We start from the raw sequence: 52,637 nt of genomic DNA, 5'->3' as shown, positions 1-52,637 counted from the left end.
CGCCGGCCCCCGCGTAGTCGGTACCCGGGGGCGCCTCTCCCACCGGCGGCCGCCGGTGGGAGCGGCGCCCCGGACTCGCCCGCCACCCCACCCTCCTGCCGTCCTCGCCCCGGCCCTCCCACGGCACACGAGGAGGGCACCCACGAGGCCCGCAGGCCGGCCGACGAAAGGCTGACGATGCAGCAGTTCCCCACCGGTGTCGAGGACAACCCGGTCGTCCAGCGCGCGGTCCGGCACCTGGACGGCCTCGGGGACCCGCGGTTCGGGCGGACACTGGTGCGCTGCCTGGACGACACCCTGGCCCGCACCATCCGCCCGATGCCCGACGGCACCGCCTTCGTGGTGACGGGCGACATCCCGGCCATGTGGCTGCGCGACTCGACGACGCAGATGATGCCCTACCTGGCCCTCATGCGGGACGACACGGCCCTGCAGGACCTCGTGACCGCCGTGCTGACGCGCCAGTTCCGGCAGATCCGGCACAACCCGTACGCCAACGCGTTCAACGCCGAGCCCTCCGGCCGGGCCCACGACCCGGACGACCTGTGCGACGACCCCTGGGTGTGGGAGGAGAAGTACGAGGTCGACTCCCTCGCCTTCCCGCTCCTGCTGGCCCACCGCTTCTGGCGGGCCACCGGACGGACCGACCACCTCGCCGAGGCGGCCCGCACGGCCCGCACCGTCATCTCGGTATGGCGCACCGAACAGGACCACGAGCGCCTCTCCGCGTACCGCTTCGTGCGCGCGAACGGTCCGCGGAGCGACACCCTGCCGAACGGGGGACGGGGCACGCCCGTCGCCCGGACCGGGATGACCTGGAGCGGGTTCAGACCCAGCGACGACGCGTGCGCGTACGGATACAACGTGCCCGCGAACCTGTGCGCCGCCGCCGCTCTGGACGGCACCGCCGAACTGGCACGGCACCTCCACGACGCGGAACTCGCCGAGGACGCCGCCCGGCTGGCGGCGGAACTGCGCGAGGCGGCCGTGCGGCACGGAACGGTACGCCACCCCGACTTCGGCCCGGTCTACGCCTACGAAGTGGACGGGCTCGGCAACGCGCTCCTGATGGACGACGCCAACATGCCCAGTCTCCTGTCGCTGCCACTGGTCGCGAACGTCTCCCTCACCGATCCCCGGTACCTCGCGACACGGAGGTTCGTCCTCTCCCCGGCCAATCCGACCTGGTACCGCGGAAGTGCGGCCGAGGGGGTGGGAAGCCCCCACACCCCCGAGGGGCACATCTGGCCGATCGCCCTCGCCGTCCAGGGCCTGACCAGCAACGACGCCGCGGAGCGGCTCGGCGTCCTGCGCACACTGACCGACACCGACGCGGGCACCGGGGCCATGCACGAGTCCTTCCACAAGGACGACCCGCACCGGTTCACCCGCCCCTGGTTCTCCTGGGCCGACGCGATGTACGCCGAGCTGGCCCTTGACGTCGCCGGACTCGGCACCCGCTTTCTGTGGGAGACCTCCACCTGAGCCCCCTCACGGGCCCGGCCGCCGGCGCCGGACCGTTCACCGCAAGGCGTCGGGCCCCACCGACGGCAGGTAGCGCGGCGCTCGCCAGGCGCGAAGACGGTGCTCCACCGCGGCCCCCAGCGACAGCAGCTTCGCGTCCTCGCGGTCACCGGCCATGAGGGTCAGGCCCACGGGCAGCCCGTGCACGAACCCGGCGGGTACCGACAACGACGGGTACCCGGCCACGGCCGCGGGGGTGGAGGACGATGCGAGGTCGGAGTCGGCGTCGCCCCGCGCGCAGTCGGTGGTCCAGGCGGGCGGGTTCGTCGGCGAGGCGATGGCGTCCAGCCGATGGGAGGCCATGGTCTCGTCGATCGAACGCCGGGCGAGGTCGTTCAGTTCGGCTCGCGCGGCCCGGTGTCCCGGATCGGTGGTGGGAGGCGCGGCGAGGGCCTGTTCGAACACCTCCTGGCCGGCGAAGCAGGTCCGCTCCGCCGGGTGACTCCGGTTGAACGCGATCAGCTCGGCGAGATCGCGCGGCCCGTCGCGGGTGGCGAGGTAGGCGTCGATGTCCCGGTGGAACTCGCTCAGCAGCGCGGGGCCTTCGAGTTCCTCGATCCGCTTCTGGTACGGGAGTGCCACCTCGACGACCTCGGCTCCCGCGGCACGCAGTTTCTGCGCGGTACGGGTCATCAAGGCGTCCGTCCGTGCTCCGAGCGGGGGCAGCCGCCACAGGCCGATGCGTGTGCCGCGCAGGGACCCGGAGTACGGGCCGGCGGTGCGCGGGCCGGCGCGGTCGCCGAGCACCGAGAGGGTGAGCGCGGCGTCGGTCACGTTGCGTGCCATGGGCCCCGCGGTGTCCTGCTCGGCGGAGATCGGGACCACTCCGGCCGCGCTGACGAGGCCGAGGCTGGGCTTGTGGCCGACCACCCCGTTCATCCCGGCCGGGCACACGATGGAGCCGTCCGTCTCCGTACCGATCGCCACCTGTGCCAGCGACGCGGCGACCGCGACGGCCGAACCGGAGGAGGACCCGCACGGATTCCGGTCCAGTACGTAGGGGTTGTCGGTCTGCCCACCCACCGCGGACCACCCCGATGTCGACTTGTCCGCGCGGAAGTCCGCCCACTCGGTCATGTTGGTCTTGCCGAGGATCACCGCTCCCGCGTCCCGTAACCGGGTCACCAGGGCGGCGTCGCTGTCCGGCGGGCTGCCGGCCAGCGCCAGCGACCCGGCCGTGGTGAGCAGGCCGCGGGTGTTCACGTTGTCCTTGACCAGGACGGGTATGCCGTCGAGCGGACCGCGGGTGTCGCCGTGCCGGCGCCTGGCGTCGCCGGCGGCCGCCTGACGCAGGGCCGTCGGGTCGGTGCCCAGCACCGCGTTGATCTTCGGGTCGACGGTCCTGATCCGCCGCAGGTAGGCGGCGGTCAGCGCGGACGAGGTCAGTGAACCGTCCGCCATCCGCGCCTGCAGCTCCGGGATCGTCACCGTGTCGAGGTCGACGCCCGGTCGCGGGGACGCGCCGGCCGAGGGCGGACCGGTCACGCCGGTTCCGGCGGCCTCCGTACCCGGAACCGGTGCGCCCGCGTGGACGAAGCCCGCGACCAGAGCGGCTGTCAGGGTGGCACCGCTCCGCACCCGCAGGGTCCGCATGCCCTTCATGAGAACCAGCCGACTACAGGTCGGCGGCCCGGCACAAGGCCAAGTCCCGCCGCTGCCCGTCCCCGTCCGCCCGTCCGCCCGTCCGCCCGTCCGCACTGGAGGGTGCCGATGAGCAGAGGGTGTCGGCGAGCAGGTGGAGGGCGAGACGGTGCGGTACCGGCGTACCCGCCCAGATCGGCCCGCAGCGTCTTCTCCTTGGTGCCGAAGACGTCGCACCGGTCCAGGGTCCGCTGCCCGGGGTCGCCTTCGTCGTCCCACCACAGCACGAACAGCAGCGGGACGGTGTCCCGCCGGGCCTCCTCGCGCCCGGTTCGCTCGTTCCGGCACTCTCGCGCTCCGGCGGACCGTCATGGCACACCGTTCATGTGACTCATCTCACGCGGAGAATGCGCAAATTTTGCTCGCCGTCATGATCGGTCCACCCGTCGCATCCGTATCTCCGGATACCCGGAACCCGCGTACGGAGGCACTATGTCCATCTCACGCAACAAGGTAGGAACCGCCTTCGTTGTCGGTGCGCTGATCCTGACCCTCAGCGCCCTCGCCTATCCCGCCATGCTCGGTGTCCAGAACACGTCCGGCTCCCCGGACCGTGTCATCGCGAACACGCGCTACGGACCGCTCACGGAGGCCGACCGCGACTTCGTCGTCAAGGTGCGCTCCGCAGGGCTGTGGGAGTACCCGCTGGGCGAGCTGGCGATGAAGAAGGGGTCGACACCGCAGATGAAGGAGGCGGGGAAGCATCTGATCGTGGGGCACGCGGGCCTGGACGCCATGTGCCGGCAGATCGCCCCCGAACTGGGCATCACCCTGCCCAACCAGGCGACCCCGCAACAGGAGCAGTTCGTGCAGACGTCGGCGGCCGAGTCCGGCAGGCAGTTCGACACCACCGCCGCCAACATCATGCGCGTCACCCACGGCCAGATCTTCCCCGCCATCGCCAAGATCCGCGCCACCACCAAGAACACCCTGGTGCGACAGCTCGCCGACCTGGCCAACGACACCGTCCTGGACCACATCACCGTGCTGGAGAAGACCGGCGTGATCAACTTCGAGCAGGTCAACTTCCAGCAGTCCACCCCGCCGAAGCTTCCCAAGGACCAGCTCACCCCACCGCCGCCGCAGCCGGGTGCCCCGGTCGTCGCCCTCACCGCCCGCCCCGACCTGGACGTCAACACCTCCTCGCCGACCCCCAGCCCTTCGGCCGGATGACCAGGGGGAACCCGCACCGGTACGCGCGGCCGCCGCGTGCGGCCGCGCGGATCCCCGCCGACGGCCGTCGTGACCGGCTCACGGCGACGCGGCACGCCGCCGCCGTGAGCCGGGACCCCGGCGGCAGGTCACGGCCGATCGTGTCGGAGAACGCGGTCCGTGCCGCGGCGCGGCGTGGGACGCCGGACGGCGCTGTGCTCAGCGGTCACCTGCGCGCTGGGGGAGGACTCCAGGGCCCTACGCGGACGCCGAGGGCGGTATCCGCACCCGTACGGGTTCGACGCCTGCTTCGTTGTGCTGCTGCGCCCAGCCGGTCAGGGCGGTGCGGCAGGCGTGATCAAGATGCTGCAGCCCCGACAGGTCGAGCTCGATCGGCCGGTCGTGCGGCAGGGCCTCCAGGGGGTCGAGGATCTCCGGCAGCCGCAGGAAGGTGGCGCTGCCGGTCATGCGGACACCGATGCGCGGGGAGGCGCCGTCGTCGACGACCACGTGGACGGCGGACGTCTCCCAGGCCGTCTTCACCACGGCCAGCAGCAAGCCGAGCAGAACCCCCTCGAACATGTTCGTCACCACGACGGCGAGCGAGGTCACGATCAGAATCACGGCCTCACCGCGGTATTCACGCCACAGCGGCCCCAGTTGCCTGACCGGGAGCAGTTTCGCGCCCGCATGGACCAGGACACCCGCGAGTGCCGCCACAGGGATGATGCCGAGCGTGGCGGGAAGCAGGGCGGCGAACAGGAGCAGCCACACGCCGTGCAGCACGCGCGAAAGCTTGGTGCAGGCGCCGGCCTGCACGTTGGCGGTGCTGCGCACGATCACCGCCGTCATCGGCAGCGCGCCGAACATCCCGCACACGGCGTTGCCCGCGCCCTGGGCCATCAGCTCCTTGTTGTAGTCGGTGTGCGGCCCGTCGTGCATCCGGTCCACCGCTGCGGCGCTGAACAGCGATTCGGCGGAGGCGATCAGGGCGAAGGCCGCCACGGTGCCGAGAACGGCCACTTCACCCAGGAGGAAGAAGTCACCGAGGCCCGGCGGCTGAACCGATTCGATCACGCCTCGTACTTCCACGGTCGCCACGGGCAGGCCGGACACCGCCACGGCGGCGGTCGCCAACGCCACGGCTGCGAGCGGCGCGGGCAGCATCCGCGAGAACCGCCCGGTCATCCGCTTCCACAGCACCAGCACCAGGACCGTCCCCGTTCCCACCGCGAACGCCGACCGGGCCGCTCCGCCGGAGACGATGTCCGCCACCAGCCGCGGAAGGCCGCCGATTTTCTCCAGCCCTCCACTGGGAGCCGCCGAATCCGCCAGCGTGTATGCCTGGCCGAAGATCAGGACCAGACCGATTCCCGCGAGCATGCCCTGCACCACGGTGACCGAGATCGCCCGGAACCAACGCCCGCAGCGCATGGCGCTCAGCGCCACCTGAAGGATGCCGGCGGACAGGACGACCACTCCGAGCACGGCCGGCCCGTGCGTGTGGACCGCCTCGTACACAAGGACGGTCAGGCCTGCTGCCGGACCGCTGACCTGCAGTGAGCTCCCGGGCAGCACACCGACGACGAGACCGCCGACGATGCCGGTGACCAGGCCCAGCTCGGCCGGCACATCGGAGGCGACGGCGATCCCGACGCACAAGGGCACGGCGACCAGGAAGACAACGATCGACGCCATCACGTCGCGGTGGAGAGTGCCGGAGGGCAGGAGCGACAGGGGTGGGATCACAGGGTCCTCACGAGGGAGGGGCAGGACAGACGCGAAGGCGAACCGTGTCGTGTCGGTACGCGGGTGTCGCTTCGGATCGAGGAGGGTGGAGGACCCTCAGACGGTGTGCGACGTTCCGCAGCCGTGTTGCGGAGCCGCGGTGGCAGATGGCATCCAAGAAGCCCGCTCGCGCATTTCGTGTGAAGAGATGAAACCGTAAGGGTTCTGTTCGGGAACGCCGGTATCCGTTGCGCACCAGGAAATTATGTCGTCGCAGGATCTGGCCGATCGCCCGCCGCGCCGCAGAACTGCGCGAAGGCGACAGGAAGCGGCCGCCTCCTCGGCCGCACTTTGGTTTCGGCCTTTCGATTGCGGCTTTTGGATTGCGGTCCTTCGGTTGCGGTCTTCGTTCCTGCCGTAAGCCGTCTTCGAACGGTCCGACAGCGACGCGGTGCACGTCTCAGGGGCAGTTTCTTTCGGATTCCCGCCGCAACGCGAGCGCCTCCAGTCACCGTCGGCAGGTGATGCCGAAGGAATAAGGGGCCGCCGCAGAACACCATATGGGCGGGCAGGGCATTGACCGCAGTCCTGGACCCTAAAGCCATCGGGTGGTTTGCCGGCAGCCCCACAGCGTTGTCCCGCATCTGCTGGTCACGGACGAGACGTTTTTACGGTGGCTGGTGTGATGACAGCTCGGGAGTCCCCTGGACAGCCCCGTTCACGAGGTCGGGCGCACGGCGGTCCGGCGAGGCGGTCACCGCTTTGCGGGGCGAGTGGGGCGGGCCCGAGGCGCCAGGACCGGCCCCGGGCCCGCCTCCGGAGAACCGGGTGCCGCTGGTGGCCGCGTCCTGGTGGACGAGCGTGATCTCGTGCCGGCTCGCGTGGTGTTCGGGATCCCCGTACAGGTGGTCAGGGCCGGCGGGAGGAGGCGGCCTGCGAGGACCACACCGTCGCCGCCACCACCAGTGTGATCGCGGCTGCTTCCCGCCGTCCCAGCGGCTCGTGCAGGAAGACGAGTCCGACCAGCGCTCCCACGGCCGGGGTCAGCGCGAGCAGCACTCCGAAGGCCCGCGAGTCGATCCGCCGCAGCACGGCCATGTCCAGCGCGTAGGGCACGAGCGAGGAGAGCACCGCGACCGCACCGCCCGGCAGCAGCACCGAGGGGGAGGCGGCCACCGCGGCGCCGCCGTGCACGGCGGCGACCGGCACCAGCACGCAGGCCCCCACGAGCAACGCCACCGACAGGCCCGTGAAGTCCGTGAAGAGACGCCCCACCCGCTTGCTCAGCAGCACGTAGGCCGTGCGGCAGCCGGCCGCGGCCAAGGCGAAGCCGAGCCCGGCGAGCGGCAGGTCACCGCCCGGGGCGCCGAGCAGCAGCACTCCGCACACCGCGAGCAGCCCGGCCGCCAGCTGGGCGGGACGGCGCGAGAGGGCGACCGCCAGCAGCAGCGGGCCGAGCAGTTCCACGGTCGCCGCCACACCGAGGGGGAGACGGCCGAGGGCGAGGAAGAACGTCAGGTTGTTCCCCGCGAACACCAGCCCCAGCGCCGCCGCCCCGAGCCACTGCGCCCGGCTCAGCGCCCGCAGCCGGGGTCGTACCAGCAGCGCGAGGAAGAGCGCCGCGAAACCGAGCCGCATCCCCGCCACCACCACCGGATCGACCCGCTCGTACGTGGTCTTCGCGACGGCGGCGCCGAGCTGGAGGCTGCACATCTGGGCCAGGACGAGGAGGGGGGCGAGACGGGCCAGAGCCCCCGGCGGACGGGGGAGAAGGGCGTCGGGGGCGCGGGAGCCCTGGGCGCCGGGCGCGCGGGGGTCCGGGACCGTGACCCCTTCGGGCCGTGGAACTCCGGCCGCCTCGGGATCCCGGGCCCGGCTCGCACCTGTGTCTGTACACATGGACAGCAGCGTGCTGTCATGGCCTTGTGCAGTTCAACCATTACGGAGGCGAGGCGGCCCGGCTCGCGGCAGGATTGGTCAACGCCCTCCCCGACGCCGATCTCGTACCGGTCCTGCGGGCGCACGGAGTGCTGCGCCCGGCACCGGACGCGGCCGGGGTGCGAGAACTGCGCCGCTGGGCGGAGCAGGGACTGGCGCGCTGCTTCGGCGCCTCGGGAGGCCGTCCGCTCGACGGCCTCGCGCTCGAGGAGCGCTGCGCTCACGTCAACGCCCTGCTCGCCACCGCCTCCACCACCCCGCGCATCTCCCTGCACGACGGCACCCCGCACCTGCACTACGGCCCGGAGGACCAGGACACGGTGGTCCACGTGAAGGCATCCACCGCCGCCGCCCTCGCCTACGTCGTCTGCTCCGCCGGCCCCCACCGTCTGGGCCGCTGCGCCCGCGCGGGCTGCGACACCGCCTACGTCGACACCTCCCGCGCCGGGCGGCGCGCGTACTGCTCGGTGCGGTGCGCGAACAACGACGCGGTGGCGCGCTTCCGGGCGAAACCGGCATGACGGGGAGCGGACGGCCGGCCGGAGCGAACGTCCCGCCGTCGTGGGGGAGTCGGCACCATGGCGATATCCACGTTGCGGCGGCGCCGGCACAGTGCGGTGGCCGTTCTCTTCCTGAGCACCGTTCTCTCCTCGACCGCCTGTGGCCGACAGCGGGTCACGGGGCCGTCGACGACCGGATCGGCCGGTCCGCCGTCCAGCCCCGGTGCCTCCGCCGCCTCGCCCCATGCGGAGCCCGGAGCCGGTGACGGCGCCCCGCACTACCGCGAGAACAACGGCTTCCGCCTCCCGGGCGAGATGTCCTCCGCCGGTGCGAAGAGGGCGCAGAAGGAGGCCGAGCGCATCGAGCCGGTCCTCAAGCGGCTCTGGGAAGCCGGGACATGGGAGCCGAAGAGCGTACGCGCCGCGCTGCTCAAGCTCGGTCACCAGGAGGAACGGTCCGGGCCCGGGGGCGAGCGGCGCGGCGGGACACTCACCGTGCGGGCGATGGACCCGCGCTTCGAGACCGACCACTACGTCAGACCCGAGGGCGCCCTGATCGGCCTCCGCGTCCGCAGCGACGCCTGCGTCACCGCATTCGTGCAGAAGTCCAACTGCCAGGTGAAGACCAATGGCGCCTTCCCCGAGACCGGCTGCTTCGAGCCGCGCCCAGGTCACGGGAGAACGCATGAGCGCTCAGGTCGGCGGGCCCCTGCCGGCGGGCGGCGGCGTCGAACCCGGTCCCGGCCGGCAGTGCCGGTGCGGTGCCGCGATCGCGTGGGGGCGTCGAGGCCACGGGTGCGGGGGCGGCGCGGACGGTGCCGGGGGCCGGCCGTTAGCCTGTCGGTATGTCGGAGCGTGTCGTGCCGGGCCGTAGGGGCGGCCTGATCCCTCTGGGCGCTGCGGACGTGCTGTGGGCCGACTTGACGGCCGGCGGCGCCGTGCCGACGGCTCGTGCGGCGTTCACCTCCTGCCCTGCCCGTGCCCGGGCGGGTTACGTCCTGCTCGGCAGCCGTGTGGTGGCGACGGTGGAGGGAGACGGCGGTCAGTGGGGCGTCGCTGAGGCCGAGGTGCGCCGGGCGGCTGCGGAGCTGAACGCGGTGGAGATGGACCCAAGGGACCTGGTCCGCGTCGGTCCGTTCCGTGACGGCCCGAAGCAGGAGCACGACGAGCCGACGTCGCTGCGTTGGCGCCGGCGCATCGCCCGCCGGCTGCAGGAGCCGGAGGAGGTGGAGGAGCCGGAGCGGGCAGGACGGTGTGAAGACGGCCGGCCGTACCATCTGGCGGGGATCGACTGGCGGCAGATCCTCGTGGAGAGGGCCCGTGAGGGGACGCAGCGGACATGGTGGCTGCCGCGCACCGTGGTCAGGCTGCTGGATGTGGCCGAGCACGCCGAGACACGGTGGCTGCGGGCCGCGCGGACCGGCCGGGCGGGCGCCACCGCCGCCGAGCCGCCCTCCCCGCACGGGCCGGCCCGATCCGCCGGCACCCGGCGGACGGCGAGCCCCACCGCCCCGCGGCGCCCGTACAACGAGGAGTTCAAGGGACAGCTGTACTCGGTACTCAGCAGGAAGCCCGGCACCGCGCGCAAGGTGGCCGGGTGGACGTGCGCGGTCTGCCGCACCGCGCCCGCCGCCGTACTCGACCACTGCCACGAACACGGCTACGTCCGCGCCCCCGTCTGCCACTCCTGCAACACACAGGAGCGACCCGACCACCTTTACCCCGACACCGTCCGCGTGGCCGACCACTACACACGGCTCTTCCGCACCCACGCCGCCGACTGGCTCCGCCACTGGCACCGCTGCCCCGGCTGCCGCACCCGCACCACCCTGCCCCTGCCCCACCTCGCCGCATGGACCGCCCACACAGCCTGCCGGTCACTGCGCCCCACCCACCGCGACCCCCACAGCTCCCGCGGCCGCAGACCCTGCGGCGCGCTGCGCGTGTCCTGGACCGGTGGTTACCAGGCGCCCGCCTCCTGCCTGCTCACGGTCGCCGTCGACCTGTGCCCCTCCGGCGAGCACCGTGTCCTGGCGGAAGTTCCCTACCGCGAGGCCGCCGAGCGGTTTCGCACCTGGCTGGCCGAGACCGCCCCCGCCGTGGCGGCCGAGGCCGGGCCCGACCGCCTGGACGGCCTCCCCACCCGGTTCCGGCCCGTCATCGCGGACACCGGCGGCGAGGGCCAGGCGCTCTTCTGAACGGACGGCGAGGCTCCGTGCGCGCCGGCTGTGGCCGATGGCGCCGGGGTCCTCGCGCGGTCGTCTTCACCGTTCCAGCTGGTGAGAGACGTTCTTCGAGCTTCAGTGCCCGGGTCCGGTCCCGTGATCGGTCGAGCGGGTCCGCCGGCGGTTCGTCGTCGGTGGCGGCCGCGTCGAGCCGTCGCCAGGCGGCGTCCGCGCCGACTGGACCGACTCGACCGCTGTGGTGCTGAGCGTGCGGTTCAGCCGCCTGTTCCCAGCACGTAGCGCGCGGGGCGGCGGACCGCTGCAGATACCGGCCGGTTTCGGCGAGGCCTCGGCCGGTTCCGTACTCAAGGAAGCCGCCAGGGGCCAGTAGCCTTGCCACGCACAGCGATGACCGCGTAATGACGACAGGGCGTGCGCGACCGCACCGCGCCGGCATCCGCCACCCGGGCACACCCGTCGGATAACCCCGCCCCGACGGGGTAGGACAGTCACCGGGCGCCTTCCGATCAGGGAGGGGCCCACCCATCACCCAGCCGGGAACTTCCGGCGATATCGAAGGACAGGCAGTATGGCCAGCGGCACCGTGAAGTGGTTCAACGCCGAAAAGGGCTTCGGCTTCATCGCCCAGGACGGCGGCGGACCGGACGTCTTCGCCCACTACTCCAACATCTCCGGCAACGGCTACCGGGAACTGGTGGAGGGAGAGCCCGTCACCTTCGATGTGACCCAGGGCCAGAAGGGGCCCCAGGCCGAGAACATCGTGCGCGGCTGAAACGACCACACCCCGGCGGGCCGCTGCGTTGTCCGGAGCGGGTGTACCGACGCGGGGTGGAGCGGCTCGGTGGCCCGCTGGGCTCATGACCCGGAGGCCGCAGGTTCACATCCTGTCCCCGCTGCCGACGCGGAGGGGCCCGGCGACAGCCGGGCCCCTTCCGCTGTGTCCAGCGGCCGGAGGATCGTATGCCGGTACCCGGGCCGCACCGCTCATCGGGCGATCCACGGGGCGCTGCGGCCCGGCGGGCAGGCCCGGCTGCCGGTCGCCGAGGCCGAGGTCCTGAAGGCCGGCCCGGGCACGGATCCGGCCACCACCCCGTGCCCGCTGTCCAGTTCCCGGCAGCGCGACAGCGTCCCGGCCGACATCGACCGGGCCGTCGAGCAGGGCGCCACCGTCCTCACCGGTGGCCGCGCCGGCACCGAGGGGGAGCGCGCGCACGGCTGCTACGTGCGGCCCACCGTGCTCGGCGACGTCACCCCCGAGACGGCGGTCCGGCGCGGAGAGACCTTCGGCCCGGTGCTCGCCCTGCGCGCCGTGGACGGCTTCACCGTCGCCGTGGCCGCCGTCGACGACTCCGCCTCCGGACCCGCCACCGCCGTCCCCGTCCGCGGCCTCGGCTCCGCGTACCGCTTCGCCGACGAGACCGAGTGCGGTCGGGCCGAGGTCGGCACCACCACCGGCCGGGACGTCCACCTGCCCTTCGGCGGGTTCCACGGCTCCGGCTCGGCCTGCAGGGGGCAGAGCGAGGAGGTCCTGTGCTTCTCCGTCCGCCCCAAGACGGTCGCCGTCCGCTTCGGCGCCCGACGGTGGGAAAGCTGCAAGGGACGGAAAGGAGGATGCCGATGGCTGACGAGACGATCGGCATCGTCGGGGCCGGCATCGTGGGCCTGGCCACCGGCCGGGAGATCGCGCTGCGCCGCCCGGGCACCCGGGTCGTGGTGTTCGAGAAGGAGCGGCAGGTCGCGCTGCACCAGACCGGCCACAACTCCGGCGTCGTGCACGCCGGCATCTACTACACGCCGGGCAGCCTCAAGGCCGACCTGTGCGTGCGCGGCGTGTCACTGCTGCGCGCGTACTGCCGGGACCGCGCACTGCCCTACCAGGAGATCGGCAAACTGGTCGTCGCCGTCCGCGAGGACGAGCTGGGCCGCATGGAGAACCTCTACCAGCGGGCGAAGAACAACCACGTGCCCGACCTGAGGAAGATCTGCAAGGACGAGATCAGGGAGCTCGAACCGCACGCGGGCGGCATCGCGGCCCTGCACTCCCCGCGCACCGCGATCACCGACTACCCGGCGATCGCCCGGGAGTTCGCCAAGGACATCACCGACTCGGGCGGCGAGGTGAGGCTCGGCTTCCCGGTCACCGGCATCACCGACGTACCCGGCGGCATCGAGGTCGCCTCGGGGCGGCCGGGGGTCCCCCCGGCCGAAGGATGGGTGAGCGTGAGGGTGGACCGGCTGATCCTGTGCGCGGGCCTCCAGGCCGACTCCGTCGCCAGGCTGGCCCAGGACGGGCGGGAACCGAGGATCATCCCGTTCCGCGGTGAGTACATGCTGCTCAAGCCGGACCGCACCCACCTCGTCCGCGGCCTGGTCTACCCGGTGCCGGACCCGCGCTACCCCTTCCTCGGCGTGCACTTCACCCCGCGTGTCGACGGGTCGGTGGAGGTCGGGCCCAACGCCGTCCTGGCCCTGGCCAGGGAGGGCTACCGGCTCGGGAGGATCTCCCCGCGGGACCTGCTCGGGCTCGCCGCCTACCCCGGCTCCTGGAGGATGGCGGCCCGGCACTGGCGCACCGGGATCAAGGAGTACCGCGGCTCCCTCTCCGCGGCGGCCTTCATGAAGGACGCCGGGCGGTACGTCCCGGGCGTCGGTGCCGAGGACGTGGTGCGCGGCGGCGCGGGCGTCCGCGCCCAGGCCCTGGACCGGGACGGCACCCTCGTGGACGACTTCCGCATCCACCGGGTCGGCCGGATCACCGCCGTGCGCAACGCGCCCTCGCCGGCCGCCACGGCCTCCATGGCGATCGCCGAGCACATCGTCACCGCCGTCCTCGACACCTGACGCCTGGCGTCCACTCCGCACCACCCCTCACCACCACCCCCCGTCACCACCGTCCGTTCCGACAGGAAGAGCCGGGACATGTCCGTCGTCGACACGCAGATCCGCATCCGGAAGAGAGCCCGGACCGCCCCTGGGTCCCGGGAGCCCGGGAGCTGATCCGCCTCAACGGCCACCGCGAGGACCCCTTCTCCTGCGAAGAGGCCCGCGAGCTCATGGGCGAGGCCGGCGTCGACCGCGCGCCGATCCTCCCGCCGTCCGGGGAGGGCAACCGCACCGACGGCGCCCCGGAGGCGTGCGAGGCGCACCCCGGCCGCTTCGGCATCATGGCCCGCGTCCCGCAGGACGACCCGTCACCGCACCAGCCGCAGCCGTTCCTCGCACCTGCCCACCCGGACCGTCTGCCCCCGCACCAGTTCCAGGGCGTCGGCCTCCACACCGTCCCCGAAGGCGACGAGCCGTTCGGACTCGACGGTGAGGCACAGGCGTCCGGCGGCGGAGAGTTCGCCGGCCACCAGGGACGTGCCGGTGGCCGGTGACGGCCACGCCTCGCGGACGAACCAGAGCAGACGGTCCTCCGTGGGGCGGGGCAGACTCAGGGTGCTGTTCCGCTCCTGCCACACCGATCGGAGCCAGCCGGTGGCACCGGTGCCCGTGCCCACCAGCACCCCGGAGGAGGCCTGGGGCTCGACGGCACCACGGTCGCCGTCGAGCCCCAGGCGGTATCTGGCCGTCTGGTGGCCGGCGGCGCCCAGGTAGATCTCGTTGAGCGCGACCAGCCGCTGGGTGTCGTCGGCGACGGCCTCGACCATGGTGAGTTCGTCCGCCCGGGCGGTGGACGCGCTGCGCAGCAGCGTCGCCGCGTCGGCGGCGCGGTGCCGTACCAGCACGCCGGGATTGCGTCCCGGATCGGTGTCGAAGCCGATCACCGGCTGCCCGGCGAGGTACTTGGCCGTGTTGGCCACCAGCCCGTCCTGTCCCACCACGACCACGACGTCCTGCGGGGCGAACAGGAAGCGGTCCAGGTCGGTCCGCTCCACCCGGGCCTGCCGCCACGCCAGCGGGACCGCGGCCGCCACCTCGGCCAGGGTCCGGTGCGCGCGGTGATGGCGTTCGGCGACCTCGTGAAGGTCCTGGCCCCGGGAGGAGAGGAAGAAGGCGGCCTGCCCGTGGCTGCCGTGCCGGGCCACCAGTTCCTCGTACTCCGTGGCGCGGTGGACCAGGACGGCCCGCGGGGCGAGACTCATCCCCGCTCCCCGCCGAGTCTGGCCAGCAGGCCGGTCAGCACGTCCGGCGAGACGGTCACACTGTCGATGCGGGGGAGGTTCTCCGCCAGCCGTGTGCCGGTGAGCGCGTGCAGGGTCGCCACGTCGACCTCGGCGTGGACGCGCAGCCAGGCCGCCTGGGCCTCGGCCCGTGCCCCGCCGACCTCGCGCGCCGCCTGCGCCTCCGCACGGGCGAGCGTGACGGAACGGGCGGCCTCGGCCTCGGCGAGCGCGACCGTGCGTTCCGCCTCGGCCCGCGTGCGTACCCTGCCCGCCGCCGCGGCCTCCTCCGCCTCGCGGCGCGCGTTCGCCCCGCGCTGTTCCACCAACTGCTCCTCGCGCCGCGCGAGTTCGATCTGGCTGGCCAGCTCGTTCTCGGCGATGGCCCGCTCCCGTTCGACGGCGACGGCCCGCCGCTCGTACGTCGCCCGGTCGGCGTCCTGCTGGATCCGCTCCCGGGCGGGCGTGCGCAGCGCGCGTTCCACCTCCGCTTCGGGACGCACCGCCATGACCCGTACGGCCACCACCTCGATCCCGGTGGCCGGCAGCCGCGGTTCGGCACCGAGGCCCGCGGCGATCCGGTCGCGGACCGCGGCGACGCCGTCGGTCAGTACGTCGGACAGCGGCGTGCGGGCCAGTACGTCCAGCGCGTGCTGCTGTGCCGTCTCGGTGAGCAGCGTGCCCAGTTGCTCCAGCGGGGCCCCGCGCCAGGTCCCGGTGTCGGGGTCGATGGAGAAGTCCAGGCGAGCGGCGGCGAGTGCGGGATCGCCGACCCGGTAGGTGACCGTCGCCTGTACCGACACGTCCTGGTAGTCGGCGGTCCGGGCGTGGAAGGCCATGGTCAGTTCCCGGTCCCCGACCGGCACTTCGGAGAGTGCGGCGCTCAGGGGCCGGAACCAGAAACTGAGCCCTTGCCCGTCGTGTACGAGCTTTCCGCGGCGGTGGTGGCGGATGTGGGCCGTGGGCGTGGCGCGCAGGTGGCGCCAGCCGGGGCGCCGGGTGATGTCGGCCATGGAGATACCCCCTTCTCGTCCAGAAGACGATAAGCGTGATCTCCATTCTCGTCAACAGGACGATAATGAAGGTCGCGGTGACTCCTGCCCGTACCGCTTCGGCCAGGAACGTTCGCCGTGCGATCGCGCGCCGTTGTGGTCGTCGCCCGCCCTCGGAGATCATCGCGGGATGAACGAGATCATCTTGATGTCGGATCCACGGGTGGCAGCCGTCCCCGTACACGAGTGCGGCGAGCCGCTGGCCGACCTCCGTAAGGGACCGCTCCTCGTGGACACGCGGAAGCAGAACGACTCGGACGCCTACTTCCACCTGCGAGAAGGCGTGCTGGAACGTCTGCTCCGGGCGCAGGCGCTCTTACCGGCGGGCCTGGGGCTCCTGGTGGTCGAGGGCTATCGCCCTCCAGGGCTGCAGCGGCGCTACTTCGAGGAGTACGCGACCGGCCTGCGGGCCGAGCAGCCCGCATGGACCGACGAGCGGATCCGGTCGGCGGCCAGCCGTTATGTGTCGCCGCCGGAGATCGCGCCGCACAGCGCGGGAGCGGCGGTGGACCTGACACTCGTCGATGCGGACGGCCGTGAGCTGGATCTGGGCACGCCGATGAACGCGTCTCCGGAGGAGAGTGCCGGCGCCTGCTACACCGGCGCCGCCGGGATCAGCGCGCAGGCGCGCACCCGTCGGGAGATCCTGGGACATGTGCTGACGGCCGTGGGCCTGGTGAACTACCCCACGGAGTGGTGGCACTGGTCGTTCGGCGACCGCTACTGGGCGCTGGTCACCGGGGCGGCGGGCGCCTGCTACGGACCGATCCGGCCAGGCGCGCACGCATGACGCTCCCGGCTGAGCGGTGGCGGCCCACCAGGCCGTCACGGCGCTGGGCATTCGTCCAGCGGATGCCCTGGCTGTACGGACACCTTCGGGAGGCGCCTGTCGATGACCGGGGAGGCGCCTGCTGACCGGCTTTACGCATGTCGCCTTGGCCTGACGGCACTCGGGGCTCTCGGCGGGACGCCCGTCGCGCTTCCGCGGCCGGGGACGTACGGGTGACCCGCAGTGGAGCGCCTTGACCTCGACCGGACTTGAGGTCGGAGACTCGGCGGGACGCCGTCCCCCGAGAAAGGTGCTGCTCATGCGTGCGATCCAGGTGGCCTCGTTCGGCGCTCCGGAGGTACTGGCCCTGGTGGACCTGCCCGACCCGGTGCCCGGACCCGGGCAGGTCGTCGTCGGCATGGCCGCGGCCGACGTCATCTTCCTGGACACCCTGCTGCGCAGTGGCTGGGGCCAGGACTTCTTTCCGCGGACGCTGCCGTACGTGCCGGGCGGCGGCGGAGCGGGAGCGGTGCTGGCGGTCGGTGACGGAGTGGACCCGGCCTGGGTGGGCCGGCGCGTGACCGTGCGGACCGGCACCGGTTACGCCGAGCGGGTCGTCGCGGGCGAGGAAGAGATCATGCCGATCCCCGACGGACTGGCCACGACGACGGCGGCTGCCCTGGTGCACGACGGTGTGACCGCGCTCCGCCTGGACCGGCTCGGCGCGCCGCAGAAGGGGGAGTGGGTGCTCGTCTCGGCGGCGGCCGGCGGGGCGGGAACACTGCTGGTGCAACTGGCCGCTGACGCCGGAGCCCGGGTGGTGGCCGCCGCCTCCAGCGAGGCCAAGCTGAACCTGGCCCGCGAGCTGGGCGCCGAGGCCGTCGTCGACTACACGCGAGCGGACTGGATCGAGCGGGTGCGCGAGGTGACCGGCGGCGGCGCCGCGCTCGTGTACGACGGCGCGGGCGGGGCGCTCGGCGCGGCCACCCTGGACGCCCTCGCGGACGGCGGACGGTTCGTCACCTACGGCACCGCCGACGGCTTCACCGCCCCGGACGGCGAGTCGGCCGCGCACCGGGGCATCCGGCTGCTCATGCCCCTCATGGACGGCCCGCCGGACCAGAGGACCGTCCGGGAACTGCTGGACCTGGCACTGGCACACGCCGCCCAGGGGCGCCTGCGCCCGGTGATCGGCGCCACCTACCCGCTGGAGCAGGCCGCCGAAGCCCACCGCGCCCTGGCCGCACGCACCATCGCGGGCAAGGCACTGCTGCTGATCAGCGACGAGTAGGACGGCACGCCATCGGCGACCGAATCCGCAGAACGACACAGCCGGTCGCGCCTGCCGGGCCCGTCCGCACCCGCTCGGTGAGGGGGCGCGGCGGTGGCACGGCACTCCACGCCGTGGCCGTGGCCGCAGGGCGGTTCCGGACGAGGTGGGTGGGTAGGCCATGCGGCCGTGCCGGGCCTACGGTCGATGACCGGATCCCCAGTAGGAAGCGCGGATGCGTTCCGCCGCCGTCTTTTTGCAGAGGCATCTGTGACCGACTTCCACGGCGCGGCCGACCTGAGCCAGCTCGCCGTCATACGCACCGCCACCACCACTACCGGCACCGAGCAGGTCACCGTCCTGCACCTGCACGGCGAGATCGACCTCTACACCGCTCCCCGCCTGCGCCAGGCCCTCACCACCGCCACCGCCCGGGGCGTCCCGCGCCTGGTGGTCGACCTGGCCGGGGTGTCCTTCACGGACTCCAGCGGCATCAACGCCCTGCTCGCCGCCTACCGCGCCACCCGGAGCAGAAGCGGCTGGCTGCGCCTGGCCGGCCTGCGGCCGGCCGTGGAACGGGCCGTCCGCTTCAGCGGCCTGGACGTCGTCTTCGACTGCTACCCCACCCTGGAGCAGGCCCTCACCGCGTGATGGGCGGGGGCACCGCAACAGGGCGGCGGGGGTGCCGAAGAGCAGCCGGAAGCGGCCGGGCTCACCGCATCCCGCAGAACGACGCAGGGATCAGTCGCGGCATGCGCGCTGCGCCGGTGTGTTCGCGTCGGCGCAGGTCGCGCAGGACCATTCAGGCCGATGCGGGGCCCGGGGCGGGCGTCACCCTCTGTCCGGCAGCAGGAAGGCGCGTCGCTCGTCGGCGCCGAGCTCGCGGGAGAATCGTGTGCGGGCCCGGCGCACCAAGGCGTCGACGTCGTGGCCGGCCAGGGTCCAGACGCGTACGGTCCGGTCGTGGGAGGCGGTCGCCAGCCGTGAGCCGTCCGGGTGCCAGGCGAGACCGTTCACCCAGTCGCCGTGGATCCCGAGGACGGCGACGTGGGCGGCGGAGTCCGGGTCCCACAGCCGTACCGTGCGGTCCCGGGAGACGGACGCGACACGCGTTCCGTCGGGCGACCAGGCCACGTCCTGGACCCGGTCCTCGTGGCCGGTCATGGTGGCGAGTCCGGCGCCGTCGCAGGGATCCCACAGGCGGACCGTCCGGTCGCGGGAGGCGGTGGCGAGTCGGCGGCCGTCGGGCGACCAGTGGATCTTCCAGACGTAGTCCAGATGGCCGTGCAGGGTGGTCAGGACGGTGCCGTCGGTGGCGTCCCAGACGACGGCGGTGCGGTCCGTGCTGGACGTGGCGAGACGGCCGCCGTCCGGTGACCAGGCCACTCCGGCGACCCAGTCGTCGTGGCCGCGCAGGACGTGGAGGACCGCACCGGTGGCCGCGTCCCAGACGCGGGCCGTGCCGTCGCGGGAGGCGGTGGCTATGCGGGTGCCGTCGGGCGACCAGGCGACGTCGGACAGTTCCTCGGTGTGCCCGGTCAACGTCAGGTCGTCATCGTCGCCGCCGTCCGTCGGCCACACGACGGCCGTCCCGTCACGCAGGGCGGTGACCAGACGGGTGCCGTCGGGGGACCAGGCCACGTCGGACGCCTCACCCCCGTGCCGCTCGCCCGTTACGCGGCCGGTGGCGGTGGACCGGATGCGCACGGTGCCGTTCCGGCAGACGGCGGCTGTGCGGGTGCCGTCGGGCGACCATGCGACGCGCAGGACCGGGCCGTCGGGGTCGGTGAAGAGGTCCGTGCGCTCGCTGACGTCCCACACGGCCGCGGTGCGGTCGCGGGAGGCCGTGGCCAGCCGTTCACCGTCGGGTGACCAGGCGATGCCGTAGACGGTGTCGGTGTGGCCGGTGAGCCGGAGCTCGCTTCCGGTGCCGCCGAGGTTCCAGACGCAAGCCGTACGGTCCGCGTCGCCCCCGGCGAGGCGCGTGCCGTCCGGCGACCAGGCCAGGCAGTTGATGACATCCGGGCCCCGCAGCGTCCGCTCGACGTCCCAGCTGCCGGTGTTCCACAGCCGTACGGTCCGGTCGCCGGAGGCCGAGGCGAGAAGGCGGCCGTCCGGGGACCACCGGACGGACTCGATGTTGCCCTGGTGGCCGGCGAGTCTTCGGACGGCGGCTTCGGCGTTCACGTCCCAGACCCGTATCGTGCCGTCCTCTCCGCCGCTGGCCACGCGTGTTCCGTCGGGTGACCACGTCACGCTCCACACCATGCGCTCGTGCCCGCGCAGCACCGCGGTCCCGGTGTACGAGGCGGCGTCCCAGACGCGTACGGCGCAGTCGCTGCCGGCCGAGGCGATTCGGGTGCCGTCCGGTGACCAGGCCACCGCGCCGACCCCCTCCTCGCGCTCGCCGGTCGCCGCCGCGTGGTGCAGGACGGCCAGTTCGGTCCAGGTGTGGGTGGACCAGACGCGGACGGTGGTGTCCCGGCAGCCGGCTGCGAGCCTGCGCCCGTCGGGGGACCAGGCCACCCCGAGCATCCAGGCGCCCTCCCCGGCGAGCACGACCGGCGGGGCGCCGCTGCCGGAGTGCCACACCCGTACGGTGCCGTCGTCGCCGGAGACGGCCAGCCGCTGCCCGTCCGGCGACCAGGCGGCCCCGGAGGCACCGCGTGCGAAGCCACGCAGCACCGCCCGCAGCCGGGAGGTGTCCAGGGCTGTGTGCAGTGCCTGGACCGCGCCCGGTGCGGCCCCGCACTCCTGCACCGCCGCGAGCGCGGCCAGCACCGCGGACTCCGGCTCGCGGTCGGCGCTCTCGAGCACCCGGACGGCCACCGCGTCCGCCACACGTTCCCGCGTCGCCCGGTCCGCCCGGACGGACCGCTCCACGAACGCGGTGATCAGCGGTTCCCCGCCGTCCTCCACCTGCCAGGCACGGGCGGTGGCCAGTCGCTCGCCGGTCAGCAGGTAGGAGTCGGGCCGTCCCGCCTGCTCCCAGTCCTGGGCCCAGCGCTCCAGTTCGGTGCGGCGGCGCAGCTCCTGCGTATGGGCGGTGACCGCCTGACGCAGGGGCGCCCACTGGCGGAACAGCGCCTCGTGGGCGACGTCCAGGACGCCGCCGTCGCCGGTGAGAAGGCGTCCGGCGACGAAGGCGTCGGTGACCTCCCGTTCCTGCGGGGTGAGGTCGGCACGGCGGACCCGGCGGCGGGTGGCCTCGTCGCGGTCGACGGTGACGAACCGCAGCAGGGTGGCCATCACGGGTGCGCCCGTGAGTTCGGCGGCGATCCGGTCGGCCCGTTCGGACAGGGCTCCGGCGACGCCGCCGAGCGCGCGGTACATGTCCTCGCTCACCGTCCCGCCCGCCCCTCCGGCGCGCAGGTACAGCTCCTGAAGGGTGTAGGCGAGCAGCGGAAGCGCGTCACCGCCTCCGCAGTCGTCGACCATCCGGGCCACGAGGCCCGGGGCGAAGGTCAGCCCGGCCTGTTCGGCGGGCTTCTCGACGACCTCGTACAGCTCGTCCCGGCCGAGTGCGCCGATCACGGTCGGTTCGCGCACCAATGGGGCGAAGCCGCATTCCAGGAACTCGGTGAGGAAGTCCGAGCGCAAGGTGGCCACGAACCACAGCCGCGGGTCGCGGCGCAGGGCGTCGCGTACGGCGGCGAGGAAGGTGTCCCGTTCCTCGGGTCCGGCCAGGGTGAGAAGCTCCTCCATCTGGTCGATGACGACCAACGCGGGCCGGTCGTCGGGAAGCCGGGACAGGTGCCGCTCCAGAGTCCCGGCCGGGCTCGCGCCGGGTGAGAACGGGGCTGCTACCGTCCACCGCCCGCGTCTGCGCGCCAGCGCGGGCAGCAGTCCGGCCCGCACCAGCGACGACTTGCCGCTTCCCGAGGGACCGACCACCGTCACGAACCGTCGCGCCCGGCCCGGCACCGCCGGGTGCAGCCGCTCCACCAGCTCGGCGATCTCCCGGTCCCGGCCGAAGAAGACGGCCGCGTCCTCCTCCGTGAAGGCCTCGAGGCCCGGGAAGGGAGGCTGAGCGGAGTCCCACACCCGGCGCGCCGGCACCGGCCGGTCGAGGTAGTGCAGCAGGATCTGCCCGCCTGCAAGCAGCACCAGGGCGATGCCGACCAGCGGCACGGACCACTCCCGCAACAGCCGTAGAGCGAGCGGCACATGATCCGATTCGTCGGTCGCGTAGTTCGTCGCGATACCCATCAGGGCGCCGACCAGCATGAGCGATACATCGACCAGGAGCTTGAGCGGCCGCCGATTCATGGATCGTCAATCTAGCCACTGAAGCGGATCATGTGGACACGTTTTTTTGGGCGGCCTTCGGCACCGCGGGCCCGGTGGGACCGTCTTGACGAGCCGAGGGTCCTGCGAAAGGAGTTGTCCGGTTCCGGCGCGCGCCTCCCGCCCACCGGCGGGAGGCCGGTGCCCGGGCCTGCCGGACGGGAGGAAACGACGGCCGGCCGTGCTGGACCCGCGCCGCACCGCGGCCGGATCACGGCGGGACTCCCGAAGGACCGGACGGTCGGCGACAAGACCGGCACCGGCGGTGCGAGCGACCACGGCACCGCCAACGACCTGGCGCTCACCCGGCCCCGGGAGCGGACGCGCCGATCGTCCTGCCGGTGTTCACCCGTCGCAACCTCGACGACACCGCTCACGACGACAAGGTGATCGCGTCCACCGCCACCGCCACCGCACCGGCCAAGGCCCTCGGCAGACTGTGACCGGTCATGGAGGCGTGGCACACGGTCCGCGGGGCGAGGCGGATACGGCGTCGCACCGCGCCGGCCCCTTCCTGTACCCGCACTCGGGCGAGGGCGGGACCGGTTCCGTCGGCGGTCGGCCCCCTGCGGACTCCCCCGTACCGCGACCGGCCGAAAGTCACCGCTGAGTCTCCGGCCCCATTGATGTGACGGCACATCACGGTTTCGATGACCCCCTGCCGGGGCGCAGCGCCGCCGGCACCGTCGACGATCGGGGGTCTGGAACCGTGCGTCACTCCGGAAGAGGCAGAGGCCGTAAAGGCGGTCGCGGATCACGACTGAGTGCGATATCGGGTGCGGTGGCGCTGACGGGCGTCGCCGCACTCGTCGTTCCGGCGGTACCCGCCGGCGCCGCGGCGGGAACGGGGGCGCCGCCACCGCCCGCCCCGGGCGAGGTGGTCCCCGGGCAGCGGACGGCGACACCGGCCCTGGTGCAGGGGATCCGGGAGCGGGCTCCCGGCACGGGCAGCGCGGCGGCAGCGGCCCGTGCCCATCTGGACGGCAAGCGGGAGCGGTACCGGATCGAGCACGCGCGACGCGACCTCGTGCCCGTCGGCACCACCGCTTCGGGCGGCCGTGAGACCGTGCGCCTGCAGCAGCGGCACCGCGGCGTGCCCGTCCTGGGCGGCCAGTACGTCGTTCGCATGGAGAGAAAGGCCGGCGAGCGGATCGTCACCGGCACCTCGGGCAGGTACTTCACGGGCCTGAGCACCACGACGACGGCCGAGGTCGACGAGGAACTCGCCGTGGAACGGGCCGTCGACGGCGTCCTCGACGACCTCGCCGGCAGGCAGCTGTCGAAGCCCCCGCGCGAGGGCGGGGAGGAGACCCCGCTCCGGGGCACCGACCACGGCCTCGTGGTCCTGCCCACGGGCGCGGGCGTCCTCACCCGGCACGTCACCGTGCGCGGCACCGTCCCGGCCACCGGCGAGCCCGTGCTGCAAGAGGTGTACGTCGATGCCCACGCCGGCTACCCGGTCCTCGCGTACAGCGGTATCAAGACGTTCGGCGCACCGGACCGGGCAGCCGACAGGTCCGCGGCGGACGCCGCCCGGCAACGGGTGCGGGCCGCCGGGGACGAGAAGGGCAGCGGCGTCCGGCTCGACGGCACGACCGTCGCTCTCGACGTGTTCCGCGACGAGGAGGGCGGGTCGTACCTGCTGCGGGACCGTACCCGCATACCGGACGAGTACGGCGCCCGGGCCCTGGCCACCTGGGACGCGCGCGGCAGGAACGTCGGCGAGGTCAGCGGGCAGTGGCCCGAGGGCATCGAGCAGTTCGCCTCGCCCGCTCCCGAGTTCGGTGCCGAGGCCACCGAGGCGGGAGCCGTCGACGCGCACTGGGCCGCCGGGCAGGTCTACGACTACTTCCGGGACAAGCACGGCCGCGACAGCCTCGACGGCCGCGGGATGGGGATCGACTCCCTGGTCGGCGTGACCGAGTTCGGGGAGCCGTACGTGAACGCCTTCTGGGACGGCCGGAAGATGGTGTACGGCAGCGGGGACGAGGAGTACCGACCGCTCTCCGCCGCCCTCGACGTGGTCGGACACGAGATGACGCACGGTGTGGTCGAGCACTCGGCGAACCTCGTCTACGCGGGCCAGTCCGGCGCCCTGAACGAGGCCGTCGCCGACTACTTCGGCAACGCCGTCGAGGCGGACGTCCTCGGCACCCCGGTGACCGGCCCGGACTCCGGCCTGGTCGGGGAGCGCCTGTGCCGGACGAAGGGCCCCCGTGAGTGCGCCCTGCGGGACCTGGGCGACGGACGGACCACCGCCAAGTCCTTCCTCGGCCTCGACTTCGCCAACGACAACGGCGGCGTCCACCTCAACTCGACCATCTTCGGCGGAGCCCTGTGGGACGCCCGCGAGGAACTCGGCGCGGACCTCACCGACAGGATCGTGTACAAGGCGCTGACCGAGTACCTCACGCCGCTCGACGGCTTCACCGAGGGCCGGGCCGCCGTCCTCGCCGCCGCCGGGGACCTCGGTGTCGCGGGGAGCGGCCTGAAGGTCCTGCGCGGCGCCTTCACCGCGCACGGCATCGTGCCCGGCTGGGAGCTGGCCCTCGGCGCCGACTCCGAGACGCTCTTCGACCGGATCAACACCACCGGTACGGGACTGGGCGCGGGCGGCGGCTGGTGGACGGCCTCCAGGTCGAACGAGGACGGCTCGGAGCCGTACTCGGTGTGGGCCGGACGGGCCGACGGCAAGGGGCAGCCGAAGCTGATCAGCCCCAACGACGGCCGGTACCACGTCAATCCGGCCACCGACGGCAAGACCGTGGTGTGGCAGGCCTACGGCTCCGCCGGCGTCGAGATCCTGGCGAGGTCGCTCACGGGCGGCATCGTGCGCACACTGTGGTCCGGCCGCAGCGGCGGAAGCGTCACCGGCGTCGACGGCGACGTCGTGACCTTCGGCTTCGCGAACGTGGGCGGGCGCTCGGCGGTGGCCTATCTGAGCCTGAAGGACCCGGCGGACGTCACGACGCTCGGCGGCGGAACCTACCGCCGGGCCTACGCGCCGTCGGTCAGCGACGGCAGGATCGCCTACCGCGAGTGGCGGCGGGTGGCACTGGGGGCACGCGCCGTCTACGCGTGGCGGATCCTCGTCGTCGACGTCGTGACCGGTGAGAGCACGGTGATCCAGGAGTACCCCGACACGACGGGCCTCGGTCCGACGGCCATCAACGGCACCCACGTCTTCTGGCTCCTCGACGAGGACCCGGCGGACGGTGCGACGGCCCTGCGGCGAGCCGCACTGGACGGGTCCGAGGCGGCGGACCTCCTTCCCGAGTACGGGCCGGACGCACGGTACGCGTACGACCTGACGGTCTCCGAGGACAGCGCGACGATCCTCAGCCGCCTGCCCGACGCTCCCCTCAGCAACGAGGCCGGCCCCAAGCTCCACCAGTTCGCGGCCGCCGGGACGCCCGGCGCTCCGGGCACCTACAGGGGCCGTGTCTCCTGCAACCGGGGTGCCCAGACGCATCCCGCGGCCGTCGGGTCCAGCCAGGTGGTGTGGCTGGACTCGACGACCGGCACCACCGACGTGGTCACCCGCACCCGGCCCACGGGCCGCTGCGACTGACCGCTCTCCCCGTCCCGCTCGGGCCGGGGAGCACCGGTGGCCGCCAGGGAGCGAACCATCGGCGGCCACCGGTGCGGTCCGGCCCAGGTTCTCCGGTCCAGGCCGCCGGCGGAGGCGCGGCCGGGCACCCGGGCGGTGACGCCTTCGCCGGGTCACGCGGCCGATTCCTCGGGATCACCCCGTGGCGGCTCCTGGGCCCACCTTTCATACCGGACGAGGAGCCGGTACGGGCCCGTCGGACATCGAAGCGGGTGAATCCGCCACGGTCGTGGACGGAGCGGTGGTCGGCGGACCGGTCGTCGAGCGCGCTCGACGACCGCTGGGCCGCATGACCCACGGGCCGGCCGTCGCCGTCCGGAGAAAAGCCGTAGCCGCACCTGTCCGCTGTGCGGCGACGCCGGTAATGTGCCGGATGGCACCTGACTCTGTTCTGCTCATGACATTGTCCACCGTGCTCCCGCATGTGGTGAGCCGCGGTCAGCTCCCCGGCGGCCCGCCGGGTTCGGCGCACAGACCGCGATGAAGCCTCCGCACTCACAAGGAGTCCGCATGGCAACACCGATCAGCCGTCGCACCCTTCTGGCCGCCGGCACGGGCGCCGCCGCCGGCCTGTCCCTGCCCGGCGTCGCCGCCGCGCATGCCGACGACCGCGCGACCACCCGTGTGCGCTTCACCCTGAACGCCCAGGTGCTCGACGGCGGCGAACAGGTCACCTCGATCACCCTCGACACCGCCCGGCTCGGCCCGATCGACCCGGCCGGCCTGACCACCGGCACCTTCAGCGTGCACGCCAAGGCCACCAGCCCGATCCCCGTCCCCGCCGGCGAGTACGACCTCGACCGCACGGTGACCGCCGTCCGGCTCGACCGCCGCGGCGACATCGTGCTCGAACTGAGCCACGCCGAGGGCCAGACCGGCGGCGGCACGCTCGGCTACGTCGCGAGCAGGGGCCGCAACGTGATGCTCGACCTCGACTACACCCTCACCCAGCACGCCCCGATCACCCTGCGCAACCACCGGTCGATCACCATCGACACCTTCGTGCAGAACCCCCGGCTGTCCAGTCCCGAGGTCGACGCGTTCACCTCCCACATCTCCGCCTCGGGAATGAAGTACCGGCTGTACTCACCCACCGGCTCCCCCTCCTCCCGGCGGGGCGGGCGCCCGCTGATCGTCTGGCTGCACGGCGGGGGTGAGGGCGCCTCACTGCCCGACGGCTACTACGACAACGAGACCACGCTGCGCGCCAACCGCGGCGCCCTGGGCTTCGCCACCCCCCAGGCGCAGCGCATCTTCGGCGGCGCCTACGTCCTCGCCCCGCAGAGCACCTCCGCCTGGATGCAGGACGGCCCCCGCTTCGCCCCCCTCATCCACGAGATCATCAGCGACGTCATACGCGGGAACCGCATCGACCGCGACCGGATCTACGTCGCCGGCTGCAGCAACGGCGGCTACATGAGCATGAAGATGACCACCGTCTATCCCACCCTGTTCGCCGCCTCCGTACCCGTCTGCGGCGTCGTCACGTCCTTCCCGCCCGGGGGCGCACCGCTGATCCCCGACAGCGAGCTGGCACGGATCAGCACCCCCAGCTGGCTCGTCGCCTCCCGCGACGACACCACGGTGGACCCGCAGGCCAACACCGCCCACGCGCACGACGTGATCCCCGGCTCGCTGATGACGCTCTACGACCACGTCGTCCGGGACGGCCACCAGTTCGCCGGCCACTGGTCGTGGATCTATGTCGCCCGCAACGACCCCAGCATCGACGGAACGCACATCTGGCAGTGGATGGCCGCCCAGCACCGGCACTGACAGGAACCCGCGCTCGCCGGCACCGCGGTCCTCGGCGGCGACACACGCATCCGTTCCTCCGAGCACCTACCACTGTGCACTGCCGCCGGCCCGGCCCGCGACCGGGTGGCATCGGCGGCCCGCCCGACGGCCTCAGGCCCGTACGTCGGGCGAGGACGGCTCGGCCGCACAGCACTGCGGCCGGACCGTTCTTTCCCCAGCGGGTGACGGACGGAGCCGCCGCTGCCCAGCAGAGCCGGCTTCCTTCGCTCCCTCGGCGTTCCAGTTGCGGATCGTGATCCGCGAGGGGCGTGTCGAGGAGGGGCGGTCGTCATGCCAGCCACGTTCCGTCGCGCATGATGGCTCTTCCGCGTAGTTCCGGCTCGCCGCGCCAAGCGCGCACCGTCCTGGGCACCACGCATACGTACACAAAGGAGCCCTCCTCCACGCGCGGATCCCATCCGAACTTGTCGGCGAACGCCTCCGCTGCGCCTTCGGGCACCTCCTGGTCCGGGAAGCACTCCGCCTCACCCTGGAGGAGCACCACGTCGAAGGTGTCCGGCAGCGCCAGGCGCACGCGCGGCTCCTCACGGATGTTCCGCGCGGTCACGGACGTGGCGCTGGTGCACATCCAGACTGCTCGCCCGTCCCACAAGAACCACAGCGGCACCTGGTGCGGCCCCCGGTCAGGGTGAGCGGTCGACACCCATACGTCCCGCTCGGTGACGAGCCGTTCCAGAGCGTCGCGCTTGCGCTCTGTCGTCCGGCGACGGACGATTCCCGTGGTCCCCATGAGGACCGACCCTAACCAAGCAGGCGCGAAGTGCGCCTGAGGCGCAGGACCTACTCCCTGCGACCGACATGTCCCTCAGCCCTCGGCTCGGGTTGCGCAGCTCCGGTGTCCGCGGTGGCCGGCGGAAGTGCTCAGGCATACTCGTCCCCGGTGGTGGCCGGCTCGTGATCGCGCCTGGCGGCTGCGTCGCAGGGCGGACCGGCTGAGCCGGCGGGCCGGACTGTGGGCGGGCAGAAGAACAGGGCTGCTGAACAGGCGCTTGATCTCCTTGCAGGCCAGCGCTGTCAACGGCGGCCCGGCACAGCAGACGGTGCGTGCCGAGTGGGGGGCCTCCCCAGCCCACTTCGCGATCGTCCAGCAGGTCCTTGCGCGGCGGGTCCGACAACAGGACCATCACCGAGCGCTCGGCCCGGAGGCGGGGTCCGACCAGCGAACCGGCCCGCGATCCGGGCCGCCATTGGGAAGCCCTACCTGGCGGCGGCCGTGTCACGACGCGCCGAACTGAGGGCCGACGAACACGCGGCGGGACTCGGCTTCGCGCAGCATCTGATGACCGTGCTGCGCAAGGACTACGAGCGGGAGGAGTCCGAACGGGCCACCGCCGCAGCGCTGGGAACGCCCTTCGCGAAGGAAGGTGTGACAGCGCGACTTCTGGCCTCGCATCCCGACGTGTGCACCAGGCTGCACCACCTGCAGGGCCACTTGGAAAACAGACACTGACCTTGTCGTTTGACCTCGCCTTCGCTGGGTGGCCGGCGGAGCCGGAGCTGGGCACGGTCGGCGATACCCGCTTCCGGGTTTGGGCGGTGGGCCGTCTTCGTGGTCGTAGATCCTCGGCGGTGTCGGGCGACGCATGACGCTGTCGGAGCGGAGACTGCCGAGGATCTCGACGGGTGAATCATCCAACAGGTGGGTGATGCGGGGTGCGCCGTGTCCGGCGTCCGGCACGACCAGGACTTCGAGGTCACCCGGCCTCCACTGACCTGCGGCCAGCCGCTCGACCGGCTCGCGCCGGGCCGACGCCCCGGCCGCAGCCGGTCAGCCGGACGCGGCGCCGGCGGGATCCGGCAGGAAGTCCGGTACCCGGGTGCCCAGTCCCAGGGGTTCGGCCCGGCGGCGGACGAGGTCGGCGAGGGCGAGGTCGAGGGTGCCCAGACCGAACGGGGAGAAGACGGTGACACGGTCCTCGGGGCGTCGGAAGGGTTCTTTGGTGTTCAGGACGGAGCCGATCGAGGCGGCGATGAAGTCCCGGTCGCCGCGGAGCTGCTCGGCCAGGTGCAGGGAGGTCGACTCGCGGCACACGTGGTCCGCGTCGTCGACCACGTTGACGGCGGTCAGGATGCTCTCCGGCGTCAGGTCGCGCAGGGACACGTGCAGGACCAGGGTGCCGGGCCGGCAGGCGTCGGTGGTCAGATGCGGGGCGGCGGCGGTGGTCGCCAGGCAGACCAGCCGGTGGGCGGCGAGCGCCTCCTCGGCGCTCTCGGCGACCTGGGTCTTCAGCTCCGGCCAGCGGGCCCGGCAGCGGGCGGCGAAGACCTCCGCCCGGGAACGGTCGAGGTCGAACACGGTGACCGCGGCGAGGTCGGGCAGGGCGGCCCGGAGGTAGGCCAGGATCTCGAAGCCGATCACGCCGCAGCCGATCAGGGAGGCACCCGTCTCGGGGACGGACGACCCCAGCGCCGCCGCCGCGAGGGCGGCGCTCGCCGCGGTACGCCGCGCCGAGATCACCGACCCCTCCAGCAGGGCCTCCGGCTGCCCGGTGGCCATGGAGTTGAGGATCACCGCGGCGGAGGCGCGTTCCAGACCGCGCGCGGTGTTGCCGGGGAAGGAGGCGATCCACTTGATGCCCGCCACCGGCTCGTCCTCGCCGAGGTAGGCGGGCAGTCCGATGATCCGGTTGCGCGGGCCGTCGGGAAAGCGGAGGAAGACCGAGTGCGGCAGGGCCGTCCGGCCCCGGTCGTGCAGCAGGTACGCGCGGCGTACCGCTGCGAGGACCTCGGCCTCGGCGCCGTCGAGGACCTGACGGACTTCCCTGGCTCCCAGTATCAGCATGATGCCGCCTCCATCGCCGACTTCTTCTCTTTCCACAGGTGGGACACGTCGCCGAAGTGGCGGGCGACCCATTCGTCGTTGTAGACCGTGTCGAGGTACCGCTCCCCGCGGTCGGGCAGGACGACCGCGCAGCGCGCGCCCGCCGGGATGCGGTCGGCCATCCGGTCGACCGCCGCCACCAGGGCCCCGGAGGAGCCGCCTGCGAGGACGGCCTCCCGGGCGGCGAGCCGTCGGCAGCCGACCACGCAGTCGAGGTCCGTCACGTGGACGACCTCGTCGGCGAGCCCGTCCCGGTAGAGCGCCGGCCGTACGGCCGCGCCGTGGCCCGGGATCAGCCGGGACGCCGGGGCCCTGCCGAAGATGGCGCTCCCCTCGGCGTCCACCGCGACCACGGTCACCGGCAGCCCCCGGTCGCGGACGTACTCCGCGCAGCCGCGCAGCGTGCCGCACGAACCCGTCGCGCAGAACAGGTAGTCGATCCCGCCCGGCACCGCCTGAAGGATCTCGCGCATCGTCTGCCGGTGCGCCCGGGGGTTCAGCGGGTTGGCGTACTGGTTGGGCCAGTGGGCACCGGGGATGCGGGCGAGAAGCGCGCCGATGCGGCGGATGCGGACGGGCAGGTACTCACCGGTCACCGGGTCGCACTCGCTCACCACCTCGACCTCCGCGCCGAGAGCCCGCATGACGGCGATGTTCTGCCGGTTGGTGCGGGGGTCCACCACGCAGATGAACCTCAGCCCGTAGTAGGCGCAGATCTGGGCGAGCCCGATGCCGAGGTTGCCGGAGCTCGACTCGACGACGACCGAGCGGCCGGGCACCAGTGTGCCGTTCCGGACCAGCTCGTGCAGCATCTCCAGGGCCGAGCGGTCCTTCATGCTGCCGCCGGGGTTGAATGCCTCCAGCTTGGCGTAGGTGGTGAAGTGCCGCCCCGGGGCGAGCTTGGCGAGTTCGATCAGCGGGGTGCCGCCGATCGTGCCGAGAACGCCGGCCGGCCCGTCGTCAGGTTCCGGCATGGTGGCCTCGCCCCGTCGGGTCGGGGCACGGCCCGAACATGGTGCGGAACACGCTGGTTCCTCCTGTCAGCACTGGATCGAGGGGTTGTGCGGCGGCCCCGGCCGGGCCGGGGCCCGGCGGGTCACCGCGCCGGCGGGCCGGGCGCGGCGCGTACGGAGCGGGCGAGCGAGGCGGCGCCGGCGATCAGCACCATCCAGCCCGCCAGGGCCAGCGCGGCGCTCCGCGCGCCGGCCGAGTCGAGCAGCAGGCCGCCGAGCAGCGAGCCGATCGGCAGGGCCCCGTTGGACAGCGTGCTCATCGCCGCGAGCACCCGGCCGCGCAACCGGTCCGGGGTGATGCTCAGCTGGTAGCTGCCCAGCGCCACGTTCCACAACGGTCCGACGAACCACATCGCGGCGTAGGCGGCGGCGAGCGTGAAGGGGTCGCGGCTGAGTGCGATCGCGGCCACCAGCACCGCCCACGCCCAGTTCGCCCCGATCACCAGGGCACCCAGTCCGACCCGGCGGGCCAGCCACGGTGCCGCCAGCGAGCCGAGGACGCCCCCGGCCCCCGCGAAGCCGACCATCAGGCCCACCCCCGCCGGGGACGCGCCGACGTCGGTGGCCAGCACGACGGCGACCAGGAACAGCGCCCGGAACATCAGGTTGCTGCCGGCCACCAGCAGGGTGGTGGTGCGCAGGAAGGGCCGTCGCCACAACCACCGCAGGCCCTCGCGGACCTGCTCGCCCATGCTGTCGGTGCGGGCGGACCGCTCGGCCTCGAACTCCTTGCGGATGAAGAGCAGGCCGGTCAGCGAGACCAGGTAGGTCAGCGCGTCGGCCAGGAACGGGACGGCCCGCCCGAGACCGAACAGCACACCGCCCAGCGGTGTCCCGAGCATCACGGCGGCCCGCCCCCGCGCCTCGTTGCGGGACAGGGCCAGCGAGAGCTGTCCCGGTGGTACGACGTTCGGGACGGCCGCGTGCGCGGCGAGCCCGTGGAACACCGTGAGCGCGCCCTCGGCGAAACTCACGACCAGCACCAGCGGCAGGCCCAGGACGTCGAGGGCAGCCGCGAGCGCGATGGCCGCCGCGCCGAGCGCGCGCAGCGCGTCGCACCAGATCATCAACCGCCGGCGCGGCCAGCGGTCCACCAGGGCGCCGGCCGGCAGCGGAAGGAGCAGCGCGGGCAGCAGCGCCACGAATCCGGCCAGGCCGGCGGCGAAGGCCGAGCCGGTCAGGGCCAGGACCAGCAGCGGGTAGGCGATGGTGGTCGCCGTCGACCCGAGCAGGGAGACCGCCGAGCCGCCCCACAGCAGCAGGAAGTCGCGGTTGCGGTGCAGCGGGACCACCGGATCGGCGGTGGCCGCGTCCGGCGGGTCCGGCGGCCGCGCGTCCGCCGGCGTTCTCGTGTCGGGGCTCGTCATCTGTCACCCTCCCCGTCCGGCCGGGCCGGACGCTAGCCGCGCGCCGCCCGCTCCATCTGCCGGCGCAGACTGAGCGGTCGCATGTCGGTCCAGACGGTGCCGATGTGGGCCAGGCACTCGGCCCGGGTGCCCTCGGTGCCCTCGGCGTGCCAGCCGAGCGGCAGCTCGCGGTCGGCGAGCCAGACGGAGTACTGCTCCTCGTCGTTGAGGACGACGCGGTACGTGCGCTCGTCGGTGTCTTCCTCGGCCACGTCGGGCCCTCCCTCGGGTGAACTGCCGCGTCACGAACGTCACGTGACCGGTGGCGGCGCCAGAGAGCCTGCCGCAACCGCCCGGTCCGGCTGCAGAGAAGGAGGCGCAGTCACCGCGACGCCGATGCTGCCGATGTGACTGCCGGTTGTTCTCTCGGAGCCGCGACGGCCCGGCGGCGACGCTGAGGCGCATGACTGCGAACCCCTCCATCCGGACCGCGCCGGCCGGCCGCGCCCGAAAGCGCGACGCGGATTCCGCCCTCCCCCTGGCGATGCCGGCCGAGTCCCCCGGTACGCCCCTGTCCGAGTACCTGTCGGACGCCCGGCCCCTCGTACGCGACCGGCTGCTCGAACACGGCGCGGTGCTGCTGCGCGGTTTCGACGTCGGCGGCGTGGACGGCTTCGAGGCCGCGGTCCGGGCGGTGTCCGGCGCGCCGCTGCCCTACGCGGAGCGGTCCTCGCCGCGCAGCACCATCAAGGGCCAGGTGTACACCTCGACCGACTATCCGCCGAACGAGGAGATCTTCCTCCACAACGAGAACTCCTACCAGGCCGACTGGCCGCTGAGCCTGTTCTTCCACTGCGTGCAGCCGCCGGACACCCTGGGCGCCACGCCGCTCGCCGACACCCGCCGGGTGTACGAGGCGATCGATGTGTCCGTGCGGGAGGAGTTCGCCGCCCGGGGCTGGATGGTGGTGCGCAACTTCTCCGACGGCTTCGGCGTGCCGTGGCAGCAGGCCTTCAACACCGGCGACCGCGGCGAGGTCGAGGCGTACTGCGCCCGCAACGGCGTCGAGACCGAGTGGACCGCGGACGGTCTGCGGACCCGCGCGCGCCGCCGGGCGGTGCACCGCCACCCGGTGACCGGGGAGACGGTCTGGTTCAACCACCTCACCTTCTTCCACGTGAGCACGCTGGCCGAGGAGGTGTGCGCCGCACTGCGGGAGATGTACGACGACGCGCGGCTGCCGACCAACACCTACTACGGCGACGGCCGGCCGATCCCGGACGAGGTCGTCGCGCACCTGCGCTCCTGCTACCGCGCCGAGCAGCGGCGCTTCGACTGGCAGCGGGACGACGTGCTGATCGTGGACAACATGCTGGCGGCACACGCCCGCGAGCCGTTCACCGGGCCGCGCCGGATCGCCGTGGCGATGGCCGAGACCTACTCGGCGGCCGTGGACCCCACCTCGTTCGCGGAGGTGGCCGATGCCCGCCGGTGACAGCGGCCACCCGCTCTCGTTCGCCCAGGAACAGCTGTGGTTCCTGGACCAGCTCCGCTCCGGCGCCGCCACCGAGTACCTGATGTGCGAGGTGTTCCGGATCCGCGGCCCGCTCGACACGCAGGTGCTCCAGGCCGCCTTCACCGAGATCTCGGCGCGGCACGAGGTGCTGCGCACCCGCTACGGCACCGCCGCGGGCGCCGGGGCGCAGTTCGTGGACGGGCCCGGCCCCGTCCGGCTCGCCCGGGTGGACCTGACCGGCACGGCACCGGCGGACCGCGAGACGCGCCTGCGCGAACTCCACGCGGCCGAGCTGCGCACCCCGATCGACCTCGGTCACCAGCCGCCCTGGCGGCTGACCCTGGTCCGGTTCGCCGAGGAGGACGCCGCCCTGCTGGTGACGGTCCACCACATCGCCTTCGACGGGTGGTCCTGGGGCGTCCTCGCCCGGGAGCTGCACGAGCTGTACACCGCGTTCGCGGCCGGCCGGCCGTCGCCGCTGGAGCCGGTGCCGGTGCAGTACGCGGACTTCGCACAGTGGCAGCGCGACACCTGGGCGGCCGCCCCCGCGCGGGCCGAGCGGCGGCGTGGCTACTGGCGGGAGCGGCTGGCGGGCCTGGAGCCGCTGGAGCTGCCCGCCGACCGCCGGCGCCCGGCGCACTGGGACCCGGCTGGGGACAGCGTCCCGTTCACCGTTCCGGCGGGGCTGGTCCGGCGCCTGGCCGAACTGGGCCGGGACGCGGGTGCGACCCCGTTCATGGTGCACCTGGCCGCGTTCCAGCTGCTGCTCGCGCGCTGGTCCGGCCGGACCGACGTGGCGGTCGGCGTGTCGGTCTCGGACCGTACCGAGGTCGAGCTGGAGCCGCTGGTCGGCATGTTCCTCAACACCGTGGTGCTGCGGACCGACCTGTCCGGCCGCTGCTCGTTCCTCGACCTGCTGGCGCGGGTGAGGGAGACCACCCTGGACGCCTACGAGCACCAGGACGTGCCGTTCGGCTGGGTGGTGGCCGACCTCGCGCCCGAGCGGGACCCCTCCCGCAACCCGGTGTTCCAGGTCGGCTTCGCGCTGCACAACGCCGAGCGCCGCCCGCTCGGGCTGCCCGGACTCGACGTCGCGAAGGTCGAGCCGGCCACTGATCACTCCGCCTTCGACCTGTCGCTGCACCTGTCCGAGCTCCCGGACGGCTCGATGGCGGCCCGGCTGATCTTCCCCACCGCGCTGTTCGACCGCGCCCGCATCGAGCGGATGGCGGCGAGCCTGCTGCGGCTGCTCGCGAGCATCGCCGAGCACCCGGACACCGCCGCGCACGCGCTGCAGGCCGTCCCCGACGCGGAGCTGGCGGCCTTCGAGCGCTGGAACCGCACCGGGACGGAGCGCCCGCGGCGCTCGCTCGCCGAACTGTTCTTCGCCCAGGCCCTGGCCACCCCGGACGCGGTGGCCGTGGTGTCCGGCGCGCGGGAGACCCGCTACGCCGACCTCGCCGAACGGGTACGGCGTCTCGCCGGACTGCTGCGCTCGCGCGGCGTCGGCCCGGAGAGCACGGTGGGCGTCGCGCTGCACCGCGGCACCGACCTGGTCGCCACCGTCCTCGCGGTGCTCACCGCGGGCGGGGTGTACGTGCCGTTGGCCCCGGAACACCCGGCGGAGCGGCTGGCCCACCTGGTCGCCGACGCCGAAGTGGCCCTGCTGGTCACCGAGGAGGCGCTGCGCGGCCGGCTGCCGTCCCATCCGAACACCCTCGTGCTCGACGCCCTCCGGCCGGAGGACGGGGAGGCGCCGCCCCTCGAACCGGCGGCCGGGGCCGGTACGCGGGCCGCGTACGTGATGTACACCTCCGGTTCGACGGGCCGCCCCAAGGGCGTCGTCGTACCGGAAGCCGCGATCCGCAACCGCGTGCTCTGGTCGGTGGAGCGCTTCGGCCTGGGCCCCGGCGACCGGGTGCTGCAGAAGACCACCATCGGTTTCGACGCCGCGCTGTGGGAGTTCCTCTCCCCGCTGGTGTGCGGGGCCGCGGTGGTGACGGGCCCGCGGGACGCCCACCGCGACCCGGCGGTGATGGTCCGTGCCGTGGTGGACCACCGTGTCACCGTGCTGCAGGGCGTGCCCTCGATGCTGCGCCTGCTGCTGGACGAGCCGGCCCTGGCCGACTGCGCCCCGCTGCGTCTGGTCTGCTCGGCGGGCGAGCCGCTGCCCGCCGAACTGGCCGCCCGGCTGCGCCGCGCGCTCGGCGCCGAGGTGGTCAACACCTACGGCCCCACCGAGTGCGCCGTGGACTCCACCGCCTGGCCCTTCGACCCGGACGAGCCCGGCGACCTGGTACCGATCGGCCTGCCGCTGCCCAATGTGCGCACCTATGTGCTGGACGCCGAGGAGCGACAGGTGCCCATCGGGGTGACCGGTGAGCTGTACGTCGGCGGCATCGGGCTCGCCCGCGGATACGCGGGCCGGGGCGACCTCACCGCGGACCGGTTCGTCCCCGACCCGGACGCGGCCGTGCCCGGTGCGCGCCGGTACCGCACCGGAGACCTGGTGCGGCGCCGCGCGGACGGCGCGCTGGAGTACGTCGGACGCGTCGACGACCAGGTCAAGATCGGCGGAGTGCGGATCGAGCCCGGCGAGATCGAGGTCCTGCTGGCGGCCCACCCGTCGGTGGCCGCCGCCGTGGTGGCCGTGCACCGGTCCGACGCCGGCGACGCGCGGCTGACCGCGTACGCGGTGCCCGTCGCGGGGGAGCGGACCGATCCGGAGGCGCTGCGCGCCCACCTGGCCGCCGCGCTGCCGGAGGCGATGCTGCCCTCCGCCTTCGTCGAGCTCGCCGAGCTGCCGCTCACGCCGAACGGAAAGGTGGACCGCCGCCGGCTGCCGGCCGACACCGAACCGGACCGGTCCGCCGCGGCGGACCGCCGAGCCCCGCGCACCGCCGCCGAGCGGACCGTGGCCGAGCTGATGGCCGAGGTCCTGGGCGTCGAACGGGTCGGCGCGCAGGACGACTTCTTCCTGCTCGGCGGCCACTCCCTGCTCGCGATCAGGCTCGTGCTGCGGCTGCGGCGCGCCTTCGGGATCGAACTGACCGTCGGCGAGCTGTTCCACGCGCGGACGGTCACCGCGCTGGCCGCGCGGGTCACCGGGGCCGGCGCCGGCCCGGATGCCGCCGCGGACACCGATCCGGACGCCGTCCGGCCGGCGGGCCGGGACCGCCCGCTGCCGCTCTCGTTCGGCCAGCAGCGGATGTGGTTCCTCGACCAGCTGGAGCCCGGGAGCCACGAGTACGTCGTCCCGCTGGCGCTGCGGCTGACCGGACCGCTCGACACCGTGGCGCTGCGCCACGCGCTCGACGCGCTGTCCGAACGGCACGAGGTACTGCGGACCAGATACCTGTCCGAGGGTGGCGAGCCCGTGCAGGTCGTCGATCCCGCCGGTCCGGTGGACTTCACCCTGACCGATCTGGCGGGCGCGCCCGACGCCGCGGCCCGGGCCCGGAACCTGGTCGAGGAGCTGGCCCGCCGGCCGTTCGACCTCGCGCACGGGCACCCGCTGCGGGCGACCCTGATCCGCACCGCCCCCGAGGAGCACCTCCTCGTCCTGACCCTGCACCACATCGCCTTCGACGCCTGGTCCACCGACGTCTACCTGCGCGACCTGGACCTGGCCTACCGGGCCTTCGCCGCGGGCGAGCCGTCGCCGCACGCCCCGCAGCCGGTGAACTACGCGGACTTCGCGGTGTGGCAGCGCGCGCAGCAGCGGGCCGGCCGGCTGGACGACCAGCTCGCCTACTGGCGCGACCGCCTGGACGGCCTCACCCCCGTCGAGCTGCCCGCCGACCGGGTCCGCTCGGCGGTCCGCGACGCCCGGGGCGACAACGTCGTCGTCGAGGTGGCGCCGGAGGTCGCCCGTGCCGTCGCCGAACTGGCCGGCCGGCACGGCGCGACCCCGTTCATGGTGCTGCTCGCCGCCTTCCAGGTGCTGCTCGCGCGCTGGACCGGCCGCGACGACCTCGCGGTGGGGACCCCGGTCGCCGGGCGGACCCGCCAGGAGACGGAGGACCTGGTCGGGTTCTTCACCAACAACCTGGTGATCCGCGGCGACCTCGGCGGCGACCCGGTCTTCACGGAGCTGCTGGAGCAGGTCCGCGGCACGGTGCTCGACGCCTTCGCCCACCAGGACGTGCCGTTCGAGCACCTGGTCGACGCGGTGCGGCCGGAGCGTGACCTCTCCCGCAACCCGCTGTTCCAGATCATGTTCGAGCACCAGCACCTGGCAGGCGTCCCCGGCCGGCTCGGCGCGGTCGCCGTGGAGCCGGTCCGCGCCGGACTGGAGATCGCCAAGTTCGACCTCACCGTGACCGTCAAGGAGCGCGGCGGGCGCATGTACTGCTGGTTCGAGTACGCGACCGCGCTCTTCGACCGGGAGACCGTCGAGCGGATGGCGGGCCACTACCTGACCCTGATCGGCAGCGTCACGGCCGACCCCGGCGCGCGGATCGGCGACCTCGCCATGCTCACCGAGGACGAGCGGCACCGCGCCCTCACCGCCTGGGCCGACCCGCAGGCCGGGCGGGCCGCCGTGCTCGACCCGGCCGGGGAACACGGGCTGTGCGTACCGGAGCTCTTCGCCCGGCAGGTCCGGCGGGCCCCGGACGCGATCGCCGTGGTCTTCGGCGACCAGCGGGTCAGCTACGCCGAACTCGACGCGCGGGCCGACCGGTTCGCCGCCCGCCTGCGCTCCCTCGGGGTCACCGCCGAGACGGTCGTCGGCTCCTGCCTGGAACGCGGCGTCGAGGCGGTGGTGGTGCTGCTCGCCGTGCTGAAGGCCGGCGGCGTGTACGCGCCGTTCGACCCGCGGCACCCCGCCGAGCGGCTCGACCTCATGCTCGCCGACGCCGGCCCGGAACTCGTGGTCACCACCCGCGCGTTCGCCGGCCGGCTGACCGGTGGCCACCGGGTGGTCCTGGCCGACGCCGACGCCGACGCCCAGGACGGACCCGGCGCCGCACCCGGGGGCCCGGCGCCCGTCCCGGCCCGGCCGGAGAACCTCGCCTACATCATCTACACCTCCGGCTCGACCGGCCGCCCCAAGGGCGTGATGATCGAGCACCGCTCCTACGCCCACCACTGCCGGGTGATCGCCGACGCGTACGGGATCGCCCCCGGCGAACGGGTGGCGCTGCTGTCCGCACTCACCTTCGACGTGGCGATGGACCAGATCGCGGCGACCCTGGTGGCCGGCGCCACCGTCGTGGTCGCCGACCCGGTGTTCTGGACCCCGGCCGAACTGCCCGCCCGCCTCGCCGAGCACGGCGTCACCGTCCTGGAGATCACCCCGTCCTACTACCGGGCCGTCCTGGACTCGCCCGACCTGCCCCTGCTGGACTCGCTGAAACTGATGAACGTCGGCAGCGACGTGGTCACCGGCCTGGACGCGCGGCGCTGGGCGGAGACCGGCCTGCCCGCCCGCTTCCTGTGCAACTACGGGCCGACCGAGGCCACCGTCACCTGCCTGCTGCACCCCGTCCTCCAGACGCCCGCGCGGGGTGACGCGGCCGGTGCCCTGCCGCTCGGCCGGCCCGTCCCCGGCACCCGGGCCTACATCCTCGACGCGGACCTGCGGCCCGTCCCGGTCGGAGTGCCCGGCGAGCTGTACCTCGGCGGCGTCCGGCTGGCCCGCGGCTACCACCGGCGGCCGGACCTCACCGCGGAGCGGTTCGTCCCCGACCCCTTCGCCACCGGGCCCGGCGGACGGCTGTACCGTACCGGCGACCTGACCCGTCACCGGCCGGACGGCACCATCGAGTTCCTCGGCCGGATCGACCAGCAGGTCAAGGTCCGCGGCCTGCGCATCGAGCTGGGCGAGATCGAGGCGGCGCTCGCCCGGCACCCCGCTCTGCAGGAGGCGGTGGTCACCGCCCCGCAGACGGCCCCGGGCGAACGCCGGCTCGCCGCCTACCTGGTGGCGCGTCCCGGCTGCCCGATGCCCGACGTGGCCGAGCTGCGCGGGCACCTGGGCGCACTCCTGCCCGAGTACATGATCCCCTCGGTGTGGGTGCCGCTCGACGCGTTCCCGCTGACGGCCAGCAAGAAGATCGACCGCAAGGCCCTGCCGGACGCCTCGGCCGCCCCGGCCGGCGGCGCCCGCGAGTACCTCGCCCCGCGCGACCCCGCCGAGGAGGCCGTCGCCGCGATCTGGACCGAGGTCCTTGGCCTGGAGCGGATCGGTGCCCAGGACGACTTCTTCGCCCTGGGCGGGCACTCGCTGCTGGCCACCCGGGTGCTCGCCCGGCTCCGTGAGACGTTCGCCGTCGAGCTGCCGCTGCGCCTGCTGTTCGAGGCCACCACCGTGGCCCGGCTCTCCGAGGCGGTGTCCGAGGCCGTGGAGGCCGACATCGCCGCGCTCACCGACCACGAAGTGGCGGGCCTGCTCGCCGAGGAAGGCCTGCGATGACCGACACCATGGACCGTGCGCGACTGCGGCAGGAGCTGCTTCGACGGCGCCTCGCCGGGCGGGCGGCCCCCGCCCCGGCGGAGGGAATCACCCGCGCGACGCGCGGCGGCCCCCTCCCGCTCTCCTTCGCCCAGCGCCGCCTGTGGATCCTCGACCGGCTCCGGCCCGGCACCACCGAGTACCTGATGACCGTGGCGCTGCGGCTGCGCGGCCCCCTCGACCGGGCCGCGCTGCGCACCGCGCTGGACGGCGTCCTCCGGCGGCACGAGGTGCTGCGGACCCGCTACCCGGTGGTCGACGGCGAGCCCGTACAGGTCGTCGACGGGCCGGGGAGCGTCCCCCTGGACGAGGAGGACCTCGGCGCACTCGACCGTGCGGCCGCGGACGCCCGGATCGCCGCCCTGGCCACCGGCGCGCGCCGGCCGGTCGACCTCGCCGAGGGCCCGGTGTTCTCCGCCGTGCTGGCCCGGCTGGCACCCGAGGAGCACGTCGTCCTGCTGACCGTCCACCACATCGCCTGCGACGGACGGTCCGAGGACATCCTGGTCCGCGAGCTCGCGGAACGCTACGAGGACGCGGTCGCCGGGCGGGCGACCCGCTCGCCGGAACCGCCGGTGCAGTACGCCGACTTCGCGCTCTGGCAGAGCGAACGGCTCTCCGGCGCGGCGCTGCGCCGCCCGCTCGACCACTGGTGCGAGCGGCTGGCCGGGCTGCCGCCCCTGGAGCTGCCCACCGACCGGCCCCGCCCCGCCGTACGCGACTCGGCGGGCGGGCTGGCGCCGCTCGCCGTGCCCGCCGGCACCGCCCGGCGGCTGACAGCGCTCGCCCGGGAGCACGGCGCCACCCCTTTCATGGCCCTGCTGGCCGCGCACGCCGTCCTGCTCGGCCGCTGGAGCGGCCAACGCGACGTGGCCGTGGGCTTCCCGGTGGCCGGGCGGGACCGGTCGCAGCTCCAGGACCTGGTCGGCCTCTTCCTCAACACGCTGGTGCTGCGGGTCGACCTGTCCGGGACGCCGTCGTTCGCGGACCTGCTGCGGCAGGTCCGCGAGAGCGCGCTGGATGCCTACGCCCACCAGGAGATGCCCTTCGAGCGGCTGGTCGAGGAGCTGGCACCGGAGCGGGACCCGTCCCGCACGCCGCTCTTCTCCTCCATGCTGCTGTGGCAGGAGGCGGCCGGCCCGCAGGCGCCGGCGACGATGGGCGCCCTGACGGCCGAGCGGCTGCCGGTCGGCGAGAGCACCGCCAAGTTCGACCTCACCGTGGGCCTCGCCGAGCAGCCGGACGGCTCGCTGTCCGGCGGCGTCAACTACGCCTCGGCGCTGTTCGACCGGGCGACGGCCGAGCGGTTCGCCGCGCACTTCGCCCGCCTGCTGGAGAGTGCCGTCGCCTCGCCCGACACCCCGGTGGACGAGCTGGAGATCCTGCCCGCTGCCGAGCGCGACCGCCAGCTCATCGGCTTCAACGCGACCGGCCGGCGCTACCCCGCCGACACCCTCCCGCAGCTGTTCGAAGCCCAGGCCGCCCGCACCCCCGACGCCGAGGCGGTGCGCTTCGAGGGCGCCGGCCTCAGCTACCGGGAGCTGGCGGGCCGGGCCGAGCTGCTCGCCCACCACCTGCGGAGTCTCGGCGTCGGACCCGAGTCCGTGGTCGGCGTCTGCCTGCACCGGGGCACCGACCTCGTGGTGGCGCTGCTGGCGGTGCTCAAGGCCGGCGGCGCCTACCTGCCGCTCGACCCGGACTATCCGGCCGACCGGCTCGCCTTCATGCTGGAGGACTCCGGCGCCCGCGCCGTGATCACCGACCCACGGCTCGCCCCCCTGGTGCGCGACCGCGCGCCGCACCTGGTCGACATCACCGGCGACATCCCCCGCGGCCCGGCCCGCGCCCCGGTCGTCGCGGCGGCCCCCGGGCACCCGGCGTACCTGATCTACACGTCGGGTTCCACCGGCCGCCCCAAGGGCGTGCTGATCGAGCACCGGGCCATCGTCAACCGGCTGCACTGGATGCAGGAGGCCTACGGGCTCGGCACCGACGACCGGGTGCTGCAGAAGACGCCCTACGGTTTCGACGTCTCGGTGTGGGAGTTCTTCTGGCCGCTGATCACCGGCGCGACCCTGGTGCTGGCCCGCCCCGGCGGCCACCGCGACCCGGCCTACCTGGCCGGGCTGATCGGCACCGAGGCGGTCACCACCGTCCACTTCGTGCCGTCGATGCTGCGGGCCTTCCTCGCCGAGCCGCTGCCGGCCCTGCCCTCGCTGCGCCGCATGGTGTGCAGCGGCGAGGCGCTCCCCGCCGACCTGGTCACCGCCGTGCACGAGCGGATCGGCTGCGAGCTGCACAACCTGTACGGGCCGACCGAGGCCGCGGTGGACGTCACCGCGGCCCGGTGCGAGCCGGGCCTTCCCGTCACCATCGGCCGCCCGATCGCCAACACCCGCACCTACATCCTGGACACCTCCCTGCGGCCGGTGCCGATCGGAGTGCCCGGCGAACTCCTGATCGGCGGCGTCCAGCTCGCCCGCGGCTACCTGGACCGTCCGGCGCTCACCGCCGACCGCTTCGTGCCCGACCCCTTCGCCGGCGAGCCCGGCGGGCGGCTGTACCGCACCGGCGACCTGGCCCGGTACCGCGCGGACGGCGCGATCGAGTACCTCGGCCGGCTCGACCACCAGGTGAAGATCCGCGGCCAGCGGGTCGAACCCGGCGAGATCGAGACGGTGCTGGCCGAGGCCCCCGGCGTCGCGGCCGCGGCCGTCGCCGTCCACGACGAGCAGCTCGTGGGGTACCTGGTGCCGCTCTCCGCCGACGTCGAGGCGGCCCGGGAGCACCTGCGCGGGCGGCTGCCGGAGCACATGCGGCCCGTGCACTGGACCCTGCTCCAGGCGCTGCCCCTGACGCCCAGCGGCAAGACCGACCGCAAGGCGCTGCCCGCACCCGACCGGACGCGCTCCGACCTGGTCGGTGCGTTCGTCGCCCCGCGCACGGCGATCGAGCGGACCCTCGCGGACGCCTTCGCCACGGCCCTCGGCGTCGACAAGGTCGGGGTGCACGACGGCTTCTTCCACCTCGGCGGGGACTCCATGCGCGCCATCCGGGCCGTCGGGGCACTGCGCGGCCAGGGGCTGGCCGTCTCCGTGCAGGACGTCTTCGCCCGGCAGACCGTCGCCGAGCTGGCCGCGGTGGCGGCCGCCCGGCCCGCCGCCGAGCCGCAGGAGACCGCCCTGGCCGGCCGTTTCGCACTGCTGGCCCCGGGCGACCGGGACCGGCTCCCGCAGGGGCTGGCCGACGCCTACCCCATGGGCCAGGTCCAGGTGGGCATGGTCTACGAGATGCTCGCCGACCCCGAGCGCAACACCTACCAGAACGTCAGTACCTTCCAGATCGTGGACGACGGCCCGTTCTCCGCCGAGGCGTTCACCGGCGCGGTACGCCTGCTGATCGAGCGGCACGAGATCCTGCGCACCTCCTTCCACCTCTCCGAATACTCCGAACCGCTGCAGTTCGTGCACGCCGCGGACGGCCTGGAGGCGGAGGTGGGCGTCACCGACCTGCGCGGCCTGCCGCCCGAGGAGCAGCGGGCACGGGTGCGGGACTTCCGCGCCGAGGCCCGGCGCACCCCGTTCGACATCGGCCGCGCCCCGCTGCTGCGCTACCACGCCCACCTGACCGGCGACCGGGAGTGGCTGCTGACCCACGTCGAGTGCCACGCCATCCTGGACGGCTGGAGCCACCACTCGGTCATCGGCGAGCTGCGGGCCGCCTACCGCGAGCTGTCCCGAGGCACCGCGGTCCCGTCCGCGGCCCCGCCGCGGGTCCGCTACGCCGACTTCGTCCGGCTGGAGAAGCAGGCCCTGGCCTCCGAGGCGGACCGGCAGTTCTGGCAGGAGCGGATCACCGGCCACGAGCGGCTCCGGCTGCCCGCCGACTGCGCCCCCGCCGAGGCGCACCTGCCCGCCCCCGAGGTACGGCTGCCCTGGGCGGACCTGGAGCCGCGGCTGCGCCGGCTCGCCGCCGACACCCGGACCTCCCTCAAGAGCGTCCTGTACACCGCCCACCTGAAGGTACTCGGCCTGATCAGCGGCCGGCACCGGTTCCTCGCCGGCGCCGTCACCAACGGCCGCCCCGAACTGCCGGGCGGCGACCGGGTGCGCGGCATGTACCTCAACACGGTGCCGTTCGCCGTCGACCTGCGGGCGCCGAGCTGGCGCGAGCTGGTGCGGAGGGTGTTCGCCGAGGAACTGGCCCTGTGGCCGCACCGGCGCTACCCGCTGCCCGCGATGCAGCGCGCATGGGGCGGCGGCGAACCGCTCGTCGAGGTGGTCTTCGCCTACCTGGACTTCCACGTGCTCGACGAGCAGCGCGCCGACATCGGCACGGTCGACGACCACAGCCCGAACGAGTTCACCCTCGACGTGTGGACCTTCCCCGGCGAACTGCGGATGACCTGCCGGCCCGGCTGGGCCGACAGCAAGCGCCTGACGGCGATCGGCGAGGCCTTCCTCGGCGTCCTCACCGCCATGGCCGACGACGCCGACGCGGACCCGCGGAGCTTCCGCGCGCCCGGCCTGGAGCAGGTGAGCGGGCCGCCGGCCGCCACCCGGCCGCTGCCCGAGGTCTGCGTGCCCGAGCTGCTCGCCGCCCGTGCCCGGCCGGGGGCGATCGCCCTGGAGGACGGGCAGCGGCGTATGACCTACCGGGAACTGGACGCCCGCTCCAACCGGCTGGCCCACCTGCTGCGCGGGCTCGGCATCGGCCCGGAGAAGCCGGTCGCGCTCTGCCTGGACCGCGGCATCGAGGCGGTGCTGGCCATGCTCGCCGTCCTCAAGGCCGGCGGGTACTACGTGCCGCTCGATCCCGCCCATCCGGACGCGCGCATCGGGTACGTCCTGGACGACGTACGAGCCGGGGTGGTCCTCTGCCGCCCGCAGGACACCACCCGCCTGGCCGGATTCGCCGGCCTGCGCAGCATCCCCCTCGACGCCGGGGCGGCCGTCCTGGACGGGCTGCCCGAGACCCCCGTCGAGGCGGGGACCGGCCCCGACAACCTGGCGTACGTCACCTACACCTCGGGCTCCACAGGGCGCCCCAAAGGCGTCCAGGTCACGCACCGGGGGATCGTCCGGCTGGTGCACGACGCGAACTACGCCGACCTCGACGCGGACCAGGTACTGCTGCTGCACGCGCCGCTCGCCTTCGACGCCTCGACGCTGGAGGTGTGGGGGGCGCTGGCCAACGGCGCCCGGCTCGCCGTCTGCCCGCCCGGGGCGAGGACGGCCGACGAGCTGGCCGAGGTGGTCCGCCGGCACGGGGTGACGGTGCTCTGGCTCACCGCCGGCCTGTTCCAGCACATGGTGGAGACCCGCCCGGAACTCCTGGCCGAGGTGGGGCAGGTGCTCGCCGGCGGCGACGTGCTCTCACCCTCGCACGTGCGCACCGCCCTGGCGCACGGCGTGGCGCTGACCAACGGCTACGGCCCCACGGAGTGCACCACCTTCAGCACCGCCCTGCGCGGGGTGACCGAGGCCGACGCCGACCGCGGCGTGCCGATCGGCACGCCGATCACCGACACCCGGGTGCTGGTGGTCGACGAGGACCTCGACCCGGTGCCGTTCGGGGTGCCCGGCGAACTCCTGGTCGGCGGCCCCGGCCTCGCCCGCGGCTACCTCGGCCGCCCCGATCTGACCGCGGACCGCTTCGTGCCGGATCCCTCCGGGACCGTCCCCGGGGCGCGCCTGTACCGCACCGGGGACATCGTCCGCCGCGACACCGACGGGACGCTGTCCTTCATCGGCCGGCGTGACGGCCAGGTGAAGATCCGCGGCCACCGGGTCGAACTCGCCGAGGTGGAGGCCGCGCTCGGCGGCCTTGCGTCCGTACGGGCGGCGGCGGCCGCCGTGCATCCCGGACCGGACGGCCACAAGCGGCTGGTCGGCTATGTGGTCCTCGAACCCGGGCACGGTCCGCTGGACGTCGCGGCGCTGCGCGAGCAGCTCCGGCGGCGGGTGCCCGACCACCTGGTGCCCGGCGCCTGGGTGGAGCTGCCCGCCCTCCCGCTCACCGCCCATGGAAAAATCGACCGGGCCGCGCTGCCCGAGCCCGCCGGACCCGTCGCGACGTCGGCCTTCACCGCCCCGCGCACGCCCGCCGAGCGGGCCGTGGCCGAGGTCTGGGGCGAGGTGCTCGGCGTGGACAGGGTCGGTGTGGACGACGACTTCCACGTCCTGGGCGGGCACTCGCTGGCCGTCCTGCGGATCACCGCCCTGCTGCGCGAGCGGCACGGCATCGAGCTGACCGTCCGTTCGTTCCTGGAGCACCCCACCGTGGCCGGACTCGCCGCGGCCGCCGAGGCCGGCGCGCCGGCGGCCGAGTCACTGGTCTGGCTGCGGCGCGAGGGCACCCGGCCGCCGCTGTTCTGCGTGCACCCCGGGGGCGGCAGCGCCCACTGGTACCGCCCGCTGGTGCCGTACCTCGACCCCGACCAGCCGGTCGCGGCCTTCGCCTGGCCCGGCCTGCAGGCCGAGCACGGCCCCGTCCCCTCGACGGAACGGATGGCGGAGCGCTACCTGGCCGAGTTGCGGGCCGCGGTACCGCACGGCCCGTACCGGCTGTTCGGCTGGTGCGGCGGCAGCGGCATCGCGAGCGAGCTGGCGCACCGGCTCACGGCCGAGGGCGAGGAGGTCACCTTCGTCCTGCTCGACCCGGGGCTGGACAACCACGAGCGGGCCGAGCTGTGGCGGGAGTACCGGCTGATCGAGAGCTGCGTGGCGAAGCTGACGGAGCTGGCCGCCGCGCCGCCCGGGCAGGACACCTCGGAGCTTCGGACGGAGGCCCTGGCACTGCTCGAACACCTCGTGGACGACGTCGACCCCGAGGTGGGGATAACGCTGCCGGAGCACGGCGCCGGCGAGGTCTGGCTGCCCGCCGCGAAGATGTGGCGGGAGGTCATGGAGATGTGCCTGACCTACCGGCACCGCCCGTACGCGGGCCGGCTGCACCTGATCGCCAGTGACGAACTGGCGGACGGCGAGCACGAGGTGGCCTCCGGGCAGTCGTTCCCCGACTACCTCGCCCGCTGGCGCGAGCTCACCGGGGACGTGACGCTGCACCGGATCCCCGGTGACCACTTCGGCGTGATGAAGCCGCCGCACCTCGGCCGGCTCGCCGAGGCTCTCACCGCCGTCCTCGGCGGCGGGAGCGCGGAGGGCACCGGCTGACACCGGCCGGTGGGACGGCCGGGAGGGCGGAGGCGCACGGAGCGCCTCCGCCCTCCCGGCGTCGGTGGGTCCGGTCGCCGCCGTCCTCGGCGGGCCTGACGGGTCGCCCGCAGCCGCCGGCGCCGAGCGCCCCGGCCATGCCGACAGCAGAGGCTGCCCCGCTCGTCCGTCTCCGCCGCCGGGGGCGACGGCGGCACCCGCGCGGTGGCGCCGGGCCGCGCCGGACACCCGGCGGGGGACGTACGCGGCGACGTCACCGCCGCGAGGCCCGCGCGGGCCGACCGGGGCCGGCCGGGGGGGCCGTGGACCCGGTCGACCCGGGGGTCCGCTCGTCCCGTGCTCGACGTCCCACGCCCGTCCACCGGGGGCGGACCGGCTCCTCCGTCCGCCCGGCACGAGCGGGACGGCGCCGGACGCGACCGGGCCGGACTCCTGGTACGGAGTCCGGCCCGGTTCGGCGGTGCGGGGCGGATCGCGGCTCGCGAGCGCGGGGAGGGGCGGGCGGTTCAGTCCGTGACGGCGACGAGGCGCAGTTCGGAGGTGTAGCGCCGGCCCTGGTCGTCGGTGAGCCAGGTCTGTTCGGGGGTGGGGAGCATCTCGGTGACGGTGAGGCGGGCGTCGGGGTCCTTACGGGTGAGGCGGCGGGCGGCCTTGGCGAGGATGTTGACGTAGACGGGGCTGTCGAAGTCGACGAAGAAGGGCCGTGGTTCGGTGGGGGAGACGACGAAGACGAAGCGGGGCAGTTCGTGGGTGTCGCGCCACTGCCGGGCCCGGACGAACCGCCGGGCCTCGCTCTTGTCGTCGGCGAAGGCCAGCGCGGAGCCGGTGAACCGCCAGGTCTCCCGGGCCACCGTCATCCGGTCGACGGTGACCCGCGGGGAGTGGTCGGCTTCCGGCAGGAGCCGGAACCGGTCCGTCACCAGCGTGGTCAGCACATGGGCGAAGACCTCGACGGCAGGGAAGACCGCGCCGTCGGGCAGTACCACGCAGAGCCGGCCGTCGCGGTGCTCCACCACGGCGTCGGCGCTCGGCACGGTGCGGTCGCGGTACGGGTCCGCCGTGTCGTCGAGGAGGGCGACCTGGTAGTCCTGCGGCCGTACCAGCGCGTGCCGGATACGGGCGGAGAGCCGGGATCTGTGCTCCTTCGGCAGCAGCGGCATGAGCCGCGGCGCCGGGTGGTCCCGGTCGGTGCGGTCGAAGAGCTCGCGGGGCTCGGGGTGCTGGTTGACGAAGAGTTCGTTGCCGAGCGTGTTGGCGGCCAGGTGGAGTTCGCCGAGGGTGAGGTGGAACTCGCCGCGCCCGACGGCGACGGCGTCCTCCGCGGCGATCATCACGTCCGGACTGACGTACCGCGCCGCCGTCCAGCCCGGTGCGGTGGCCGGCCCGAAGGCCTCCGCCACCCGGCCGGCGATGTCCGCGGCGGCGACCGTGACCCGGCGCACCCCCTGGGACGCCGGGAGGATCCGCCGCCAGCGGCGCTCGAACTCCGCCTGGAGGTCAGCGGCGTCGGTGACCGCGGCCCCGTGCAGGACCGGCATGCAGGCGAACCAGAAGGCGGCGAGGTCCACCGGCCGTCCGGGCCCGGTGCCGGCGCGCAGCCGCTCGTACACCTCGGTGACGCGCGTCGCCACGCGGGCGGCCAGGGCGGAACAGAGCCAGGCGGCCGCGGACATCAGCAGGTCGAGCGGGGCGAGCGCGGCCAGCACGTGGCCGCCGAGCGTCACCCGGGCGGCGCGGCGGCTGTCCGAGTAGACCACGGCGCGGCCGGGCGCGGTGGCGGTGCTCTTCTCGCGTTTGGCGGCCGCATCGGTCACTCGTTGAAACGTCTGCTCGACGGAGGTGAGAGCCGCGACCAGGCGCTCGGGGTCCTCGCCCGCCGCCCGGACGGCCTCGGCCGCGCCCTGCAGTTCGTCCAGCCGGGCGAGGGCGGCGGCGCGCAGGGCCGGCTCGCCGATCCGCTCCAGGCAGGCGCGCAGCCGGCGGTCGGGCCGGATGTCGGCGGGTACGTCGAGCCGCCAGGTGATCCAGCGCAGCCGGACCAGTTCGTCGAGCAGGGCGGGCACGTCCGTTCCCGGGCCGACCTCCTGCTGGAGGGCCGGGACGGAGCGGGTGCCGTCGCACAGGCGCAGCAGCCGCAGCGTCTCCGGCGGCACGGGGTGCGGCGGTCTGGCGGGGGTCCGTACGGCGTTCTCCTCCAGCCGTACGAACGGCACCCGGCGGGGTGCCGTCCAGGCGCGCACGGCCGGGTCGGCGTCGAGCCCCCGGGCCAGGGCGTCGACCGACCAGCTGGACCAGAAGACCTCCGAGGAGGCGGTCAGCCCGGTGCCCGGCTCGACGGCCACGCCGGGCCGGGAGGTGTCGAAGGCGCCCCAGCCGACCGGGCCGAAGAACCCGATGGTGTCGTTCTTGACGCAGAACCGCTGCCAGTAGTGCGCGATCAGCTCCTCGCGCTGGCGCTGCTTGAAGGTCCGGCCCCCGGTCGCCGGTGACCAGTTGAGGAACGGTCGGATCGCCGAGTCGAGCACCCCCCGGTTCTGCCAGGCGACCGCTGCCCGGAACGGTCCGGAGGCGGCGATCTCCTGCGCGCTCGCGGCCGCCCGCACGGCGGCCCGGGCGAACTCTTCCTCGAAGGCCTTCCAGGCCGCGCCGGACAGGGCGTCCCCGGGCCCGAACTTGTCCGCGGCCGCGGCCAGGCCCTCCGGCGCGAGCCGGAGCACCCCGTTCGCCGGGAACCCCGCGCCGCGCACCGCGACCTGGTCCCACAGCCGCCAGCGGCCGCTCAGAGAGACGGATCCCTCGTGCATCCCGCTGCCTCCTAGGCCGACGTGGGAGCGAGGGACAGGTCGTCGACGACGACCTGCGCGAGCTCGGCCGGGGACGGATAGGTGAAGACCAGGGCGACGGCGATCTCGGCGTCGAGCAGTTCCTGGAGACGGGCGACGATCTGGAAGGCGGCGAGCGAGTCGCCGCCCGCCTCGAAGAAGTCGCTCGCGGCGTCGAGGGTGTCGTCGCCGAGTGTCTCGCGGTAGTAGCCGGTGATCAGCCCGGTCAGTTCGGCGGTGTCGATGGGGTTCATGGCCTGTCCTTCTTCGGGTGGTGTGGATGTGAGCAAGGGAGACGGGGCGGCGCGGCCGGCGCGCGGGCCGGTCACCGGTCGCCGGTCGCCGGTCAGCGGCCGGTGCCGGCGTGCGCGGCTCGGGCGGCGGCCAGGGCCGCGGCGCTGTTGCCGCCGGAGACGACGACGGCGCTGCGGCCGGGCAGCCCGAGCCGGAGGGCGCCGGCCAGGGCGACGGCGCCGCTCGGCTCGGCCGGGACGCCGGCGCGGTGCAGCAGGGCCGTCGCGCGGAGCACGGCCCGGTCGCCGACACCGATCAGCTCGTCGGCCCGGTGCCGGACGATCGGGAGGATCACCTCGCCGGGCCGCTGGCCGCGCAGCCCGTCCGCCACCGAGTCGCCGGGCGGCAGTTCGACCGGGCGGCCGGCGGCGACCGAGCGGGCGTAGCGCCGGGTCCGCTCGGGTTCCACGCCGACGATCCGGACCGCGCTGCGGAGGTGGGCGGCGGCGAGGCAGACGCCGGCCAGCAGGCCGCCACCGCCCACCGGCACGAAGATCGTGTCGAGGTCGGGGGCGTCCCGGAGCACCTCCAGACCGACGGTGCCCTGTCCGGCCACCACGAGTTCGTGGTCGGAGGAGGGCACCAGCGCGGCGCCGGTGCGGGCGGCGAGGTCCTTGGCGTACCGGTCGCGTTCGGCCACCCCGCCGGGCACCCGGACGACCCGGCCGCCGAGCGCCCGGACGGCTGCCTCCTTGGCCTCGGCCGCGCCGGCCGCCATCACCACGGTGACCCGGACGCCGAGGGTGCGGCCGAGCGTGGCCACCGCGATGCCGTGGTTGCCGGAGGAACCGGCGACCACCTCGTCGGCGCCGAGCGCGAGCATCGCGTTGGCCGCGCCGCGCAGTTTGAACGACCCGCTGTGCTGGAGGTGTTCGGCCTTGACCAGCAGGCCGGGCAGCAGATCACAGCGGAGCAGCGGGGTGTGCCGGACATGGGGGGCGATCCGTTCGGCGGCGGCCGGCACGGCGGCCGGTCCGATCCGGGTGTCCGCGGCGGTCATGACACGGGCTCCGGCACGGGGGCCCGCAGTGCCCGGCGGTCGGCCTTGCCGCTGTGTGTGACGGGCAGGCGCGCCAGCCGGATGAACCGCCTGGGCATCATGTGCGGCGGCAGGGTACGGGCCAGGTGCGCGCGCAGCCGGGTGTCGGCGGTGCCGTCGAGCGGGCCGGTGACGTGGGCGGCGAGCCAGGTCCGGCCCCGGTCGTCGGTCTCGGCGGTCACCACGGCGCCGGTGACCTCGGGGTGGGTGAGCAGGGCGCCCTCGATCTCGGCCGGGTCCACCCGGTGGCCGCGGACCTTGATCTGGCGGTCGGTCCGGCCGAGGTACTCCAGCGTTCCGTCGGGGGCGCGCCGGGCGAGGTCGCCGGTCCGGTACAGCCGTGCGCCGGGCGGTCCGTAGGGGTCGGGCGGGAACCGGTCGGCCGTCAGACCGGGCTGCCCGCCGTAGCCGCGGGCCACGCCCGCGCCGCCGATGTGCACCTCGCCGGTCCGCCCGTCCGGGACTTCCCGCCCGTGCGGGTCGAGCAGGCGTACGGCGGTGCCGTCGACGGCGGTGCCGACGGTGTCGGCGGAGGTGTCGGGGACGGCCGGCACCTCGTACCGGGTGGAGGTCATC

30 protein-coding genes, 1 tRNA gene and 2 pseudogenes (1 of these 33 only partly in view) are annotated in these 52,637 nt (G+C 74.0%); 17 read left to right on the top strand and 16 right to left on the bottom strand.

Translation table 11 applies throughout. The features are described 5' to 3' along the window. Positions 1-177: 177 nt before the first annotated feature. Complete coding sequence (locus IE271_RS25815; RefSeq protein WP_190192817.1) at positions 178-1,485, top strand: glycoside hydrolase family 125 protein; 1,308 nt, start codon at positions 178-180, stop codon at positions 1,483-1,485. Positions 1,486-1,521: 36 nt separating this feature from the next. Here IE271_RS25815 and IE271_RS25810 read toward each other — a convergent pair whose 3' ends face one another. Further along, the gene (locus IE271_RS25810) at positions 1,522-3,126 is read right to left on the bottom strand and encodes an amidase family protein (RefSeq protein WP_373308833.1); all 1,605 of its coding nucleotides are present in this window, start codon (positions 3,124-3,126) and stop codon (positions 1,522-1,524) included. 471 nt (positions 3,127-3,597) lie between these two features. Here IE271_RS25810 and IE271_RS25805 point away from each other — a divergent pair, with 471 nt between their 5' ends. After that, a complete protein-coding gene (locus tag IE271_RS25805) occupies positions 3,598-4,338 on the top strand; it encodes a DUF4142 domain-containing protein (protein WP_190192816.1) in 741 nt (246 codons plus the stop codon). Between the two features lie 237 nt (positions 4,339-4,575). Here the strand turns inward: IE271_RS25805 and IE271_RS25800 are convergent, their stop codons facing one another. Both IE271_RS25800 and IE271_RS25795 read right to left on the bottom strand, forming a co-directional pair. Beyond that, complete coding sequence (locus tag IE271_RS25800; protein ID WP_268256221.1) at positions 4,576-6,066, bottom strand: SulP family inorganic anion transporter; 1,491 nt, start codon at positions 6,064-6,066, stop codon at positions 4,576-4,578. Between the two features lie 888 nt (positions 6,067-6,954). Next, complete coding sequence (locus IE271_RS25795; RefSeq protein ID WP_190192815.1) at positions 6,955-7,944, bottom strand: EamA family transporter; 990 nt, start codon at positions 7,942-7,944, stop codon at positions 6,955-6,957. Positions 7,945-7,970: 26 nt separating this feature from the next. Between IE271_RS25795 and IE271_RS25790 the strand changes: the two genes are divergently transcribed. The 6 genes and pseudogenes from IE271_RS25790 (at position 7,971) to lhgD (ending at position 13,510) form a co-directional block, all read left to right on the top strand. Next, positions 7,971-8,504 (top strand): CGNR zinc finger domain-containing protein, encoded by a 534-nt coding sequence (locus IE271_RS25790; RefSeq protein WP_190192814.1) that lies wholly within the window; start codon positions 7,971-7,973, stop codon positions 8,502-8,504. Positions 8,505-9,328: 824 nt separating this feature from the next. Then, the gene (locus tag IE271_RS25785) at positions 9,329-10,681 is read left to right on the top strand and encodes an endonuclease domain-containing protein (protein ID WP_190192813.1); all 1,353 of its coding nucleotides are present in this window, start codon (positions 9,329-9,331) and stop codon (positions 10,679-10,681) included. Between the two features lie 556 nt (positions 10,682-11,237). Beyond that, positions 11,238-11,441: a cold-shock protein gene (locus IE271_RS25780; RefSeq protein ID WP_190192812.1), complete on the top strand. Its 204-nt coding sequence runs from the start codon at positions 11,238-11,240 to the stop codon at positions 11,439-11,441. Between the two features lie 50 nt (positions 11,442-11,491). Next, positions 11,492-11,565, top strand: a tRNA-Met gene (locus IE271_RS25775). A gap of 41 nt (positions 11,566-11,606) precedes the next feature. Continuing rightward, a pseudogene (locus IE271_RS25770) lies at positions 11,607-12,215 on the top strand (aldehyde dehydrogenase family protein); the annotation flags it as partial. A gap of 71 nt (positions 12,216-12,286) precedes the next feature. After that, positions 12,287-13,510, top strand: a complete 1,224-nt coding sequence (gene lhgD, locus IE271_RS25765) for an L-2-hydroxyglutarate dehydrogenase (RefSeq protein WP_190192811.1) — start codon at positions 12,287-12,289, stop codon at positions 13,508-13,510. A 350-nt stretch (positions 13,511-13,860) separates the two neighbouring features. Here the strand turns inward: lhgD and IE271_RS25760 are convergent, their stop codons facing one another. Together IE271_RS25760 and IE271_RS25755 are read right to left on the bottom strand one after the other, a co-directional pair. Next, positions 13,861-14,754, bottom strand: coding sequence for a ferredoxin reductase domain-containing protein (locus tag IE271_RS25760; RefSeq protein WP_190192810.1), 894 nt, complete (start codon positions 14,752-14,754; stop codon positions 13,861-13,863). Further along, positions 14,751-15,785 carry an SPFH domain-containing protein gene (locus tag IE271_RS25755; protein ID WP_190192809.1) on the bottom strand — a complete coding sequence of 345 codons (1,035 nt, stop codon included), beginning with the start codon at positions 15,783-15,785 and terminating at the stop codon, positions 14,751-14,753. The genes IE271_RS25760 and IE271_RS25755 overlap by 4 nt, the downstream gene beginning before the upstream one ends. Before the next feature lie 169 nt (positions 15,786-15,954). On the opposite strand from IE271_RS25755, the gene IE271_RS25750 reads away from it, so the two are divergent. The 3 genes from IE271_RS25750 to IE271_RS25740 all read left to right on the top strand — a co-directional run bounded on the left by IE271_RS25750 (position 15,955) and on the right by IE271_RS25740 (position 18,514). After that, positions 15,955-16,614 (top strand): M15 family metallopeptidase, encoded by a 660-nt coding sequence (locus tag IE271_RS25750; RefSeq protein WP_190192808.1) that lies wholly within the window; start codon positions 15,955-15,957, stop codon positions 16,612-16,614. Positions 16,615-16,912: 298 nt separating this feature from the next. Further along, positions 16,913-17,884 (top strand): zinc-binding dehydrogenase, encoded by a 972-nt coding sequence (locus tag IE271_RS25745; RefSeq protein ID WP_190192807.1) that lies wholly within the window; start codon positions 16,913-16,915, stop codon positions 17,882-17,884. A 249-nt stretch (positions 17,885-18,133) separates the two neighbouring features. Next, positions 18,134-18,514 (top strand): STAS domain-containing protein, encoded by a 381-nt coding sequence (locus IE271_RS25740; RefSeq protein ID WP_229919564.1) that lies wholly within the window; start codon positions 18,134-18,136, stop codon positions 18,512-18,514. 180 nt (positions 18,515-18,694) lie between these two features. Here the strand turns inward: IE271_RS25740 and IE271_RS25735 are convergent, their stop codons facing one another. After that, positions 18,695-22,132 carry an NACHT and WD repeat domain-containing protein gene (locus IE271_RS25735; RefSeq protein ID WP_190192805.1) on the bottom strand — a complete coding sequence of 1,146 codons (3,438 nt, stop codon included), beginning with the start codon at positions 22,130-22,132 and terminating at the stop codon, positions 18,695-18,697. Between the two features lie 799 nt (positions 22,133-22,931). Here IE271_RS25735 and IE271_RS25730 point away from each other — a divergent pair. Both IE271_RS25730 and IE271_RS25725 read left to right on the top strand, forming a co-directional pair. After that, the gene (locus IE271_RS25730) at positions 22,932-25,721 is read left to right on the top strand and encodes a M4 family metallopeptidase (RefSeq protein ID WP_190192804.1); all 2,790 of its coding nucleotides are present in this window, start codon (positions 22,932-22,934) and stop codon (positions 25,719-25,721) included. 549 nt (positions 25,722-26,270) lie between these two features. Next, the gene (locus IE271_RS25725; RefSeq protein ID WP_190192803.1) at positions 26,271-27,536 is read left to right on the top strand and encodes a prolyl oligopeptidase family serine peptidase; all 1,266 of its coding nucleotides are present in this window, start codon (positions 26,271-26,273) and stop codon (positions 27,534-27,536) included. A 310-nt stretch (positions 27,537-27,846) separates the two neighbouring features. Here the strand turns inward: IE271_RS25725 and IE271_RS25720 are convergent, their stop codons facing one another. Continuing rightward, complete coding sequence (locus tag IE271_RS25720) at positions 27,847-28,308, bottom strand: pyridoxamine 5'-phosphate oxidase family protein (RefSeq protein WP_190192802.1); 462 nt, start codon at positions 28,306-28,308, stop codon at positions 27,847-27,849. A 483-nt stretch (positions 28,309-28,791) separates the two neighbouring features. Here IE271_RS25720 and IE271_RS42295 point away from each other — a divergent pair, with 483 nt between their 5' ends. Then, a complete protein-coding gene (locus IE271_RS42295) occupies positions 28,792-29,028 on the top strand; it encodes a M48 family metalloprotease (protein ID WP_308435214.1) in 237 nt (78 codons plus the stop codon). An 18-nt stretch (positions 29,029-29,046) separates the two neighbouring features. Here the strand turns inward: IE271_RS42295 and IE271_RS43390 are convergent. From IE271_RS43390 to IE271_RS25690, 5 genes and pseudogenes are all read right to left on the bottom strand, one after another. Then, positions 29,047-29,331 (bottom strand): annotated as a pseudogene (locus IE271_RS43390) (transposase); the annotation flags it as partial. Between the two features lie 15 nt (positions 29,332-29,346). Next, a complete protein-coding gene (gene sbnB / locus IE271_RS25705; protein WP_190192801.1) occupies positions 29,347-30,360 on the bottom strand; it encodes a 2,3-diaminopropionate biosynthesis protein SbnB in 1,014 nt (337 codons plus the stop codon). Beyond that, entirely contained in the window at positions 30,354-31,373 is a 1,020-nt protein-coding gene (gene sbnA, locus IE271_RS25700) for a 2,3-diaminopropionate biosynthesis protein SbnA (protein ID WP_190192800.1), read from the bottom strand. Before sbnA ends, sbnB begins: the two co-directional genes overlap by 7 nt. 122 nt (positions 31,374-31,495) lie before the next feature. Next, complete coding sequence (locus IE271_RS25695) at positions 31,496-32,779, bottom strand: MFS transporter (protein WP_190192799.1); 1,284 nt, start codon at positions 32,777-32,779, stop codon at positions 31,496-31,498. 32 nt (positions 32,780-32,811) lie between these two features. Next, complete coding sequence (locus tag IE271_RS25690) at positions 32,812-33,030, bottom strand: MbtH family protein (RefSeq protein ID WP_190192798.1); 219 nt, start codon at positions 33,028-33,030, stop codon at positions 32,812-32,814. A gap of 272 nt (positions 33,031-33,302) precedes the next feature. On the opposite strand from IE271_RS25690, the gene IE271_RS25685 reads away from it, so the two are divergent. Genes IE271_RS25685 through IE271_RS25675 form a run of 3 tightly spaced genes read left to right on the top strand, consistent with a single transcriptional unit; the run spans position 33,303 to position 47,906 of the window. Further along, positions 33,303-34,253 carry a TauD/TfdA family dioxygenase gene (locus IE271_RS25685; RefSeq protein WP_229919566.1) on the top strand — a complete coding sequence of 317 codons (951 nt, stop codon included), beginning with the start codon at positions 33,303-33,305 and terminating at the stop codon, positions 34,251-34,253. After that, on the top strand, positions 34,240-40,692 hold the full coding sequence (locus tag IE271_RS25680) for a non-ribosomal peptide synthetase (protein ID WP_190192796.1): 6,453 nt from the start codon (positions 34,240-34,242) through the stop codon (positions 40,690-40,692). The genes IE271_RS25685 and IE271_RS25680 overlap by 14 nt, the downstream gene beginning before the upstream one ends. Continuing rightward, a complete protein-coding gene (locus tag IE271_RS25675; protein ID WP_190192795.1) occupies positions 40,689-47,906 on the top strand; it encodes a non-ribosomal peptide synthetase in 7,218 nt (2,405 codons plus the stop codon). The genes IE271_RS25680 and IE271_RS25675 overlap by 4 nt, the downstream gene beginning before the upstream one ends. A gap of 506 nt (positions 47,907-48,412) precedes the next feature. On the opposite strand, the gene IE271_RS25670 is transcribed toward IE271_RS25675, so the two are convergent. The 4 genes from IE271_RS25670 to IE271_RS25655 form a co-directional block, all read right to left on the bottom strand. Continuing rightward, entirely contained in the window at positions 48,413-50,710 is a 2,298-nt protein-coding gene (locus IE271_RS25670) for a lantibiotic dehydratase (RefSeq protein WP_190192794.1), read from the bottom strand. Positions 50,711-50,721: 11 nt separating this feature from the next. Then, positions 50,722-50,982, bottom strand: a complete 261-nt coding sequence (locus IE271_RS25665; RefSeq protein ID WP_190192793.1) for an acyl carrier protein — start codon at positions 50,980-50,982, stop codon at positions 50,722-50,724. 92 nt (positions 50,983-51,074) lie between these two features. After that, a complete protein-coding gene (locus IE271_RS25660; RefSeq protein ID WP_190192792.1) occupies positions 51,075-52,022 on the bottom strand; it encodes a threonine ammonia-lyase in 948 nt (315 codons plus the stop codon). Further along, positions 52,019-52,637, bottom strand: partial view of an amino acid adenylation domain-containing protein gene (locus IE271_RS25655; RefSeq protein WP_190192791.1) — the 3' end only. The gene runs 908 nt beyond the window's last position; the window shows 619 of its 1,527 coding nt (coding positions 909-1,527); its start codon lies beyond the right edge, outside the window; its stop codon occupies positions 52,019-52,021. The genes IE271_RS25660 and IE271_RS25655 overlap by 4 nt, the downstream gene beginning before the upstream one ends.

It is taken from the genome of Streptomyces minutiscleroticus (assembly GCF_014650875.1).
GTDB classification, from domain to species: Bacteria; Actinomycetota; Actinomycetes; order Streptomycetales; family Streptomycetaceae; genus Streptomyces; species Streptomyces minutiscleroticus.
This window is presented reverse-complemented; position numbering and strand designations above follow the sequence as displayed.

What these genes read in the sequence shown, in the direction of transcription:
- IE271_RS25815 (WP_190192817.1), top strand. Translation starts at nt 178, where the DNA reads ATGCAGCAGTTCCCCACCGGTGTCGAGGACAACCCGGTCGTCCAGCGC.
- IE271_RS25810 (WP_373308833.1), bottom strand. Translation starts at nt 3,126, where the DNA reads ATGAAGGGCATGCGGACCCTGCGGGTGCGGAGCGGTGCCACCCTGACA.
- IE271_RS25805 (WP_190192816.1), top strand. Translation starts at nt 3,598, where the DNA reads ATGTCCATCTCACGCAACAAGGTAGGAACCGCCTTCGTTGTCGGTGCG.
- IE271_RS25795 (WP_190192815.1), bottom strand. Translation starts at nt 7,944, where the DNA reads ATGTGTACAGACACAGGTGCGAGCCGGGCCCGGGATCCCGAGGCGGCC.
- IE271_RS25785 (WP_190192813.1), top strand. Translation starts at nt 9,329, where the DNA reads ATGTCGGAGCGTGTCGTGCCGGGCCGTAGGGGCGGCCTGATCCCTCTG.
- IE271_RS25780 (WP_190192812.1), top strand. Translation starts at nt 11,238, where the DNA reads ATGGCCAGCGGCACCGTGAAGTGGTTCAACGCCGAAAAGGGCTTCGGC.
- lhgD (WP_190192811.1), top strand. Translation starts at nt 12,287, where the DNA reads ATGGCTGACGAGACGATCGGCATCGTCGGGGCCGGCATCGTGGGCCTG.
- IE271_RS25760 (WP_190192810.1), bottom strand. Translation starts at nt 14,754, where the DNA reads ATGAGTCTCGCCCCGCGGGCCGTCCTGGTCCACCGCGCCACGGAGTAC.
- IE271_RS25755 (WP_190192809.1), bottom strand. Translation starts at nt 15,785, where the DNA reads ATGGCCGACATCACCCGGCGCCCCGGCTGGCGCCACCTGCGCGCCACG.
- IE271_RS25750 (WP_190192808.1), top strand. Translation starts at nt 15,955, where the DNA reads ATGAACGAGATCATCTTGATGTCGGATCCACGGGTGGCAGCCGTCCCC.
- IE271_RS25745 (WP_190192807.1), top strand. Translation starts at nt 16,913, where the DNA reads ATGCGTGCGATCCAGGTGGCCTCGTTCGGCGCTCCGGAGGTACTGGCC.
- IE271_RS25735 (WP_190192805.1), bottom strand. Translation starts at nt 22,132, where the DNA reads ATGAATCGGCGGCCGCTCAAGCTCCTGGTCGATGTATCGCTCATGCTG.
- IE271_RS25725 (WP_190192803.1), top strand. Translation starts at nt 26,271, where the DNA reads ATGGCAACACCGATCAGCCGTCGCACCCTTCTGGCCGCCGGCACGGGC.
- IE271_RS25720 (WP_190192802.1), bottom strand. Translation starts at nt 28,308, where the DNA reads ATGGGGACCACGGGAATCGTCCGTCGCCGGACGACAGAGCGCAAGCGC.
- sbnB (WP_190192801.1), bottom strand. Translation starts at nt 30,360, where the DNA reads ATGCTGATACTGGGAGCCAGGGAAGTCCGTCAGGTCCTCGACGGCGCC.
- sbnA (WP_190192800.1), bottom strand. Translation starts at nt 31,373, where the DNA reads ATGCCGGAACCTGACGACGGGCCGGCCGGCGTTCTCGGCACGATCGGC.
- IE271_RS25695 (WP_190192799.1), bottom strand. Translation starts at nt 32,779, where the DNA reads ATGACGAGCCCCGACACGAGAACGCCGGCGGACGCGCGGCCGCCGGAC.
- IE271_RS25685 (WP_229919566.1), top strand. Translation starts at nt 33,303, where the DNA reads ATGCCGGCCGAGTCCCCCGGTACGCCCCTGTCCGAGTACCTGTCGGAC.
- IE271_RS25680 (WP_190192796.1), top strand. Translation starts at nt 34,240, where the DNA reads ATGCCCGCCGGTGACAGCGGCCACCCGCTCTCGTTCGCCCAGGAACAG.
- IE271_RS25675 (WP_190192795.1), top strand. Translation starts at nt 40,689, where the DNA reads ATGACCGACACCATGGACCGTGCGCGACTGCGGCAGGAGCTGCTTCGA.
- IE271_RS25670 (WP_190192794.1), bottom strand. Translation starts at nt 50,710, where the DNA reads ATGCACGAGGGATCCGTCTCTCTGAGCGGCCGCTGGCGGCTGTGGGAC.
- IE271_RS25665 (WP_190192793.1), bottom strand. Translation starts at nt 50,982, where the DNA reads ATGAACCCCATCGACACCGCCGAACTGACCGGGCTGATCACCGGCTAC.
- IE271_RS25660 (WP_190192792.1), bottom strand. Translation starts at nt 52,022, where the DNA reads ATGACCGCCGCGGACACCCGGATCGGACCGGCCGCCGTGCCGGCCGCC.